Genomic DNA, 53780 nt, shown 5'->3' with positions numbered 1-53780 from the left:
CCCACCAGTGGTCGATCCCGAGATCGCGCTGGCGACGGAAGCGGTGCGGCCAGATGTCGACGCCCAGGATGCCGCCGACCGCCGCGGCGGGCCAGAAGTCCTGGCGAGCTTCCCGCCGCAGCCCTGCCTCGACCAGCGCGGGCCATTCCGGCTGGGCCAGATAGGCGGCCGCGCGAGTGCGGACCGAGAAGCGGCGCGCCGAGGTCCAGCCGCGATGCGCCCGCGCGGCCCAATCGGCCTCCTTGTCGGCCTCGAACGCCTGGATCGCGTGGACGGTCAGGAACGCGCGCAGGTTCTCGGCCGGACGCCGAGCCAGGTGCTCCAGATAGAGATCGACCGCTTCGCCGCCATCGGCGTAGTCGTCCATGTCTTCGGCTGGGCCGCCGGTGATCAGGGCGTCGATCAGCTCGCCGGCCGCGTCCAGGAGGGCATCGTCGATCGACGGCGCGCGCAAGGCTTCCAGCAGTCCGCCTTCGACCGCGCAGAAATAGGCGACCTCTTCGGCCATGATCGCGTTGCGATGACCCTCGCGCAGCAGCCAGCCGCGGATGTCCGCGTCCTGCGTTCCCGCAAGGCGCCGAACGGCCTGGATGCGGCCCCAGCCGTCGACGGACTGGGCCAGCGCCCAGATCGCCCGTTCGGGCTCCGGGGCCATGTGGGCCAGAGCCACGGCGCAGAAGAGCGTCAACTCCTCGTAGCGGCCCAGGTCCAGGAACAGCGTCACGTCGTCGGGCTCGGCCGAGCAGACGCCCAGCAGGCCGATGGCCAGCTTGACCGCCGCGAGATCCGGCGAGCCAACAGCGATGCGGCGCGCCACGGCGGCCACCTGTTTGGGATCCAGCCGCTGTTGCATGACCATGGGCAGGAAGCCGTCGATCACGCCCAGTACGTCGCTGGCCGCCAGTAGCTCGTGGAATCGCTGGAAGGCGGCCGCGTCCGGACGCCGGACCAGACGGCCCAGCGCCGCGAGCAGGCCGCGCGCGCTGGTCTGCTTGGGCGTGTCGTCGGGCGCGCCGAACAGCGCGTCGGTCAGGCCGGCGGCGAACCAGACCTGATCCGGATCACGCTGGGTTTCGGGGTAGAGTTCGAGCTCGTCGCCATCGACGCGATTGGCGACGGCGCGGGCGATGCGCTCGCGCAGGCTGACTGCATCGGCGGGCCAGGGCGAGGGGAGGTCCGCGATCAAGCGAGGCGCTCGAGGCGCAAGGAAGGTGCTGAACATTTTTGATACTCTTAGATTGTCCGCCGGACGCCCTTCGGCGCCCGGCGGTGTCTATCCCTTCACGCACACCACTTGGCGCAGGGTGTGCACGATGTCGACCAGGTCGGCCTGGGCGGCCATCACCGCGTCGATGTCCTTGTAGGCCATCGGCGTTTCGTCGATCACGTCGGCGTCCTTCCGACATTCGACGCCGGCGGTGGCCGCCACGTGGTCGGCGATGGTGAAGCGACGCTTGGCCTCGTTCCGGCTCATCGCCCGTCCGGCGCCGTGCGAGCACGTGCAGAACGAGTCCGGGTTGCCCCGGCCGCGCACGATGAACGACTTGGCGCCCATCGAGCCCGGGATGATGCCCAGCTCTCCGTCCTTGGCCGATACCGCGCCCTTGCGGGTCAGGTAGACGTCCTTGCCGAAGTGCTTTTCCCGCGACACGTAGTTGTGGTGGCAGTTCACCGCATGCTCGGTCACGGCCAGGTCCGGGAACGTCCGCTTCAGCACGCCCAGCACCTGGTCCATCATCACCTCACGGTTGGCCAGGGCGTACTTCTGCGCCCAGGCCACGGCCCGGACGTAGTCGTTGAAGCCGTCGCTGCCTTCGGCGAAGTAGGCCAGGTCCTCGTCCGGCAGGTTGATGAACCACCGGCGCATCTCGTGCTTGGCCCGTTCGATGAAGAACGTCCCGAACCGGTTGCCCACGCCCCGCGAACCCGAGTGCAGCATCACCCAGACATCACCCGCCTCGTCCAGGCACAGCTCCACGAAGTGGTTGCCGGTGCCCAGCGTGCCCAGGTGGCCATAGCCGCGCGGGTGGCCGGCCTTCGGGTTGCGGGCGACGATGTCGTCGTACCCGTCCTTCAGGCCCGCCCACTTTTCAGCGGCGATGGTCGGCGGCTCGACTTGCCAGGCGCCCTTGTCGTTGCGCCCGCCGTTGTCGGTCCGGCCGTGCGGCACGGCGGCTTCGATGTCCGAGCGGATGCCGAACAGGTTGTCGGGCAGGTGCTCGGCCCGGATCGAGGTGCGCACCGCCATCATGCCGCAGCCGATGTCGACGCCCACCGCCGCCGGGATGATCGCCTTGTAGGTCGGGATCACCGAGCCCACGGTCGCGCCCATCCCCCAGTGCACGTCCGGCATGACCGCCACGTGCTTGTGGATGAACGGCAGGCTGGCGACGTTGCGCAGCTGCTTGAGGGCGGAGTCCTCGATCGGAACCCCTTGTGTCCACGCCTTGATCGGCGCGCCGTCACTTTCGATATGCGTGAAGCCGCTCATGGGCTTCTCTCCTCTTGCTCCCCCTCCTGGCGTCGGGGCCGGCAAGTGTTTCCGCACAAACGAAAAACCCCTCCGGCTCACGGCCAGGAGGGGCTTTTTCGGACTTCCCGAGTTCAGTCGAACCCTAGACCGTGATCCCCTCCAACGCGCGCGTGTTCGCGTACTCGACCTGGCGGTCGAGCATGGTGAACAGTTGCGAATTGACTGGGGCTTTGTGCGCCACGGTTCTCATTCCTTACGGGAGGCGGCCGATTACAGCGTTACGCGATCGGTCGCCAGAGGGACTTTCAGGGGGCTGACGTGGAAGTTGAGGTGTGTGGCGGCGCGGGCACAGGTCGGGCGCCCGCCGCCTTCATCATCTTGCTGGTCTGATAGGACAGCGTGACGTGGTTCCATCCCCCAGCCCGGATCGCCTCGCGCACCCGTTCAACGCGGGCAGGTGGCGCACCTCGATCGGCGAAGAGGTCGATGGTCTGTTCGTCCTTGCCATGCCCCTTGGTTGCGCGATCCAGATCGGCGGGCAAGGCGGCGAGGCTTGTCGGCGCTCCATCCAACTCGAGGGCGCCGTTGGCCGCGATGTCCACGGTGTGGATGCCCTGGACGACCGTTCCAATCTCGCTAAGCGGTGCGGGGCGCGGGGTTCCGAAGTCGATGCTCAGATTGCCGGTGGCGGCCATCGCGAAGATGCCGAGACCGACGGCCGCGACGCCTCCCAGAAGGAAGATGACGCCGCGCTCCATCCTCAGCCCTTCCCGCGATCGCGCCCGAAGTTCGGCAGGGCGCTTTCCTGGCCCGCCGCCACGATCCCGCGCCGGATCGCCCGCGTGCGCGTGAAATGCGCGTGCAGGGTGTCGGCGTCGCCCCAGCGGATGGCGCGGCTCATGGCCTGCAGGTCCTCGGTGAAGCGGCCCAGCATCTCCAGCACCGCGTCCTTGTTGGCCACGAAGATGTCGCGCCACATGGTCGGGTCGCTGGCGGCGATGCGAGTGAAGTCGCGGAAGCCCGAGGCCGAGTACTTGATGACCTCGTTCTCGGTGACGTTCTCCAGGTCCGCCGCGCTGCCGACGATGGTGTAGGCGATCAGGTGGGGCAGGTGGCTGACGACGGCCAGGACGAGGTCGTGGTGCTTTTCCTCCATCAGCTCGACCTGGGCCCCGAACGAGCGCCAGAAGGCCGACAGCTTGGCGACGGCGGCGGCGTAGTGCTCGTCGTCGCTCTCGAAGGGCGTCAGGATCGTCCAACGGTTCTCGAACAACTCGGCGAAGCCGGAGTCAGGCCCCGACTGCTCGGTGCCCGCGATCGGGTGGCCGGGGATGGCGTAGATCTTCGACAGGTCCTGGGCGCGGAAGGCCTCGGCGACATTGGCCTTGGTCGAGCCGACGTCGGTCAGGGTCGCGCCGGGCTTCATCGCCGGGACGACCTGGGCCGCCAGTTCGGGGATCGACAGCACCGGCGTGGCGATCACGACGAGGTCGGCGTCCTTGACCGCCTGCGCGATGTCGCCGGTGACATGCTCGGCGATGCCCAGTTCGACGACGCGGGCGCGGTTGGCCTCGCTGGCGTCGACCACGGTGACCTCGCCGACGACGCCGTGCTCACGCGCCGCGCGGATCACCGAACCGCCGATCAGGCCGCAGCCGATGACGGTGAGCTTGGGGTAGAGGAGACCGGGAGTCGACATCTAGCGCCCCAGGAACTCGGAGAGCAGATCGACCACGGCCCGGTTCTGCTCTTCCAGGCCGATGGTCACGCGGATGGCGTCGGGCAGATTGTAGTTGGCCACGGCGCGGACCAGGTAACCCTTCGACGCCAGGAATTCCTCGGCCTCGCGGGCGGTCTTGCCGGGCGTCTGCGGGAAGGTGGCCAGCACGAAATTGGCCGCCGACGGCGTCACTTCCAGCCCCAAGCCGCCCAGTTGCTGGGCCAGCCACGGCCGCCACTGCTCGACCAGGGCCAGCGAGCGGGCCTGGAACTCGTCGTCGAACAGCGCCGCGACGGCGGCTTCCTGGCCAGGGATCGAGGTGTTGAACGGTGGGCGGATGCGCTCCAGCGGCTCGATGATGTGCTCGGGCGCGTAGCCCCAACCCACACGCAGGGCGGCTAGGCCGTGCAGCTTCGAGAAGGTCCGGGTGACGATCACGTTCTCGGCGGTGCGGGCCAGGTCCAGGCCGTCCTCGAAGCGCGGGTCGCTGCAGAATTCCGAATAGGCGCCGTCCAGCACCAGGATCACCGACGGCGGCAGGGCCGCGTGCAGGGCGCGGATCTCCTCGCCCGTCAGCCAGGTGCCGGTCGGGTTGGCGGGATTGGCGATGAAGACGAGGCGCGTGCGCTCATCGACGCATTTCACGGTCTCATCGATGTCGATGCGGTGGTTGATCTCCTTGGCCATGCGGACCTCGGCCTGGCAGGCGCGGGCCCCGATGGCGTAGGCGGCGAAGCCGTGCTCGCCCTGGACGATGTTGTCGCCGGGCTCGAGATAGACCTGGCACAGCAGGGCGAAGATCTCGTCGCTGCCGTCGCCGAAGGTCAGGCGCTCGGGCTCCAGCTTGAAGCGTTCGGCCACGGCGGCGCGCAGGATGTTGGCCTTGCCGTCCGGATAGATGTGCATCCGGTCCACGGCGTTGCGATAGGCCTCCTTGGCCTTGTCGCTGCTGCCCAGGATGTTCTCGTTGCTGGACAGCTTCACCGGATGGGCGATGCCTTCGACCTTCGACTTGCCGCCGACATAGGCGTGGATGTCCATGATCCCGGGCTTGGGAACGGGACGGGGCGCGGCGAAGCGATCGGTCATCGGAATACTCAGTCTAGAGACGGGGGTCTCTTACACGTCGAACTGTTCGGGCGCAGCCCCGATGACGCCCGTAAGTTGGCCCGGCGCGCGGGCCAGGCGCTCGTCATTGGCCTGGAAGAAGCCCGACAGCGAGAACAGCTTCAGGCCCCCGGCCTCGGCGACCTGTTCAGCGGCGACGCCGTCCAGGCTGAGGGCATCGACGATGGCGGCCGTGCTCTTGGCCGAGTCGGTGACCCAGAAGGTCTGGTCGTGACCGGTGGGCTCGACCTCGACCTCCGCCACGGCCAGGGCGGCTTGCGAGCCCCAGGTGGCGAGGCAGGGCAGGGCGGCGAACACCTTCAGCTTCGGCTCGGCCAGCAGACGGCCCCACCAGGGCGCCTCGGCGGCCAGCGGCAGGACGGCGACGCCCCATGGGGCGCGGGCGACGGCCAGGGCGTCCTGGGCGGTGGGGACGATCGACAGGCGTGGGGCGGTGCCGAAGCGCAGACGGGTCAGCTCGACCGTTCGAGCCGGCTCGCGGCCGCCGAACACGGCCAGCTGATAGGGGCCCTGGCGCGCCAAGTTGTCGGCCATGATCTCGCGCCAGATGCGGATGACCAGGGCGTTGGAGGCGCCGGTGCGCGGACTCTCCAGCAGCTTTCGGACGATCTGGGCTTCGCGGCCGGGACGCAGGCCAAAGCCGGTGTCGCCCGAAGCGCGCTTGGCGGCCGCGACGGCGCCGGCCAGGCCGGCGCGCTCGTCGAGCAGCTTCAGCAGTTCACCGTCGATGGCGTCCAGTCGCCATCGGACCTCTTCGAGAGACGGTGTGGCGTCCGTCGCGTCGCTGCCCATGTTCTTCCCCGAAATTGGAGGCCGGACCATAGTCTTTGCCGCCGAACACGCAATACCCGACCCCTTCGGGGAAGAAAATTGCGCGCTCGACGATCAGCGATCGGTCATCTTGGCTTGGCGCGTGGCAGTCGCCGAAACCGCTCACACTTTCGGCTGCCACGCTTAGTACACCTTCGGCGCGGGGCCGGTATCGATCACGCCGAGGTAGCTGCGGCCCTTGCGGAAATTCAGGTCGGCTTCGATCACCGGCTCCTGACCGGCGGCCTGCGCCATCGCGGACAAGGCCTGTTCCGGTGTCTTGATCGGCTTGCTCAGATCGGCCCGCTCCTTGATCGCCACGCTCAGCGCGCCCGTCACGGCGCCGTTGGCGTCGACGGACAACACGCCCGACTTGGCCTTGCCCTCGGCGTCGCCGGCCAGCAGTTGGCTCTGCTGCACGCTGATCTGGCCGCCGGCGGCGCTCCATTGCTTGACGGCGGCTTCCCAGTTGCGGCCGCGCAGCTGCGAGACGTGGGTCAGGCGCGTCTCCAGGATCATCGAGGCGGTCTTGTCCTGGGCGAGGCGGCCCAGCAGGCCCGTGAAGGCGGTCTTGGCGCCGTCGGCCTTGAAGAAGATCGCGCCCTGGTCTTCGGGACCCGAACGCGTGTGCAGCTGCATCTTGTCGGCCGAGATCAGCTGGAACGGCTTGGTGCCCGGGGCGGGGGTGAAGGTCAGCTTGGCGCCCTCGACCGAGACGCGCGGCGGATATTCGGCGACGTGCGAGATGCTGGCGCGCAGGGCCTGGCCGGTGATGGTGACGTCGCCGGCCTCGGGACGGGTCAGAACGACGCCCTCCGGCGCCACCAGCACCCAGTGGGTCAGGTCGTAAATCTCGGCCTCGCCCTTCAAGGTCGGGGCGCGGACCGCCCAGCCGGTCGGCTCGGACATGCGGGCGTTCGTCAGGTCGACGTTCATGCGGAACGGGAAGCCGTGGAACCTGCGGGCGCTCCACGACAGGTCATAGCCACGCGACTTCAGATCGGCCGACTGGGCGTCCATCCGCTGCTCGGCCTGACCGCGCAGCCAGAACCATCCGTAGCTCCAACCGCCCGCAATGACGGCGGCGAGGATGAAAGGCGTGAACAGACGACTGCGACGGGCTTTGCGGGACGGGGCGGCGTCGTTATGGGTCATGTATTGGGCGCGTCCAGTCGGGATCGGGAATGGGTTTGGCAGGCGACAGCGGAGATCGCTGGGTGTTCGGATACGGATCGCTCATGTGGCGGCCCGGGTTCCCGTTCATAGACCGAAGAACGGCCGTGCTCCACGGGCGGCGGCGGGCCTTCTGCATCTATTCCGTCCACCATCGCGGGACGTACGAGCGGCCGGGCCTGGTGCTGGGCCTGGCCCCCGGCGGTGCGGTGCGCGGCATGGCCTATCGCGTGGCGGCGGCCGAGTGGGAAGAGGTCTATGCCTATCTGCGCGAACGCGAGCAGCCGACCGAGACCTATTTCGAGACCCGGCGCGATGTGAAGATCGACGGGGGGGAGAAGACACCCGCCCTGGTCTTCCTGTCGGACATGAAGCACGCCCAGTGGGCCGGGGCCCTGACCCTGGAGCAGCAGGCGCAGCTGATCGCTGGCGCCAAGGGTCTGTCAGGCCGCAACATCGACTACCTCTCCGACCTCGTCCTGCACCTGCGCGAGGACGGCGTGCGGGACGTGGCGATGGAGAAGCTGCTCAAGATGGTCGAGGCGATCGAGCCGGTGCTCTAAATCTTGGACCGAAATCCTCGTCCTTCGACAAGCTCAGGATGAGGATTTCTACTGAACCGCCATCGACAATAGCCCTCATCCTGAGCCTGTCGAAGGACGAGGGCGACCGCGCGGCGGCTAGATCCCCGAATCCTCCAGCGCCTTGGTCGCGGTGTCGATCCGCGTCTGCAGCTCGCGCATGAACTCGCCGCGCTTCAGGCCGGCGGGGATGGGCTCAAGGTATTCGAACACGATCACACCCGGCTTGATCACGAAGCCCTTGTTCCAGTGGCTGCCGCAGTTCAGGGCCAGCGGCGTGACGGGCATGTTGAGTTCGCGATAGAGCGCGGCGATGCCGGGCTTGTACTCGCCGGGCTCACCGACCGCGCCGCGGGTGCCTTCCGGGAAGATCACGATCTGGCGCGTCTCCTTCATGCGCTCGACGGCGTCGCGGACCAGCTTCTTCAGCGCGGTCGAGTGGCCGCCGCGATCGACAACCAGCATGCCGGCCTTCAGACCGTGCCAGCCGAACAGCGGCACCATCAGCAGTTCCTTCTTCATCACGAAGCAGGCGTCGGGCAGCAGGGCGAACTGGCTGAAGACGTCGAACATCGACTGGTGCTTGGGCGCGACCAGGGCGTTGCCGGTCGGGCGCTGGCCACGCACCTCGACCTTGACGTCGGCCAGCCAGCGCAGGCCCCAGATCAGGCCCTTGGCCCAGGTCGTCAGCGACCAGGTGTTGACGCGGCGGGGCAGGGGATAGGTGGCGATCATCAGGACCGCCGTCCCGATCGACCACAGCCAGAAGAACAGCTGGAACAGGAACGAACGCAGATAGATCAAGACGCTTCCTTCGCCGCCGGGGCGGCCTTGTCTTTCGGGCCTAGCCCCAGAAACGCCTCACGGCCCAGGATCGCCAGGTACTTGCAGTATTCCACGATCATCCGCCGCGCGCTGATGCTGGTTCGCCACCAGCGATGGGCGTTGAGGTCGGTCTTGACCGGATAGGCGTAGAGCTCGACCTGCGGCATGGCCGCCCGCAACTCCAGCATCGAGCGCGGCATGTGATAGTCGGCCGTGACGACAATAAGGCTCTTATAGCCCTTGGACTTGGCCCACTCGGCCGTCTCGCGGGCGTTGCCGACGGTGTTGGCGGCGGCGAAGCCGAGGTCGACGCAGCAGTCGTAGATCGGCTTGACCGCCTTGGTGACGGTCTGGACGTCGGCGCGGGTGGCCTCGCGGTTGACGCCGGAGATCAGCAGGCGCTGGCCCTTGCCTTCTTCCAGGAGCTTGGTGGCCGCTTCCAGGCGCAGGGTCGAGGCGCCGGTCAGGGCCACGACGCCGTCGGCGACCGGCGGCTCCTTGGCGGGCGTCGACTGGTCCACCCGGCCGGTGAAGGCCAAGAGGCCCAGGCCCCAGATCATCATCGCGATCAGCAGCGCGGCTAAGGTCTTCACGGCATCTCCCCCACGATGCGCGACGCCGCCAGACGCGCCGACAGCCCGGCGATCAGGGCCGCGACCACCGGAGCGGGCAGGGCGGCGACCAGATCGATCCAGGCCAAGGGCAAGACCGGCGCAACCCCCGCGCCGCCGGCGAAATAGCGTGCAACGGCGCCGATGATGGCCGCGCCCGCTCCGCCCAGCAAGCCCGCCAGCGCGCCCATGGTCGCGAAGCGGTTCTGGAACAGGCTGGTGATGAAGCCCTGCTCGGCGCCGGAGAAGTGCAGCACCTCGATCACGTCGCGGCGGGCGGCGAGACCGGCCCGGGTGGCGAAGGCGATGACGGCGGCCGTGGCGGCGGCGATCAGAGCGAAGACGCCCAGGGCCGCCAGGCGCGCCAGGTCGGCGGCCCGTTCGATGTCGGCGATCCAGCGGCTGTGGTCGTCGACCGTGGCGTCGATGCCGGCCGCGCGCAGGGCCTTGTCCAGCACCTGGGCGGTCGGCGGCGCGTTGGGATCTAGATCCAGGGTCACCAGACGCGGGGTGGGCAGGTCGTCGACCAGGGCCTCCTTGCCGATCCATGGGGCCAGCAGGGCCTCGGCCTTCTCGCGCGGCAGGGCCTGGGCCTCGGCCACGCCCTTGACCCCGGCCAGGGTCTCGGCGGCGCGGGCGGCGGCGCTGTCGGGCGTCTCGTTGGCGCGGGCCCGGACCACCACGGTGGCCGAGTCGACCAGCTGGGCCGTCCAGCCGTGGGCGGCGCGGTTGGAGGCCAGCGCCGCGAAGGCGGTCAGGCAGGCCAGGAAGCACAGCACCGCGACCACGAACACCAGCGCCCCATCGCGGGCGTCGCGCGGCGGCAGCAGCGGGCCGGGCTTCCAGCGGGCGACCTGGAAGAACTCGCTCATGGGCGGCCTCCCACATCGACCAGGCGACCCTGTTCCAGATGCAGGGTCGGACGGGCGGCGCGAGCCACCAGGTCCTCGTCGTGGGTGGCGATCAGCACCGTGGTGCCCAGGCGGTTCAGCTCGACGAACAGCCGCAGCAGGCGCAGCGACATGGCCGGATCGACATTGCCCGTCGGCTCGTCGGCCAGCAGCACGTCAGGACGGTCGACGACGGCGCGGGCGATGGCCAGGCGCTGCTTCTCACCGCCCGACAGGGTGGCGGGCAGGGCATGCATGCGCTCGCCCAGGCCGACCCAGCTCAACAGCTCGGCGACATCCTCGCGATAGGTGGCCGGCTTGCGCTTGAGGATGCGCAGGGGCAGGGCGGCGTTATCGAACACCGACAGGTGCTCCAGCAGCCTGAATTCCTGGAACACCACCCCGATCCGGCGGCGCAGGAAGGGCAGGTCCGAGGTGTGGGTGAGGCTGACATCACGCCCGAAAAGCTCGACGCGACCCCGTGACGCACGGTGCGCCAGATAGATCAGCTTGAGCAGCGAGCTCTTGCCCGCGCCCGACGCCCCGGTCAGGAAGTGGAACGAGCCTGGGGCCAGGGAAAAGCTGATATCCCTTAGGGTTTCCGGCGCGCGGCCGTAACGCATCGACACGCCATCGAACCGGACCACCGGAAGGGCGTCATCGCCCTGTTCTGTGTCGATCCGCAAGGCGCGTCACTTGGGTTTCTGGACATCAGGGTTAAAATCAGCGACCCACTTTAGGTGTGTGGGGAGCGTTCGATTCGCGGCCATGATACTAACCTGTCCGGAGTGCGCCAGCCGCTATTTCGTCGACGACTCCAAGGTCGGCGCGGCGGGACGCGTCGTGCGTTGCGCCTCGTGCGGTCATCGCTGGAACGCGCGCAACCAAGCCCCCGACGACGAGCTCTTCGACGCGCCTGAAGCCCCGACCCTGGCCAGCCAGATCGAGAGCATCGAGCAGGTTCCCGAAACCGTGGGCGCCAGCGCCGACGCCGAGGAACCGCCGGTCAGCGCCTTGCCGGGCGAAGAGCTGCCCAAGGTCTTCCGCGCCCGCGCCGACGCCGAGCGTCGCCTGCGCGAAGCCACCGCCACCGGCGTCATCTGGGCCGGCATGGCCGCCGCCATGGCGGTGGTCGTGGTCGCCGCCCTGATCTTCCGCATCGACGTGGTCAAGATCCTGCCGGGTTCGGCCGGCGCCTATGCCGCCGTCGGCCTGCCGGTGAACACCATCGGCCTCGTCATCGACCGCGACAGCATCAAGGCCCAGCCGATCATGCTGGAGGGCCACGCGGCCGTGACCGTCACCGGCACGATCCGCAACATCACCGAACATGACGTGCTGGCCCCGCCGCTGCGGGTCGAACTGCTGAACAAGCAGGAGAAGCGCGTGGCCGGCCAGCTGGCCGCGGCCGCCGACGCCAAGATCCCGCCCGGCCAGGTGCGCCACTTCTCGATCACCTTCATGAACCCGCCGCGCACGGCCAAGGACCTGCAGATCGGTTTCGCCACCGAAGCCGGCGCCGCCAAGGCGGTGAAGGCTGCCTTGAAGACGCCCGAAGGCCACGGCGAAGAGGCGCAATTGGACCTGCGTGGCGCACAGGACGCCCCCGCCGAACACGAAGCGGCTGGACAGGAACCCCCGGCCCATGAGAGCGGGGAGGCAACGCCTCCTCCCGCAGACTCTCACGAACCCGAACATCATGAATGACACCAAGCAGCCCGAAGTCCTGATCTCGGAAGCCGAGATCGCCGAGCGGGTTCAGAAGCTGGCCGAGGCCATCGCGCCGCGTATCGACAACGACACCGTCGTGATCTGCCTTCTGACCGGCGGCCTCTGGTTCGCCGCCGACCTGACCCGCGCCCTCTACAAGGCCGGCCGCGACGTGCGGTTCGACGCCCTGTGGCTGGCTTCCTACCATGACGAGCGCAAGAGCACGGGCCGCTGCGAGGTCCGCGCGGACCTGCAACGTCCGCTGGTCGGCCGCCGCGCCCTGGTCGTCGACGACGTGTTCGACACCGGCCTGTCGCTGTCGGAAGCCGCCCGCCTGGTCAAGGACGCCGGCGCCAGCGAAGTGCTGACCGCCGTCTTCGCCCGCAAGCCCTGGCCCAAGGATCGCGGCATGGAGCCCGACTTCGTCGCCTGGGAAGCTCCCGCGCGCTACCTGGTCGGCTACGGCCTGGACGACGAAGGCAAGAGCCGCGGCCTGCCGTACATCGGCGCGCTGGACTAGACGACCTGATGATCGCCCCGGGACGGCGTCCCGGGCGCGACGCTTTTGAGCCCGGCGGCGATTTATCCCTGCCGGGCTTTGCGACGTGCTAATGTGACAACAAGGCGCTACGAAGCGCCATTGGCGGTCCGCCTATCGCGCGGAACAGCTCGCCAAAGTCCCCCGAATGATGGGGGCGATATACTTCCTTCGACACGCCCGCTGGCGCTCCAGCCCCATGACATCCTGACCGCGGTCTCACACGCCGGGCTTTTGCCTGCGCGATGACACGCGTCGGATGATCCGTCTGCAAAGGAAAGTCCGTTGTCCAAAGGCAATCGTGAGACCCGCAAGCCCAAGACCGCCAAGCCGAAGGTGATCGCCGCCGCCGCGCCGACCCTGCCGGCTGTGTTCGCTCGCAAGAAATAACCGGTCCGTCGGCGGCCCGGCGTCCTCGATCCAGGACGCGCCGTCACGATACCGCTCCACGCCGGCCAAGGCCGGTCCTTCCTCATCGCCATTCGACGAGGTCGCCGCCGCGAGGCGGCGGCTCGTCAGGAGTGCTCGCTTGATCGCCTATCTTCTTCTGGTCCATCGCTTTCCCCAGCAATTCAAGCGGCTCTTCCGGGCCATTCATGATCCGGCCAACCACTATGTCGTCCACGTCGACGCCAATGCGGGGCCGGCGCTGGAGGCCGAGATCCGGGACTTCCTGAAGTCCTATCCCAACGCCGCGATGCTGGAGAGCCGCAAGGCGCTGTGGGGCGGTTACAGCTTGGTCGACGCCGAGCTGCGGGGCATGGAAAAGCTACTGGAGATGAACGCCGACTGGGAGGTGTTCATCAACCTCAGCGGACAGGACTTCCCGCTGATGACCCAGAAGGGCGTCAAGGCCTTCCTGGCTGGCCATCGCGGTCAGGAGTTCATCAAGGTGCTGGACCAGGCGGTGGCGCGCCCCGACACCATGGACCGCGTGCGCAAATATGTGGTCGAGCTGGGCGGTCGCATCGTCAATACGCCCATGACCCGTCGCTTCCCGGCCGGCGCCACGCCCTATATCGGCAATCAGTGGATGATGGTCAGCCGGGCCTTCTGCGCGTTCGTCTGCCGCGATCCGGCGGCGGCGCGGTTCAAGGCCTTCTACCGCAACACCTTCATCGCCGATGAGGGCTTCTTCCAGACGGTGATGATGAACGGCGCGCCGCACGGCCCGATCGTCAGCGATGACAAGCGGATGATCGATTGGATCCCGGACGGCGACATCAAGCTGCGGCCGCGAACCTTCACGGCCGAAGACGCCGCCGCCCTGATCGCGAGCGGTGACCTGTTCGCGCGCAAGTTCGACGCCGAGGTCGATAGCAAGATCCTCGACATCCTCGAAGCGCATCTACTGGCGCAGGACGCGGCGAACGCCGACGATCCCGTGCTCGCCCAACCGCGCGAAGCGGCTCTGATCGTCGCCTAGACCCAGTCCGGGACGAGGTCCCGGGCCAGCATCTCGTCATAGGTCGGCCGCTTGCGGATCACCGCGTAGCGGTCGCCGTCGACCAGGACCTCGGGGACCAGCGGACGGGTGTTGTACTCGCTGGCCATGGCCGAGCCATAGGCGCCGGCCGACATGAAGGCCACCAGATCGCCGGCCGCGAACGGCGGCAGGGCGCGGTCGCGGGTGAAGGTGTCGCCGGTCTCGCAGACCGGACCGACGACGTCATAGACGGTTTCGCCCGAACGCTTGATCACCGGACGGATGTCGTGGAAGGCGTCGTACATGGCCGGGCGGACCAGGTCGTTCATGGCCGCGTCGATGACCAGGAACTTGCGGCCTTCCGGACGCTCGTGGATGTGCATCACTTCGCTGACCATCACGCCGGCATTGGCGGCGATGACCCGGCCCGGCTCGAAGGCCAGTTTGACCGGCAGGCCCTTGGTGACCTCGCCGACCATCGCGCCGAACGCGGTGGGCGAGGGCGGTTCGGGGTGGTTGAAGTACGGCACGCCCAGGCCGCCGCCCAGGTCCAGGCGTTCGACCGACAGGCCTTCGCCCAGCAGCTGCTCGACCAGGCCCCGCATCTTGGTGAAGGCCGCGCGCATGGGCGTCAGATCGGTGATCTGGCTGCCGATGTGGCAGGCCACGCCGACGGGCTCGAGATTGGCGTTGTTGCTGGCGTTGGCGTAGAGGCGCGCGGCCTCGGCGAACGAGACGCCGAACTTGTTCTCGGACTTGCCGGTGGCGATCTTGGCGTGGCCGCCGGCCGCGACGTCCGGATTGACCCGGAAGGCGACCTTGGCGCGGATGCCCAGCTCGCCGGCGACCTGAGCGATCAGGTTCAGCTCCGGCTCGGACTCGACATTGATCTCGGCGACGCCGGTCTTCAGCGCGAATTCGATCTCGCGGCGGGCCTTGCCGACGCCGGAGAAGACGATGCGCTCGCCGGGGATGCCGGCGGCCAGGGCGCGGCGGACCTCGCCTTCCGAGACCGTGTCGGCCCCGGCGCCCAGATCGCCCAGCACCTTCAGCACCGCGACATTGGAATTGGCCTTCACGGCGTAGGCGACCAGCGGGTCGACCACGCCGCCGGCGACCAGGGCGTCGCGGAACACGGTGAAGTGCCGCTCCAGCGTAGCGCGGCTGTAGACATAGACGGGCGTGCCGACCTCGGCCGCGATCTTGGCCAGGGGCACGCCTTCGCAGGCCAGGCCCTCGGGGCCGTATTCGAAGTGGTTCAACTTAGTCTCTTAGTTCGGGGTGGCGCCGGGGAAGCCCTTGGCGGACGGACCGCCGAACGGGTCCTTGGTGCCGGGCAGCGGGGCGGCGCGGATGGTGCGGTCGCTGGAGGCCGGGTCGCGGACTTCCTGGGCGCCGCCGGCGCGGGCCGGCTGATTGGCCTGGGCCGAGGCGGCGCGGCGTTCGGCTTCCCAGGCGGCCTTCTTGACCGGGTCCCACAGCGGCGCGGGACGGTCCAGCGTGCCTTGCTTGCCGCAGGCGGCGGCCGTCAGGGCCAGGGCGGTCAGAGCGAGCAGGGTGACGGAACGCGACTTCATGCGAGGACTTCCTTCCAACGCGCGATCTGGGCGCGGACCTGGGCGGGGGCGGTCCCACCGTAGCTCATGCGGCTGGCCGCCGAGGCGGCCGGAGTCAGAACGGCGTAGACGTCCTGGGTGATCCGGGCCTCGATCGCCTGGAACTGTTCCAAGGTAAGATCGGCCAGATCGACGCCAAGGCCTTCGGCCGTCTTTACGGCGGAGCCTGTCACGTGGTGGGCGTCGCGGAAAGGCATGTTCAGCGTCCGCACCAGCCAATCGGCCAGATCGGTGGCGGTCGAGAAGCCCGCGCCGGCCGCCTGGGCCATCTTGTCGGTGTTCGGGGTCAGGTCGGCGACCATGCCGGCCATGGCCAGCAGGCTGAGTTCGAGCGCGTCGAAGGCCTCGAAGGTCGGAACCTTGTCCTCCTGCATGTCCTTCGAATAGGCCAGCGGCAGGCCCTTCATCACGACGGTCAGGGTGGTCAGCGAACCGAGAATCCGGCCGACCTTGGCGCGGATCAGCTCGGCGGCGTCCGGGTTCTTCTTCTGCGGCATGATCGAGCTGCCGGTCGTGAAGGCGTCGGTCAGCTTGATGAAGCCGAACATCGGCGTCGTCCACAGCACGATCTCCTCGGCCAGGCGCGACAGGTGCGTGGCGGTGATCGAGGCGGCCGACAGGGCCTCCAGGGCGAAGTCGCGCGCCGAGACGCTATCCAGCGAATTGGCGGTCGGACGGTCGAAGCCCAGGGCCGCGGCCGTCTGGTGGCGGTCGATCGGGAAGGGCGAGCCGGCCAGGGCCGCCGCGCCCAGCGGGCACTCGTTCATGCGGGCGCGGGCGTCGCGGAAGCGGCTGGCGTCGCGGCCGAACATCTCGACATAGGCCATCAGGTGATGGCCGAAGGTCACCGGCTGGGCCGGCTGCAGGTGGGTGAAGCCCGGCATCAGGGCGTCGGCATAGGCTTCGGCTTGAGTGAGCAGGGCCTTCTGCAGGGCTTCCAACTGGGCGGCCGAGCGGTCGGCGGCGTCGCGGACCCACAGGCGGAAGTCGACGGCCACCTGGTCGTTGCGCGAGCGGGCGGTGTGCAGCCGGCCGGCGGTCGCGCCGATCAGCTCGCGCAACCGCGCCTCGATATTCATGTGGATGTCTTCGTATTCGTCGCGGAACGGGAAGGCCCCGGCCGTGATCTCGCCCTCGATGGCGTCGAGCCCTTTGAGGATTTCCTCACCGTCGGCGCTTGCAATCACACCTTGGCTGATCAACATCCGGGCGTGGGCGCGGGAGCCTGCCAGGTCCTGCGCCCAGAGGCGCTTGTCGAAGCCGATGGAGACGTTGATCGCCTGCATCAGTTCCGCCGGCTTGGCCGAGAACCGACCGCCCCACATGGCTTGACCCTGGCCCTTGTCGGCCTTGGGCGTATCGGAGGCGTTGTCGGTCATATGAGCGAAGTCCAATCGGAGGCGGCGGCCAAGAAGCGCAACCCTGTGAGGCTGGCGCTGGGCGGCGTCTTCCTCGTCGGCGTGGCGGCGGTTCTATACGTCATCGCCAGTGCTTCGTTCAAACCCTCAGGGCCCGCCGACCTCACAGAATTCAAGAAAGGGACGTTGGCGAAGCTGGATGTGCCATCCACGCCGCGCGCCGCGCCCGACACCGTCTTCACCAGCCTGGACGGAAAGCCGGCCACCCTGGCCGATTTCAAGGGCCGCGTGGTGGTCATGAACCTGTGGGCGACCTGGTGCGCGCCGTGCAAGGCCGAGATGCCGACCCTGGCCAAGCTGCAGGCCACCTACGCCACCCAGCCGGTGACCGTGCTGCCGATCTCGGTGGACCGCGACGGTGACCTGAACCTCGTCAACGAGGAGATGGCCGCCAACCCGCCACTGAAGACCTATCGCGACCCGTCCTACAAGATGTCGTTCTCGCTGGCGCCCAAGGCCGAGGGCTTCCCGACCACGGTGATCTATGACCGCCAGGGCCGCGAGCGCGCCCGCATGGCCGGTCCGGCCGACTGGTCCAGCGCCGAGGCCAAGGGCATCGTCGAGAAGCTGCTGGCCGAGAAGTGATCGACCCGGCGCTTCTCGAACCGCTGGCCGACGACGCCTGGCCGGCCCGCGAGCGGGCGCAGCTGGGCGGCTGGCGGCTGAACGCCTCGTCCGGTCGCTCGATGCGGATCAACGCCTGCTGGCCGCTGGCGGCGCCGGATCGCGAGGTCGAGGCGGCGCTGGACGCCACCGAGGCCTGGTTCGCCGAGCGGGGGCTGCCGCCGAGGTTCAAGCTGACCGATGGCTTGGTCGCGCCGGCGGATCTGCCTGAGCGTTTGGCCGCGCGCGGCTATTCCTCGCGCAAGGCGACCCTGGTGATGCTGGGCCCGACGGGCGGGGCGGGCGATCCCGCCATCCGCGTCTCAGAGGCGCCCGACGCTACCTTCGAGGCGGTGTTCACCGCCACGGCCGGCGACCCCGAGGATGGCCGCGAGCGCCTTGAGGCCCTGGGCCGCATCCCCGCGCCGGCCCGCTTCGCCCGGCTGGACATCGACGGCGCCCCGGCGGCGATCGGGGCCAGCGCCATCGGCGGCGGCTATGTGGGGATTTTCGGGATGCGCACTGTTCCGGATCATCGCCGGAAGGGCCTGGCCCGCCGGGTGCTGCGGGCGTTGCTCGCCGAGGCGAGGGGGCTGGGCGCCGAGCGCGCCTGGCTGCAGGTCGAGGCCGACAACGCCGGGGCTATCGCGCTCTACGCGGATGAGGGCTTCGAGCCGGGATATCGCTACAGCTACTGGGTTCGCTGAAAATCCAAACCCCCACAAATACAATCCACTAACTCTTGTCATCCCGGAAGCCTCGTAGAGGCTGTCCGGGACCCAGGGGCCGGCGCATAGCGGTTGCCCCTGGGTCCCGGCTCTCCGCTTCGCTGCGGCCGGGATGACAAGCGGTGGAGGAATGGTGTGCAGGCAGACTAGTTTACAAAACAAACTTGTTGATCCATGGTGCGGCCATCTTCAAGGGGAGGATCAACCTATGCACGCGCCTCTCAGCGCCGCCGAACGATCGACCGTGGCCCAGCTGGGCGGCCGCAACGCCCCGATCGGGGCCTTGCGCGCCTTCGTCACCCTGCTGGTGATCGCCCACCACACGGTGCTGGCCTACACGCCGCAGCCGCCGCCCGTGCAGGCGTTCGACGCCGCGCCGTACCTGTGGATGGCCTTCCCGATCCGAGATCCGCAGCAGTTCGCGCCGTTCGGGCTGCTGACCATGGTCAACGACCTCTTCTTCATGTCGCTGATGTTCTTCATCTCCGGCCTGTTCGTCGCCGATGGCTTGCGGGCCAAGGGCGACGGCGGGTTCCTGAGAGGGAGGGTCCTACGCCTGGGCGCCCCGTTCATCCTGGGCGTGGGACTGCTGGCGCCGCTGGGCTATTTTCCGGCGTGGCTACAGGCGGGCGGGGCAGGTTCGCTCCCGGCCTTCGTCGACGCCTGGACCCACCTGCCGTTCTGGCCCAGCGGCCCAGCCTGGTTCCTGTGGGTGCTGCTGGCGTTCGGCGCGCTCGTCACCGCCGCCCACGTCGTGTTCCCCGGCGTGCTCGAGGCGCTCGGCCGGCTGGCGAAGGGCGCGGAGGCCAAGCCGTTGCGGTTCTTCCTGGGCCTGACCGCGCTGAGCGCCATCGCCTACATCCCGATGAGCGCGACGTTCGGCTTCATGCACTGGACTCAAGTCGGGCCGTTCATGGTCCAGACCTCGCGGGTCCTGCACTACCTCGTCTACTTCCTGGCCGGCGTCGCCGTCGGCGCGGCGGGCGTGGGCTACGGCCTGACCGATCCGGAGGGTAAGTTGGCCAAGCGATGGTGGCTCTGGCAGGCCGCGCCCGTCCTGCCGATCGTGGGGGTCATCGCGGTCTTCGTCATGGCCATGTCGCCGCAGCATCCGCCCCGGCTGTTCCTGGATACGTTTGGCGGGGTGATGTTCGCCCTGGCCTGCGCGAGCCTGTCGTTCGCGGCTCTGGCGACCTTCCTGCGCTTCGTCCGCAAGACCGGTCCGCTCTCCAGCAGCCTGCAGGCCAACGCCTACGGCATGTACCTGACCCACTACGTCTTCACGTCGTGGCTGGCCTGGATGCTGCTGCCGCAAAGCTGGGGCGGCCTCGCCAAGGGCTGCGTGGTGTTCGGCGGGGCGGTGGTCCTCAGCTGGCTGACCACCATGGCCCTGCGCCGCATACCGCTGTTGGGGCGAATCCTGTGACCGTCCATGATGCAGCGCTGAAGGGGATCGGCATGTCCGAAGATCATCTCAAGACCGTCCAGGACGACCTGGCCTTCCTGCGCGGCCTGGCCGATGGCGCGGGCGAGCGCGGTGGGCTGGGCGTGCCGGGCGGGGCGCTCTACGGCTCGGCCGGCGTGCTCTACGGCCTCCAGACCCTGGTCTATTTCGCCCAGGAGCGGGGTCTGGTCAGCCTGGGCTTCACCGGCAACATGGTGCTGGCCTGGATCCCGACGGTGGTCTTCCTGATCCTGATGACCATCGTCATCGTCATCGATCGCAAGAACCCCCAGCGCGGCGTCACCAACCGCGCGGTCAACGCCGCCTTCTCGGCGGCCGGCGTGGCGAACCTGGCCTTGATCATCGTCTTCGCCGCGGCCGCCGCGCGTCACAAGGACTTCCACTACTGGCTGTTCCATCCGGCGGTGGTGTTCATCCTGCAAGGCGCGGTCTGGCAGGTGACCTTCGTGCTGCGCCGGCGGATGTGGACGCTGGCGGTGGCCCTGGGCTGGATCGTCTGCGGCGTGGCCATGGGCGTGCTGATCGAGCGCGCCGACCTCTACCTGCTGATCGCCAGCTTCGGCCTGTTCGCGTTCATGGCCGCGCCCGGCTTCTTCATGATGCGCCAGGCCCTGCGGCCGGCCGCCTGAGACGATCGTGGGTCCCAGGTTCGACATCAGCGGGCTGGACGACGTCATCCACGGCCGGGTGCGGCTGGGGATCGTCGCCTACCTGGCCAGCGCCGAGGTCGCTGACTTCACCGAGCTCAAGGACGTTCTGGAGGTCACCCAGGGCAACCTGTCGATCCACCTGCGCAAGCTGGAGGAGGCGGGGTATGTGGCGATCGACAAGAGCTTCGTGGGTCGGAAGCCGTTGACCCGTGTGCGTTTGACCGAGGCCGGACGGGCGGCGTTTTCGAGCTATCTGAAGGCCATGGGGCAGCTGGTCGAGCAGGCCGGGGGCGGGGGCTCCACCTAACCCCGTTTCCCCGGCGAAAGCCGGGGCCCAGATGGAAGAGCGCTGGGGTGGGTTCCAGGGGCTCCGCGTCCCTCCAATCAGCCCAAGCGCTATGGGATCTGGGTCCCGGCTTTCGCCGGGAAGACGGATTTAGGGGAGGCTCAGTTCTCTTCTGAGATCCGCAGCGCTCATCCCCGCCGCTCGTAGTTCTCGCAAGGTCTGGGCTTTGTCCCGCTTCGCATACCGCTTGCCGTCCGGACCGACCAGCAGACCATGATGCCGATAGGTCGGCGTCTGGTAGCCGAGCAGAGTCTGCAACAGGCGCTGGATATGAGCCGCTTCGAACAGGTCCACGCCCCGGATCACGTGGGTGACGCCCTGCAGCGCGTCGTCATGGACCACGGCCAAGTGGTAGGCGACGCCGACGTCCTTGCGGGCCAGGACGATGTCGCCGGCGGTCTCAGGACGGGCCTGGATGACGCCGGTTTCGCCGTCGGGACCCGCGCCTTGCTCGACAAAGGTCAGGTTCTCGAACCCGCCCAGCGCCTCCCGCGCCGCCACCAGCGACAGCCGCCAGGCGAAGGCCTCGCCGCGTTCGAGGCGTTCGGCCTCTTCATCGGCGAGGAGGGGCTCGCCGACATACGGAATCGCCGGCTCGTGCGGGGCGCGGCCGATGTCGATCTCCTTGCGGGTCTTGAAGCAGCGATAGACCAGGCCGCGCTGACGCAGGGTCTCGATGGCCGCGTGATAGCCGGCCAAGTGCTCGGACTGCCTGCGGACGGGCGTCTCCCAATCTAGCCCCAGCCAGGCTAGGTCCTCGAAGATCGCCGCGTCGTATTCGGGCCGGCAGCGGGTGGCGTCGATGTCCTCGATGCGCAGCAGGAAGCGGCCGCCGGCCGCACGGGCGGCCTGGAAGGCCGTCAGCGCGGAGAAGCCATGGCCGCGATGCAGATGGCCCGTCGGGGAGGGGGCGAACCGGGTGACGAAGCTCACGTGGGCCTCAGGCCGGATCGGAGAACTTCGCGAACATGCCCAGGTGCTCGAACACGGCGCGCAGGAAGGCCTCCTCGCCGCCCAGCTGCGCCTTCAGCGACGCGAACTGCTTGAAGCCGATCATCTCGGCCAGGCCATGGCCGGCGCACCAGGCGGCGATGGTCGCCAGCTCTAGGTCGATGTCGCTGACGTGGCCGCCGCCGTTCTCGTTGATGGTGTCGCGCACCTGACAGTAGGCGCCTTCTTCCTTCATCTTCTCGGGCAGGGCGTCCTTGTCGCGCGAGCGGTCGTACATCACGCGGTAGAGGGCCGGGTTGTCGCGGGCGAAGCAGACATAGGCCACGCCGATATTGGTCATCTTGGCGCGGACGTCCTGGGTGGAAGCGCGGGCCTTGGACAAGGCCTCATCCAGCTCGTGCCAGCCCTCGTGGGCGACGGCTTCCAGCAGCTCGGCTTTGTCCTTGAAGTGGTGATAGGGCGCGGCGGGGCTGACCCCGGCCTCGCGGGCCACGGCCCGCAGCGACAGGGCCGCCGGACCCTCGGTCTCGAGGATCTTGCGGGCGGCGTCGACCAGGGCGCGGCTCAGGTCGCCATGGTGATACGGGCGGGATTCGGCGGTCGCGGTGCTCATCGGATCGGACTGTAACAGCACCTTTCCAAATTTTCATCCAAACACTGTACAGATTATCTTGACGGCGTTCAGATTGGTGTTATCTAAGCATCGTTCAAATTGGTTCGGCGGAGACCCGGCCAAGGCCCATCGGGGGCCAGGACACGAAACTGGAGGGACTACCCATGCAACGCACTCTGAACGCCCTTGAAAACGCCTTCGACCGTATGGCCGCCGGCTATTTCCTCGTCATCGCCCTGGGCGTCGCCGCCGCTGTGGCTGGCGTCGTCATCTAAGCTTTGCTCGCGTACGGCGGGCCGGCCGCTCTGATCCCCCAGAGGTCGCCCGCCGCCGCGTTCGCCTGGCTTGAAGCTTTGCTTTTGCGGAGCTAACCAGATCAGGACGCGTTAGACCTTCGACGCCGTTTCATCCGTACGCGTCGCAGGCACTTCCCATGATCCGAGACTTCTTCCGATGAGCGTCGCCTTCACCAAGGAAGGCGACAGCGAGGCTTTCGCGGCTGATCTGCCCGACCGCCCGATCTCGACCCAACCCAATCTCGTCACGCCCGAAGGCCTGGCCCAGATCGAGGCCGAGCTGGCCGATGCGCGCGCCGCCTACAGCGCCGCCCAGGCCGGCGGCGGGGCCGCCGACGGCGACCGCACGGCCATGGCTCGCGCCACTCGCGACCTGCGCTACTGGTCGGCCCGCCGCGCCACCGCCCAGCTGATGGAGCGCGACCCCGGCAAGACCGCCGTGCAGTTCGGCGACCGCGTGACGTTCGAGCGCGAGGACGGCCGCGTGCAGACCTTCCGCATCGTCGGCGAGGACGAGGCCGACCCGACCAAGGGCTCGGTGTCCTATGTCGCCCCGATCGCCCGCGCCCTGCTGGGCAAGGTCGTCGGCGACGTCTCGCCCGCGCCGGGCGGCGAGGTCGAGATCACGTCCATCGGCTAGTTCAGCAAGTTCCGGATTGTCAGCGGCCGCGGGGCAGGGTCCCTTGCGGCCGATGTTCGTTCCGCCCACCGCCGACGCCCTCCTCGAAGCCCGCAAGGCTCTGGCCGCCGCCGATCCGGCCCTGGCGGCCATGGAGGCCCTGACCCCGCCGTTCGAGTGGCGGGTGAACACCGGCGGTTTCCCGGGCCTGCTGAAGATGGTCGTACAGCAGCAGGTCTCGCTGGCCTCGGCCGCCGCCATCTGGGCGCGGGTCGAGGCGGGCCTGCCCGAGATGACGCCCGAGCGGGTGATGGGGCATGAGCAGGACTATCTGCTGTCGCTGGGTCTCTCGCGGCCGAAGGCGCGCTACGCCCACGCCATCGCCCACGCCCACCTGACGGGCAGCTGCGACTTCGACGCCCTGCCGGGGATGTCCGATGAAGAGGCCATCGCCGCGCTCACGGCGATCACCGGCATCGGCCGCTGGACCGCCGAGGTCTATCTGATGTTCACGCAAGGAAGGCTCGACATGTTCCCCGGCGGCGATGTCGCCCTGCAGGAAGCCATGCGCTGGGCCGACCGCGCCGAAGTCCGCCCGAACGAGAAACAGGCCTATCAGCGTGCGGAGCTTTGGCGGCCGTATCGCGGTGTCGCCGCCCATCTGCTCTGGGCCTGCTACGGCGCCGTCAAACGCCGCGAGATCGCGCCTTTCTGAGCCCCGTCGGCGAGATGTCTTGGTTCTGTCGCTGACATGGCCCATCCTTTCCATGCGTTCGGGAATGAATGGCGATTCCCTGAATAGCGTAGGAAGGAGGCCCGTCTTCAGTCCTGTCGCGTACCCCATCAGCCGAGGTGCTGAACGTCTTTGCGTTCGCCTCGAAGGGAGGATCTGATGCAGGTCCTCACACGCCCGCCATCGGGCATGCCGGCTCTCGTGCTCAACGCCGATTTCAGGCCGCTCAGCTATTATCCGCTGTCCCTCTGGCCGTGGCAGGAGGTGATCAAGGCGGTGTTCCTGGATCGCGTCGACGTCGTGGCCAGCTACGACCAGGTCGTCCATTCGCCGTCGTTCGAGATGCGGCTGCCCAGCGTCGTGGCGCTGAAGCAGTACGTCCCTCAGGAGCGGCCGCCGGCCTTCACCCGTTTCAACCTGTTCCTGCGCGACAGCTTCAGCTGCCAGTATTGCGGTTCGCCGGAGGACCTGACGTTCGACCACGTGATCCCCCGCTCGCGCGGCGGCCGCACGACCTGGGAGAACATCGTCACCGCCTGCGCGCCCTGCAATCTCAGCAAGGGCGGTCGCACGCCGCGCGAAGCCGGCATGCAGCCCTTCCACAACGCCCGCCGCCCGTCGATGCACGAGTTGCAGGAGCGGGGACGCCGCTTCCCGCCGGGGAGGCTGCACGTCAGTTGGCTGGACTATCTGTACTGGGACATCGAGCTGGAGGCGTAGGCGCCGTCGGCTTCAGACAGCAAAACGGCCCGGGCTATTGCATGAGGGGATAGCTGTCCCGGGCCGTAGCTGTGGGCGGAAGGGGATAGACCGCCGAAGCTGAACCTTAAATGCGGAGCCGATGGTCAAGGTTCCAGGGCGGTCCAGGAAATATTTCACGGCTGACACAGGTTGTGTGGCGGGTCCCCGACCATGCAACCCGAACCTCGACCGGCGGGTTTTTATCTACGAGGCGAAAAGCCACGGGAGATCACGCCATGAGCCGACAAGCCAATACCGACAGCGATCAACGCCACTTCACGCACGGCACCGCCGCGTCCACGGCCGACCTGGCCTCCGAGGCCAAGGTCCGTCCGGAAGACCGGCACATCGACGCCCCGCACTCGCGGGAAGCCAAGCGTCCGCTGGCCGAGAACGAGAAGCACGACCAGCTGGCCGCCAAGGTCGAGAAGTCCGAGAGCCGTCAGGAGGCCCTGCTGGACGAGGGCCTGGAAGAAAGCTTCCCGGGCAGCGACCCGGTCAGCGTCAAGCGCATTACCTGACGGGCTAAACTACCGAGCGGGAAAACGCTTGGCGGCGCGTTCGGCGAAGCTGGACGCGCCGGCCGGGATCGCTCCCTCGGGCGCTGGCGCCGGCGCGGGACGACGGCGGCCACGACGGCGATCCATCCGCTTGATCTGAGCGAAGGTGAGATTGCCCTTCTCGCGGGCCATCTTGCGGACCGTCTCGATCATGCTGGCGCCGTAGATCGTCATGATGCCGGTCGCGTCGGCCACCCAGTCGGCGACGTTGCCGTCACGGCCGGCCATGAGCTGGGCCACTTCGATCGCCGCGCCCATCACCAGGGCCACGACCATCAGGTCGTTGCGGCGCATGCGCGGGAAGGCCAGGAACGACACCGCCAGCAGACCGCCGAACGCGATGGCGTGGGCTTCCTTGTCGGTCAGGCCGAAATTGCCTTCCGCGCCCTGGAACGGACCCAGGGTCAGCACCACCACGGCCAAGGATCCGGCGAACAGCGTGAAGCGCGCGGCGTTGACGAAGTGAACGGGCTTGAACATGGACGCGACCTCCAGAAGGACGCGCCGGTCCTAACAGCGAAGATCGCGCTATTCGGTGAACGGACAGGGTTAGCGAGACACTACTTCTTCTCGGCGTCCGCCTTCTTCTTGGCCTCGGCTTCGGCCTTGGCCGCGTCGTCCTGAATCTTCTTCCAGGCCAGGTAATCCTCCAGATAGGGCTGGCGGCGCAGGACCTTAGAGGCGGGGTCGACGATCACCGGGACGATGTCGCCCACGGCCACGCGGCCGGTCCCGTCGGCCATCGGCAGGGTAACCACCTTGCCGCCGACCTTGACCTCCACCGGCATCGGGAAGGGCTTGTCGCCCGGCGTCTTCCACTTCAGCACCAGGTCGCCGCCCTCGCGGGTTTCGAGCAGGTCGGGCTGCGCGGCCTCGTAGAGATAGACGTCGAAGAACCAGCCGTAGTCCTTGCCGGTCACCTGGTTGACGATCTTGATGAAGTCCTTGGTGCCCAGGTAGCGGGTCGTGAAGTTGCCGGGCCTCGGATCATCGCGGCCATAGACGGCGATACGGGTGATCCGGAAGAAGGCCTCGTCGCCGATCAGGGTCCGCAGCGTGTGCAGGACATTGGCGGCCTTGTAGTAGATGTCGTTCCCCGGCCCGCGGTCGGGATTGTACACCTCGTCCTCCACCAGCTGCTTGCCGGAGACGATCGGGAAGCGGTTCTTGCTGTCGATCCGCATCTGGTTCAGGCGCGCCATGTACTCCATGTCGCCGTGCAGCCACTGCGACATCAGCGGCTGCATGTAGGTGCCGTAGCCCTCGTGCAGCCACATGTCGTCGTTGTCGGCGTTGGTCAGCTGGTTGCCGAACCACTCGTGCGCGAACTCGTGCTGCAGCAGCCAGTCGAAGCCGTAGACCTCCTTCTTGTACTTGTTGCCGTAGGCGTTGATCGTCTGGTGCTCCATCCCGAGGTGCGGGGTCTCGACCACGCCCATCTTCTCGTCGCGGAAGGGGTAGGGGCCGATCATCTGCTCGTAGAAGTCCAGCATCGGCGCGAACTCGGCGAACAGGCCCTTGGCCTTGTCGGCGCTGCCCTTCAGGTACCAGAACGACATCGGGAAGCTGTCGCCGAAGCGGCTCTTGTACGGGGCGGTCAGCTCCTCGTAGGGGCCGACGTCCAGGGCGATGGCGTAGGTGTTGGGGTTCTTGGCCTGCCAGTTGTAGGTCCGCCAGCCGTCCTTCTCGGTCATGCCCTTGAAGACGCCGTTGGCCGGGGCGACCAGCGGGGCGGGGACGCTGACGTGCAGGTCCACCAGCTTGGGCTCGCCGGTCGGATAGTCGATGCAGGGCCAGAAGATGTCGCAGCCATCGCCTTGCACGGCGGTGGCGATCCAGGGCTCGCCGGTCGGGGCCTTGCTCCAGACGAAACCGCCGTCCCAGGGCGCGCGCTTGGCCTCCAGCGGCACGCCGTCATAGGCGACGACCACGGTCACGACCTTGCCCTTGGCGACCTTCCTGGGAAGGGCGATGGTCATCCGGCCTTCGGGATTGGTCCAGGTCGCGGCCTTGCCGTCGACCGTCAGCTTGCGGATCGTGAAGACGCGGTCGAAGTCCAGGACCAGCTTGGTGAGCGCGCTCCTGGCCGTGAAGGTCAGGGTCGCCTCGCCCTCGATGGCCTTCTTGTCGGGCAGGATCTTGAACTTCAGGTCGGCGTGGTCGAACGCCAGGGCCCGCTGCTCGGCGGGCATCGGGCCGCCGGTGCTCAGGGAGAGTTCGCTGGTCTTCAGGGGCTCGGCTGCGTGCGCGGTCGACAGGGCCAGGAACGACGCCGCGCAGGCGGCGAGGATGCGGAACGACAAGAGGGCGACTCCCCAACGCGAAAACTCGTTGAGGCATCGGTAGGCCCGCCCGAAAGCGGCGCCAAGGGCAGGGCCTAGATCTTCTCGCTGATCTTGATGGCGGCGCGGCAGCCGGCCTGGATCACGGCGGTCAGCAGCGGATAGGCGACGGCCTCGTGGGCGCCTTCCTCGACGGCGATGTCGCGGTGGCCCAGCTCGTCGTCGCGGAACTGGGTCAGTTCGGCGGCCAGGGCCGGGTCGCGGTCCTTCAGCTCCTCGATCTGGCCGGCATAGTGCTTCTCGATGACGTTTTCGACCGCCTCGGTGCAGGCGTGAGCGGCCTTGTCGCCCAGCAGGGCGGTGCCGGCCCCCAGGGCGAAGGCAGCGGCGCGCCAGACCGGCGACATCAGGGTCGGACGCACCTGGCGCTCTGCCAGCAGCTCGTTGAAGCGGGTCAGATGGACCTGTTCGTGGCCCTCCATCTCCTTCAACTGGTCGGCGATGCGCTCGCGGCCTGGCGCGGCGCGCATGACGGCCGCCTGACCGCGATAGATATGCACGGCCGCCAGTTCGCCGGCCTGGTCGACGCGCAGGATCTCGGCGAGGCGCGAGGCCAGGGCGCCTTGACCGGGGCGAGGCGGGACCGGCTTCGTCATCCTAGAGCGTCTCCGCCTTGCGCAGGCCCGCCAGCACCGACCAGACGGTCAGCTTCAGCGAGGCCACAGCGTTCCAGCCAGCCATCGACAGCCCCAGGAACACCCAGGCGGCCTTGTCGCACATCGGCGCCTTGATCTGGACCGTGCCGTTCAGCATGGCCGAGAGGTTGGTCGCGCTGGCGACGCCGCTGCCGGTGCAGGTGGTCGGACCCGGCCACCACTTCCACTCGACGCCGGCGTGGAACACGGCCAGGCCCGTCCCGTAGAGGAAGATCGCGCCCAGCAGCAGGTTCACCGGCTGGCGCAGGCGGGTCCATAGCGGCGTGCGCTGCAGGATCGCGCCGATCAGACCGACGGTCCCGGCCAGCCAGTAGACCTCGCGGGCCTTCAGGCAGAGGTGGCAGGGGGCGAGGTGGCCGAAGGTCTCGAACGAATGGGCGATGGCCAGCATCAGGGCGCTGGACAGCAGCGCCACCAGCGGCCATTCGCGGGTCACCAGATCGTAGACGACGCCTATGAAGGTCTTGGTCGGGGCAGGGGCCAGGGCAGTCGCCGGGCCGCGCACGGGCGTGGCCACGGGCGGCTCGCCACCGGCCGGAAGTTCAGTCTTCGAAACGTCTGTCGTCACGCGGCGCAAGCTCCAGCATGTCCGCCCCCACCGATGAAGTGGCTCGCGGCCAGGCCGATGACAAGGAGCGCGATCAAGATTCCGGCGAACAGCGCCAGGCGGCGCTCGACGATCGGCATCATGGCCGGGCCGAACTTCTTGACGATGAAGGCGACCAGGAAGAAGCGCGCGGCGCGGGTCACGGTCGAGGCGGCGATGAAGATCGGGAAGCTGAACGCGGCCAGGCCCGAGGCGATGGTCACCAGCTTGTAGGGGATCGGGGTCAGGCCCTTGGCCAGGATCACCCAGACGCCGTACTTGCCGTACCAGCACTGGAACTGCTCCAGCCCGCCCGAGTGGCCGGTGATGGACATCATCCAGAGGCCGAAATCGCGCAGGAAGTAGCCGATACACCAGCCGAGCGCCCCGCCCAGCACCGAGGCGAGCGTGCAGATCAGGGCGTAGCGCCAGGCCTTTTCCGGCTTGGCCAGCACCATCGGGGCCAGCATCACGTCCGGCGGGATCGGGAAGAACGAGCTCTCCGCGAACGAGACGGCGAACAGGCTTTTCGAAGCGTGTCGAGAAGCGGCCAGGCCCATGACCCAGTCGTAGAGGCGACGCAGCATGCGAACTCCGATGTCGTGACGCGGTCGGTCGTAAAGCGTGAGCGCGCAAAGTGTAAGGGGGTTTTGGCGCGAGCCATGGCCCTTAAGCGCAAAACGCCCCGATCCGGTCGGATCGAGGCGTTCTGTTCATGGGATATGCGGCGCGCGCGGCTTCCCGGCCCACGCGCGCCGCTCCATTCCCGGTCCTAGAACTTCAGCGCAAGGGAGACACTGTAGTTGCGGCCGGGCTGGCTGTAGCCGTCCTTGACGGTCGAGGTGTCGGCGAGGCCACGGGCGTCGCTCCACCACCAGTACTTCTCGTCGGTCAGGTTGAAGACGCCGGCGCGCACGGTCACCGCGTCGGTCACGGCGAACCAGGCGGTGGCGTCGGCGACGGTGAACGACGGCGGCAGGAAGCAGCCGCCGGTGCAGGTCACGCCCGCCTTGCTGGCCGCCTTGCGGTCCGAGTGGATGACGCTGAAATCGCCGCCGAACCGGCCCGCGGGGTCACGATAGGCGACGCCGCCCGTCAGCTTGACCGGGTCGATCGACACCAGCGGCGTGCGCACGCCGTTGGTCTTGGACGAGCCCTTGGCGTACGAGGCCGTGGCGCGGGCGCTGAAGCCGTTGCCGAAGTCGTACGAGGCCTTGGCCTCGGCGCCGCTGATCTTGGCGTCCGACAGGTTGATGTACTGGTAGACGGCCGGGGTGGCGGCGGTGAAGTTGCCGCTGACCTGCACCTGCTCGATGAAGTCGTCGTACTTGCCGGTGAAGCCGGTGACGGCCGCGCGGAAGCCGCCCTGATGGAAGCGGACGCCGCCCTCGATGGTCTTGCTGGTCTCGGGCTTCAGGTCGGGGTTGGAGATCGACTTGTAGTTCGAGATCAGGTTGGCGAAGCCGGTGTTGATCTGGATCGGGGCGGGGGCCTTGAAGCCGGCCGCGGCGTTGGCGAATACGGTGACGACGTCGCTGGCGTTCCACACCACGCCCAGCTTCGGCGAGATGTGCGAGTCGCTCTGGCCCGACGAGGCGGTGGTGAACAGCGGGTCGGCCTTCGGGTCCAGCTTGTAGTAGTCGAAGCGGACGGCCGGATAGATCGACACCGGACCGGCGGTGATCTCGTCCTGCACATAGAGGCCGGCCAGGGTGAAGTCCGTGGTCGGGAAGGCCTTGGCGGGGAAGGTCTCGCCGGCCGGCGGCACCGTGCCGTCACGCGTGCCCTGCTGGCGGGTGATCGAGGCGTCGCCGCCCCAGACGATCTCGTGCTTCAGGTTCCCTGCGTCGAAGACGCTATGCAACTCGACGCTGGCGCCCAGGACGCGGTTGTTGAACGTGGCGTCGCGGGTGCGGTCGACGGCGGTCGAGCGATCCTCGGCCGAGAACTGGCGGGTCGTGCTCTTCTGCCAGTAGACGGTCGAGCGGGCGGCGTTGATCAGACCTTCGCCGCCGTCGAAGCGATGGTCGGCGCTGACGCGGTTGCGCTTGACCTTGTCGAAGGCGGTCAGGCCGATGACGCTGGTCGAGGCCAGCGGCGGCTTGGCGATGGCCGACAGCACGGTCCAGTCGACGTCGCGGTCCAGGTGATCGACCGTCAGGCGGAAGCGGTTCTTGTCATTGGGGCTGTAGATCAGCTTGCCCAGGAACGCGTTGGACTGGTTGTCCTCGGGGTTGGCGGTGGTGCGGTCGGTATTGGCCGAGTCGTTCGTGCCGGCCGTCTTCTGGCCCTTGCCGTCGCGGCGGGTATAGGCGGCCAGGGCCTCCCAGCGGTCCGACTTGCCGGCCAGCAGCAGGCTCTCGGTCCAGCTCTCGTCGGCCGAGGCGTAGCCGACGCGGGCGCGGCCGGCGAAGGACTTGCCGTCCTTGACGATGTCCGACGGGTCCTTGGTGATGAAGCTGACCGAGCCGGCCAGGCCGTCGGCGCCGTACAGGGCCGAGGCGGGACCGCGCACGATCTCGACCGACTTCAGGATATCGAGGTCCACATAGTCGCCACGGCCGGTCGACTGGGCGCCGAACGCGAAGCCGTCCGGCACGCGCACGCCGTCGACGACGATCAGGACACGGTTGCCTTCCAGGCCGCGGATGTTGAAGCCGGCGTTGCCGTCACGGCCCGTCGAGGCGCCGGCGGCGGTGAAGCGGGCAGGGGCGCTGCGGACCGACACGCCCGGTTCGTCGCGGACCAGGTCCTTGATGTCCTTGACCAGGCCGTCCTCGATCTCGTCCGACGAGATGACCGTGACGGTGGCCGGGACCTTGGCGACCGACTTTTCCGAGCGGGTGGCGGTGACGGTGACCTTGTCGACTTCGACGGCGTCGGCAGCGGTGTCGGCCGCGTGCGCGGCGGTGACGAGCAGGGCGGTGGCGGAGGCGGCCGCGAAGGCGGCCAGCTTCAGGCGAGACATCGATATCCCCTCGATGGTGCGTTTGCGACTTAGTCGCATTTGATGGGTGGTGGCCTAAAGCCGGCGTCCCGACCGGTCAAGCTATTTGCAATTGATTCTTAGAACTAATCGCAATATCCCCGGTTTCGCCGCGACTGGAGCGGCGCCTGGGGTGTTTCCGATGATCCGTTCTCTCCGCGCAGGCCTGTTGGGCGGCGCGCTCCTGCTGGCCCTGGCTGCCCCGGCCGCCCAGGCCCACTCGCCCTATCTGCTGCCGACGGTGTTCGACGCCTCGGACCGCAAGATCGTCACCGTGCAAGGCGCCTTCACCGAGAGCTTCTTCACGCCCGAGGTGGTGATGAAGTCCGACGCCTATGCCGTGATCGGCCCCGATGGCGTCCGCATCCCGCTCACCCCGGTCTACACGCGCGAGCTGGCGCTGGTCGAAGCCGTCACCGAGAAGCCGGGCACCTATCGCATCACCACCGGCCTGCGCGGCGGCCGCACCGCCAAGGCCGCCCTGGTCAAGGGCGAGTGGCAGTTCTTCGAGGGCGACAAGGCTCCGGCCGACGCCATCGACATGCAGAGCCTGACCATGGCCGACGTCTATGTCACGCGCGGCGCGCCGAACGACGCGGCCCTGGCGCCGATCGGCAAGGGCCTGGAGTTCAAGGCCGTCACCCACCCCAGCAAGATCGTCACCGGCCAGGACGCGGTGTTCGAGGTGCTGTTCGACGGCAAGCCGCTGGCCAACCAGGCGATCGAGTTCGTCGCCGCCGAGGACCGCTACGCCGATAGCAAGCCCGCGCCCAAGACCGTCACCAGCGACGCCAAGGGGCGCTTTGCCGTGAAGCCCGACCACTCGGGTCTCTATCACGTCCAGACCCGCTATCGCGTCGCCCCGGCCGCCGCCGGCCAGCCGGGCCAGAGCTTCACCTACGCCCTGACCTTCGAATCCCTCCGCTAGGACATCCCATGAAGACCCGCATCATCCTCGCCGCCGCCATCGCCGCTTCGCTGGCCGCTGGCTCGGCTCATGCCGCCTCGCACGCCCGCGACACCTTCATCAAGGAGCAGGACCAGAACGGCGACGGCGTCGTCACCAAGGACGAGTTCGCCGCCACCCGCGCCCTGCAGTTCGCCGCAACCGACGCCGACAGGAACGGCTCGCTGTCGCGGTCCGAATATGTCGGCGAGTTCAAGGCGCGCCTGGAGAAGAAGCTCGCCGCCGACGACCGCACGCCCGAGAAGAAGGAAGAGGAACGCGAGCGCCAGATGCGCCAAGCCGACGTCCGCTTCGGCGTGCTCGACAGCGACAAGAGCGGCGCCATCACCCGCGCCGAGTTCGACTATTCGGGCTGGCGGATGTTCAACCACCACGACACCAACAACGACGGGACGGTCTCGGCCGCCGACCCGGTCAAGGAAGACCCGCAGGACTAAGCGGGAAGGGCGCTCCGCCGAGGAGCGCCCTTTTCCAGGTGAAGATCGCTAGGGCGCCGGTTTGGAGAGCGGCTTCACGACCACGTATCGGATCGAGACATTGGTTGCTTTCAGCACTTTCAGCCTGGCGCCGCGAAAGCCGATTTCGTCTCCATCGGCGAGATCGTAGCTCAGCTCCTGAGAAAAGGCTGGCCGCGCCATGTCGCGCATGAACTCACGATAGGAGAGGCTGACCGTGCCCTTCGAGACGCCACTGTACAGGAGCTGTATTTTGAAGCCGTCTGTTCCCAGGTCTTCGAGACCCTCGGCGCTTACGACGGCCCCCGGCGCCTCGGTGATCAGTTTCCTGCCAGCTGTCTGAAGATAGGCTCTAGGTGATCCGCCATCAGCCGGAATCAAAAGGCCCGCAAACTTGTATGGGTCCATGCTCATCAGGTTCTTCATCATCACCGGCGCCACGGATTGATAGAAGCGCCCGTTCGCATCGGTAGCGACGAGCGTGTAGACACCGGCAGGGAGCACGATCCTGGCCAGGGCGACCTTGCCCGAAGTGACGGGCTGCTCCAGGCGCACTGCGGCGGCTCGATAGACGCGCTCAAGTAACATGATCGGCTGACCGACCTCGGCCTCCATCTCCACGCCGGGCGCTGGCGAGCTACGTTCAACCAAGTCTTGCGCATTCGCGCGGACCGACATCGCCGCGCACAAGATCGCAGCACAAGCCCACAGTCGCATTTCCACTCCCACCCGCTTAGGCGCACGCTCTCACCGCGCGGCCGTCGATCCAAGATCTGGCAAGCGTTCTACACACTCAATGTACGCGCGTCGTCAGCGCGGCGACTCAATGTCTGGTCTCATCAGGCGAGTTAACGCCCACGACTTGGACTTTCGGCGTTTCATCGCTATCACCGCCGGCCAGAACACAGGGCCGCCGGCCCGGACGAAAGCCAGAGACCATGAGCGACACGCCTCCCGACCGCCTCTCCGTCAATCCCGACAGCCCGTACTACGACGCGGACCTGCTGGAGCGCGGCATCGGCATCCGCTTCAAGGGCGTCGAGAAGACCAACGTCGAAGAGTACTGCATCAGCGAGAAGTGGGTGCGGGTCGCAGCCGGCAAGACCGTGGACCGCAAGGGCAACGCCATGACCCTGAAGCTGCAGGGCGAGGTCGAGGCCTATTTCCGCGACACCGCCGAAGGCTGAGGCCTTTGAGCGATCCGATCGGCGATCCCGACCTGGAGGCCATGGCGCGCGACGAGCTTTCGCGCGCCGTGACCCTGCGCTGGCAGGAGCTGAAGGGAATCGTTCCGTGGGGCGACACCTTCGAGGGCATTTCGCCGGCCGGCCGCTATGTCGAGGTCGAGCGCAACTATCTTTGGGCCGCTGCCGAGGGCGGCGACATCCTCTGCGAGGTCACCGTCTATGGCGGCCCGTCGCGCTATGACGCCGGCGCCAAGGTCTCCAGCATCATTTCCGCCCCGACCTGAGCAGCTTCGCCGTGCATCTGTAACGCTGTTGCGTTAACCATATGGTGTTCGCAGAACGCCGTATGGCGGAGGGGGCCTGGTGTATCAGTCTGAATTTCCGGTCGAGCAGCCGGTGCCGGTCTTCGACCCGACCCTGGTGTTCCTGCTGATCCTGGCCGGCATCGCCATCGCGGCCCTGGCCTTCTTCGCCGGCCGCCTGACCGGGCGGGGCGACAAGGGCGAGAAGACCGACGGCGTTCCCAAGAAGATCCACGAGGCCATCAAGGCCAAGTGCGTGGCCGCCTCCAGCGCCCATTCCGGCGAGCTGGAGAAGAAGGCCCACGAGCTGCTGGACGAGGTCCGGCGCCTGGTCGGCCCGCTGCTGATGTTCGGTGGCCCCTGCGCCAAGGCCTTCAAGCACCTCTCCGACGCCATCGAGGGCAAGCCGCCCGAAGAGAAGCCGAAGGAAGCGCCCAAGGACGGCCACCACGGCGCGGCCCACGGCAAGGACGACAAGCACGGCAAGCCCGCCGAGGACAAGGTGTGCGCCGAGCATGGCCACGACAAGCACAAGTGCGACGACAAGTGCCGGGGCGGCGGGTTCGAGCTGCTGAGTCGCAATGTGACGATCGTCGGCTCCCAGACCGTGCTGCTGGCCACCCACAAGCCGGAGACCAAGCCCGAGCCGGAACATCACCACGAAGAGCCGAAGGGCCCGGACTCCAAGGAATTCAAGCAGCTGCTGCGCCTGGCCGTGGCCGAGTTCGCCGACTTCTGGAACCGTCCCAACTGCCTGCGCGAGCTGGAGGATTGCCAGAAGGCGCTGACGACCTTGCCGGCGATGCCCAAGGACAAGCCGCACGGCGCCGACCACCACTGAAACCCTGGAGGCATGAGAACGCCGTTCAGGAAGGCGAGACGGCTATTCTCTGCCCAAGCGGCGTGCGAATGTGATCCTTCGTTCGAGCGAACTCGCCCCGTCGTTGAGGCGCGGGCCGGGGTCCCTCACACCAAGAATAAGCGCGGTCGTCTGACCGATGCGGAATGGACTGGCGAAGGCTGCTCCTCCGAGGCGGCCACGCCCGGGAGGACGAAAGGAAGGGCATGACCGCGACGGTCTCCACGATCACGTCTGGCGCCACTGAAGCGCCCGAGCCCGGCGTCAGCCTGGTCGATTACGTTCCCTATCGCCTGGCCACGGCTTCGGCGGCCGTCAGCCGCCTGATCGCGCGAGCCTATGAAGACCGCTTCGGCCTGACCATCCCGCAGTGGCGGTTGATGTCGGTGCTGGCCGAGGGCTCGCTGACCCAGCACACGGCCGTCACCCGCACGGCCATGGACAAGGTCCGCGTCAGCCGCGCCGCCCAGGAACTGGTTGTCCGCCGCCTGGTAGCCCGCACCACGGTCCGCTCGGACCGCCGCTCGCATACCCTGGAACTGACCGCCGCCGGCCGTCGGCTGTTCGCCGAGATCGCGCCTCTGGCGCTGGCTTACGAGGCGACCCTGCTGGCCGGGCTGCAGCCCAGCGAGGTGGCGATGTTCAAGCGCCTGCTGGACCACCTGGAAACCGCCGCCGTCCAGCTGACCGGCGGCGAGACGGTCAGCCCGCCCTCCAGCGAGGTCTAGCTAGCGAGCTTTGGCTGCCTCGAACACCGCCCGGGCGATCGCGCGGGCCACGCAGTCGGCCGCCGCCGCGCCGATCCTCGCCCGCATCAGCCCGCGCATCGGATCGGGGCCCAGCGCCACAGCGCCCGAGGCCAGGGCGAAACAGACATCACCGTCGAACGGCGAGTGCGAGGGGCGGACCGCCCGCGCCATGCCGTCATGGGCCATCATCGCCATCCGCTGAGCCTCGGCGGCGCTGAGGTCGGCGGTGGTCGCCACCAGGGCCAGGGTGGTGTTGGCCCCGGCTTTCAGCCGCGCGGCCAGCTTCGAATCATCCGGGATCGGCTCGACGGAGGGCGGCATGTCCACGGCTGGCCGCCTGCCGCCGAACTCGCCGTCGATCTCGTAGGGCCAGGCCCAGAAGGTCTCGCCGTCGGGCATGTAGGGCGTGCCGACCGGATTGGCCGCCACCAGCGCCGCGACGATCACGCCATCGCCCAGGTCGATCGAAGCCGAGCCCAGCCCGCCCTTGCGGATCCCCGCCATCGCCCCGCGCCCGGCCCCGACCGAGCCCAGCGGGAAGTCCTCGCCCGCCGCCGCGACGGCCTTCATGCCCAGCTCGCGATAGGGCGGGGAAAGCCCCCAGGCCTTGTCGCCGCCATTGCCCAGGTCGTGCAGGCAGGCCGCCGGCACGATCGGGATGGCCGGCGTCCCCGGCGACAGCTTCAGGCCGTGCTCGCGCGCCGACAGCGCCACGGCCGCCCCGTCCGCCGCGCCCAAGCCGAACACCGAACCGCCCGAGAAGCAGATGGCGTGGGCCTTCGAGAAGCTGTTCTCCGGCCGCAGGGTGTCGGTCTCGCGCACCGCCGGCCCGCCGCCGCGCACGTCGACCGCCGCCGTCCAGGCCTCGGGGCACACGACCACCGTCACGCCGGTCCGCACGGCCTCATCCTCGACGCAGCCGACGCGGAGGCCAGGGACGTCGGTGATCAGGTTGCGCGGGCCAGGTTTCAGCATCGGGAATCTCCGTTCGGACGATGCTAGACCGCCCCGCCGACGCCTGATAGGAAGACCACCCTTCGCGGAGACGCGAAGCCTGCGGGCGTGGTGAAACTGGTAGACGCGCCGGACTCAAAATCCGGTTCCGAAAGGAGTGTCGGTTCGACCCCGACCGCCCGCACCAACTTCTTCTTTCGATAGATTCCAGGGCGTTTGCCCCGTGATGCGAGACGGCGCATCCGTCCGAGGCTAAGCTTCGGCATGGATTGGACTCAGCCCGTTCCCATCGATATCCCGCCGCAGAACGCGTCCCTGCAAAGGCGGGCGCTTTTGTTCTTCGGCCACTACGACTGCCGAGTCTATCTGACGCCGACCGCCTATATCGACGTCGGCGCGGGCTCGCTGAAGTGCGCTTTCAGCATCACCCAGCTGCAGGAAGGCTATGTCGGCAGTCTTGGCCGCATCGGCCGTTTCTGCGAGTTCGCCGCGTGCGAGATCCAGTCGGCCGGGGAGCATCACAACGCCTTGCCGGTGAACATCGGCATGTCGCAGTCGCCGCTGCTGGCCCAGGTGATGCAGCAGGCCGGGATCAAGGCGCTGACGGGGACGCAAGCGATCGACATCGGTTCTGGTGTCGTGCTCTCCGCCGGCGCGAAGGTGCTGGCCGGCGCCGCCATCGGCGATGGCGCGGTGGTCGGGGCCGGGGCGGTGGTCACGAAGTCGGTGGAGCCGTTCTCGATCGTCGGCGGCGTGCCGGCGCGGACGATCCGTACGCGCTTCGACGATGCCACGGGGCGGAAGGTCGCGCTCGGGCGGTGGTGGGACCGACCCGTCGCCGATCTGCTGGTCCAGGCCGCGCGTCTGCAGGACCTGGCGCTCGAACCCCTGGACGCGGTTCGCGCCGAACGACCCCGGTTCGTCTTCCATGCCGAGACGTCGGAGAGCTTCAAGTTTGTCGGCGTGGCGGACGGCGAGGAGATCAAGCGCATCGTGGTCGCGCCGCCCGCCGTCCAGCGCTATGTCGAGCAGGCCTATGGATCAGGGCCGTACTACTGGCTCGCCGACTGTTGGAGCTAGATGGACCGACCGTCGGCCCGCGCCCGCTGGATCAGGCCGCGCGGCTTCCGGAAGGCGTGTCGGTTCGACCCCGGGGGGGCGCCCGCACCAGCACTCTTTTTGAACTTGTGAAGTCCCAGACGGTGAAAACAGTCAGGGTCTTTCCGTCCGCACGACGTGTTCAAGGGCGCATGTTTGTCATGCGCCCTTGGGTCGGTGGGACAAACCGTGCGTCAACGGCGACCGGCGCGAGACCGCAGCGGTCGCCGTCCGCGCTAGATCCCCGAAGCGATGGCCGGCGATTTCTTGCGCGAGGATGATTGCTTTCCCAGCCACCGCGTCACCGGCTTCTCGAAGAACAGATAGGTGATGATGGCGGCGACCAGGGCGGCGGACAGGCTGCCGATCACCGAGAGAAGCGGGTTCGCCAGGTGCAGCTTGGCGAGCACGGCCGGCACCGCTGGCGCGACCAGCGGGTGCACCAGGTAGAGGGAGTAGGAGGCCGACCCGAGGAACATGGCCGCTTTCGGCCAGCGGCCGCGGAAATGGGCCTCTAGGGCCACGACGCCGAAGACGATCATCGTGGACGGAATGACGTTGGAGATGATGCGGCCCGTGCCTCGCCAGCCGTCATAGCCGACAGGAGCGAACAGGATCAGCCCGAAGCCGATGGCGACGGCCGCCGTGGCGATCGAGATGTGGAAGCGACGGTCCGCGGTGAAGCGCGCGATCAGCACGCCGGTCAGGAATTCAAGAACGCGGAAGTCGAGATAGACGGCGATGGCGGGCCAGCCGGGACCCTTGAACAGCGAGCCGATGGCGCAGGCCGCCATGACGACCGCGAGCGCGGGGAGGACGCGAACCCGAAGAAACAGGGCCGCCGCGAAGACGACGTAGAAGAACACTTCGAAGATGAGGGTCCAACCGACGCCCATCAACGGCTCGACGCGCCCATCGACGTTGAAGGCCGGAATGAAGAAGTAGGATGCGGCGATGTACGGCCAGTTGAGCGCCGAATGCAGGACGACGGCCGGAGCGGCCAGCAGAATGGCCAGTTTCACGGTCGTGACCAGCCAATAGAGCGGCACGATGCGAATCGCGCGGCGACGCAGGAATGTCACGCCACCGCCAACAACGCCCTGTAGATGAGCCGAAGCCATCCACATGACAAAGCCACTGATCACGAAGAAGATATCGACACCGAGAGCGCCGCGCTCCCAAATAGGCAGGTCAGGCGTGAGGCGTTCGTGCGCATAGAAGGTCGAGTGTGTAAGCACGACCATTAGAGCCGCTACGAAGCGCAGGCATTGAACTCCATCGAAAATTTTGTTGTCGCGTGCACTGCTACCAGTCTCGACCATAACGCCCCCCTAGATTTACAAGTTTGCTCTATCCCACAATCGGTCCGTGTGCCAAGCGGTCGATATGCCTCAAGGTGTCGAGCTGCTGCGAAGCACAATGATCAAGCACTTTAAGATGTCCGCTTCGCGTCAACCTGGCCTTGATCGGCGCCGATTGATCGTGAGCGCACTCGCTTTGGGCGCATCCGCGGATATGGCCGCGGGAAGCAGCCTCGCGGCGGATCGTGACCCCAGGGCCCTGGCCATGTCCGTCCTGGCTCGGGCGACGCGTCCGCTGTCGCCAATCGACCGGGTGATGGCGTCACCGCCGACCTACGCCGCCGGCGCGGGCGGAGCGGCCTCGACCGTCTATGCGGGCAAAAGCACGGCCTATAGCGGCGGCCAGTATCAGGCGGGAAACCGGTCGGTCATCGGCTGTGTCGGCCAGATCGTCCTGGATCCCTCGGCGCCGAGCCAGTTCAAGGGCCAGAACGTCATGGAGAGCACGCTGGCGCCAGCCGCTCGCCGGGGTGGGTACAGTCAGCGCCTGTATTTCTGCACCAACGCGCCGTCCTTCGATATCTGCATGTTCCGTGGCGCTGCGGCCCAACGGGTAAATCTCTATGTCACGGATCTGGCCACCGGCGTCCGGGCCAGGGCGCTGGCTTCCGATGCGACGCTGACCGAGGCGTCGCAGTTCGCCTACTACAGGTGGGACTTCGGCGCGCCGGCCGCGCGCATGATCGAGCTCGTGGCGGAGCCGGACATTCGCTTCCGCGGTCTCAATGTCGGAGCCGGATACACGATCTGGAAGCCGGAGTTCCCGGACTCCAGGATCTTCGCGATGTGGGACAGCTATGGCGGCGGAACCGGATCGACGGGCGCCGGTCGGGTGGGCCTCGGCAATGTCGACTACATCGGCGAGCAACTGGGCTCGAGGGCGGTGATTTCCAGCTATCGCGGCGGGACCGGCTTCGTCGCCTCCACCGGCTCAGACGGAACATTTGTTCAGCGGCTCCAGGCCGGCGACGCCGACAGGTCCAGGGTCGGACGGCAGGATGTCTGCTTCCTGATGGGATCGATCAACGACAACGCTTCCTGGACGGACGCCGTCGTGGCCGCCGCCGCCCAGAGGGCCTGGAGCCTTCTTGCGGCCGCGCAGCCGGACGCCCTGATCATCGGCGCGGGGCCGATGCGATGTGGCGTCTACAATGCGCCCCAGTCCCGGTATGACGCGCTCAAGACGGCCTTCAAGGCCGCGGCGGGCGCTCAAAAGCGCTTCGTCTGGATAGATAACAGCCCGGCCGGCGAGAATTGGTGGGCCGGCGCGGGGGGCGGCAACGCGGTCTCGCGTTATATGTACGTCGACAACGCCCACTACACCGATACCGGCAAGGCCTGGCTGGGTCGCCGGATCGGCATGAGCGCCAAGGCCGCGCTGAGAACGGTGGCGTCAGCCGGATAGCCTGCTGTCCCGACTACCAGCAGTACAGCTGGTAGTCCGTATCGTCGTCATCCTCGTCCTCGTCCTCGTTTCGCGGCGGCTTTTTCCCGAAGCGGGCGGTCCAGGCCGCGCGCAGGCGCTGGAAGAGGCCACGGCGCACGCGTGGCGCGGTCGGCGAACGCGCCGTCGTGATCTTGCCAGGTAACGAGTCGAATACCCCCGTATTCACGCGTTCCACCCCCCCAATTTTTATTTTGGGGGATCATTGTTCTGTAAAGCTTGTGTGACAATCAACCTTAGCTGGTGGCGCCCCGGAAATGGGGAGTGGGCGCCGCCGCAAGGACGTTTCGAAGGCTCAGGCGTCGCGTGACGCCGCGACCCGCTGGGTCAATCCCCTGAGCAGCGTCCGGCCCTTCACCCAGGCCCCATGCCCGCTGTCGACATTGATATGTCCCGCACGCCCGAGATCGACGAACTCCGAGCCCCAGCTCCGCGCGAACGCTTCGGCGCGGTCGATTTCGACATAGGGGTCGTCGCGGCTGGCCACGACCAGGCTGGGGAAAGGCAGGCGCTGGCGGGGGATGGGCGAGAAGCCGACCAGCAGGCGGCCGGCAGGGCCCTCGCGGTTGACGTCGGCGGGGGCGACCAGCATGGCGCCGCCGACGCCGCGTCCGCCGGTCACCTGGGCCAGGTGGCAGATCAGGGCGCAGCCCAGGCTGTGGGCGACCAGGATAGCGCCGGGGTTCTGGCGCACGGCCTCGGCCAGGCTGATGGTCCAGTCGCCCAGCAGCGGGTGCTCCCAGTCCTGCTGGTCGACGCGCTGGGCGTTCGGCAGTTCGCGCTCCCAATGGCTCTGCCAGTGGTCGGGACCGGAGTTGTAGAGGCCCGGCACGATCAGGATCGGCGGATCGTCACGATCGCGGCGGGGCGCTTCCAAGATGGTGGGTGTCGGGGTCATGAGTACAACTCTGGCTACCCGGCGGAGATGCCCCATTCCGCCGCTTTCGAACAATTCATATCAATTGGATAGGAATTGAGAAAAGCTGGGGCGAGACGATGGTTTCGCCCCAGCTCTCAGGCCTGTGATCAGGCCGCGATCTTGTCGCCGCGATGCAGCGGATCAGGCAGGGGATCGCCCGACTTCACGAACTGCAGCGACACCGAGTTGATGCAGTAGCGCAGGCGCGTCGGGGCCGGGCCGTCCGGGAAGACGTGGCCCTGGTGGCTGTCGCAGCGGGCGCAGCGGGTCTCGATGCGGACCATGCCGTACGAGTCGTCGCGGATGCCCAGCACGTGGTCCTCGGCGAACGGCGCGTAGAAGCTGGGCCAGCCGGTGCCGCTCTCGAACTTGGTCTCGTGCTTGAACAGCGGCAGGCCGCACAGGCGGCAGGCATAGACGCCGGGGCTCTTCTCGCCCAGCAGGCCGCCGCAGAACGGGGCCTCGGTGCCGTGATGCAGAAGGACTCGCGCCTCCTCGGCCGTCAGGTCGGCCTCCAGGCGTTCACGCTCGGCCTCGTTCGGCGGCGTCAGGTCGAATCCGGCGGTTGAAAGGGCGGCTGTGTCTGTCATGACAGCCAATGTAGGTGTTCGGGCGTTCGTCCGGTAGCACCCCCGTGAGGAGATCCGCATGACCGTCGCCGTCGCATTCCTGCAGCCGGGCTGGGCCGATTGGGAGGCCGGCAGCGTGCTGGCGCTGCTGCGCCGGGAGCTGAAGGTGCAGATCGAGATCGCCACGCCGGACGGCGAGCCGGAGACCTCGATCGGCGGCGTGCTGGCCGCGGCCGACTATCGCTTCGACGATCCGGTGCTGAACGACGCCGACCTCTTCATCCTGATCGGCAGCGACGCCTGGGCCGAGGGCGAGAACAAGGCGGTCAGCGGCCTGCTGCGCCAGGCCTTCGCCGACGGCAAGCCGGTGGCCGGCATCTGCGCCGGCACCACGGCCCTGGCCCACGCCGGCCTGTTCGAGGGGCGCAAGCACACCTCGAACGGCGCCGAATGGCTGGCCAAGACCGTCGAGGGCTATGCGGGCGCCGAGCACTATGTCGACACGCCCCGCGCGGTCAGCGACGGCAAGGTGGTCAGCGCTTCGGGCCTGGCGCCGGTGAGCTTCGCGGCGGCCGTGGCGCGGCTGGTGGCGCCAGAGGCCGAGGAGATGATCGTGGGGTATGAAGCGATGTTCGCGCGGGAGTTCTCGGAGGGCTGATCCCCAACTCCGTTCTTCCCGGCGAAAGCCGGGACCTAGATGGAAGAGCGCTGTGGCGGGTTCTATGAACGCCGCGCGCTTCCAATCAGCCCCACCGCTATGAGATCTGGGCCCCGGCTTTCGCCGGGGAGACGGAAGGTGGGGTAGGGCTATTTCAGAGCCGCCACCCCAACACGCGCGACCTGCCCATCCTGCACCGCCGTGCCGCCAGACACGCCCACCGCGCCGACGATCTTGCCGTCGACCAGCAGCAGCTCGCCGCCTTCCAGCGCCATGGCGCCGGTGAAGATCGAGTTCAGCGTGCCGGCCTTCACCGCGTCCTGGAAGTAGGACGAGGGTTTGCGGAAGTTGGCGGCGGTCTGGGCCTTCTTGAGCGCGACCTCGGTCGAGCCGTATTGCGTGCCGTCCATCTTCTCGCTGAGCACCGGCTGGCCGTTCGACTCCAGCACGGTGATGACCATGGTCCAGCTGTTCTTGCGGGCCTCGGCCTCGGCGGCGGCGACCACGGCCTTGGCCTCGGCCAGGGTGATGACGCGGCTGGAATAGGGCGGCGAGACAGGCACGGGCGGTTGCGCCGCCGGGGTTTGGGCCAGGGCGGAGCCGCCGACCAGGCAGAGGCCGGCGGCGATCAGGGCGATGGTCTTCGTCATGGCAGCACGACCTCGTCGTTCAGGGTGGTGTTCTGGGGTTGCGTGGCGACGATCCGGACGCGCAGGCCCTGGGCCTTCACGCCGGCCGGGATCTTCAGCTTGATCGAAGCGGTCTTGGGCAGCAGGTCCGTCGGGGCCTTCAGGGCCGGGGTCGGCGCGCTGGCCAGCACCTTGCCGGCCGCATCGACCAGTTCGAGCTTGGCCGGCGCGGCGTCCTGGGCGCCCAGGCTGTGAACCTTGGCGGTGATGGCCGAACCCTTCACCACCACGTCGTCACGACCGATGCCCAGGTCGGCGCGCTTGGCCGGATCGTCGCCGGCCGTGACCAGCTTCATGTCGATGACCGTGGTCTGGCGCGGCGCCAGCACGACCTTGGTCCCGAGGCTGCGCTCGAACGGCAGGGGGCGTGTCTCGGCCGAGCCGTCGATGGCGTCGTCACCGTTGGCGTCGAGGCCTTGCGACAGACTCCATTGGCCCGGCGCGACGTTCCAGCCGGTCATGGTCGCCGTCACCGGTTTGTCGGTGGTGTTGTAGGCGATGACCTTGAAGCCGGTCTTGGTGGCGTCCTTGACCAGCACCGCCACGTCCGTGCCGTCCACGCCGTCGAAGCGCCACGAGACGGTGTGGCCCGGGGTCATCTGGCTGCGCTTGTTGGCGATGCCGCCCATGCGCGTGCGTTGCAGGATGTCCGACGGCAGCTCCACACGGTCGGACCACCAGTGGCCCTCGGTGTGCATGTACATGTGCTGGTCGTTGAACTGGATCTCGTCGGCATAGAGGTCCTCGAGGAAGCTCTTGTCGCCGGTCAGGGTCCAGGCGCTGTAGCGCTCCAGCGCGCCGCCCTTCTTGGCGGCGGCCAGGATCTGGTCCTTGGCAGTGGCGGAGAGGCCCATCTCGGTCAGGGCGTTCTCGTTGATGCTGCCCAGCGACTTGATGCTGTTCTTGCCGATCCGCCACTTGATCGGCGTCAGGTACTTGGCGTCGCCGGTCAGGCGATAGGCCTGCCAGAACACCTGGAACGGACCGTCGGCGCCCGAGCCCTGCAGCACCGTGCCGCCGCGCTCGGCGTCGCTGCGCCAGTTGATCTCGTTGGGGTACGAGCCGTCCTTGGCGACGTGCGCCAGGTAGCCGTCGGCCAGGCCGATGACCAGGTCGCGGGCGGTCTTGTCGCCGTTGTAGTCGCTGGTCAGGATCGCCGGGTGGGTGACGCCGAACGAGTACGGCTTCTGCCACTCCCACGGGCCTTCGCGGTACGAGATCTTGCCGCTGTACCAGTTGGTGTTGAAGTGGACGTGGCCGGCCGGGTTCCTGTCGATCACCCGGGGCAGGGCCTTCACGGTGGCGAACATGCGCTCGACCGCCTTGGGCTCGCCATAGTGGATGTACATCGCCTCGGCGTCCGAGTTGATGCCTTCCTCGTAGGCGTGCAGCTCGTCGGTGACGATGGTCGACAGGCCGTCGGTGAACATGCCGTTCTTGTGGGCGGCGTCGGCCAGGCGGTCATGCGAGGTCGTCAGCTTGTCGGTCTGGACGCCCATCAAAACGAGGCCCGGCCACTGCTGCAGCAGATCGGTGTCGTCCGAGATGCCGCCGCCGAAGTCGCCGAAGTCCGACTGGCGCTCATCGACCCACCAGTTGACGAACTTGGAGACCAGCTTGAGGTCTTCCAGCTGGCGGAAGGCCCACAGCGGCGTCTTGTCGGTGGGCTTGGGCTGATCGAAGGCCGGCCAGCCCTGGCTGCCATAGGTGATGTCGCCCCAGTACTCGCGGCCGATCTGGTTGTCGGGATCGACCTTCAACAGGTCGGAGATATCGGCATAGAGGCGGCGATAGAGGCCCTGGCGCTTGGAGGTGGTGTGCTCCTCGACCAGGAAGGCCCAGTTGTCCTTCACCTGGTTCAGGCGGTCGGCGACGTGCTCGGCCTTGGCCTGGTCGCGGTCCTTGAGGACGAGGCGGATCTTGGCGCCGTCCAGGGCCTTGGGCCCGAAGTCGGCGCTGTCGGCGGCGATGGTCAGGTACAGGCTGTCGGGCGTCAGGATGCGGTCGCGCATGTCCAGCCAGACGGTGCGGGCCTCGCCGGCCTTCACCGAGACGCTGACGTCGATCATGTTGCGGCCCGGCCAGATCGGGTCCTTGACCTGGATGTTGAGCGGGATGGTCGTTCCCGCCGCGCCGGGCAGGGCGGGGATGTCGATGGCCACGCCGTCCAGGCCGTCGCGGGCGTTCTCCCAGCCATAGGCCCAGTTGCGGGCCAGGGCCTGCGCCGCCGGCGCGTCGCCGAAGCCCGACGGGATCAGCACGTGGACGATCGGCAGGCCCTTGGCGGTCAGGTCGCCGGCGGGGCGCTTGCGGCTCGGCGCGCCTTCGGGCAGGGCCACGACCGTGGCGCGCTCGCCGGCCGGGTGGCGGCCGGTGATGTAGGCGTTGAGCTGCGCCAGGTTCAGATAGTCCGGCGCCACGTCGGCGCGGACCACGTAGCTCATCTTGAACGCGTCCTTGGGCTCAGGCCCGGCGGTGACGTTATAGGCCCAGATCTCCTGGATCGGGGTCTCCTGGGCGACGTTGGTGAAGGTCAGGACGCCGCCGGTCAGCGGCTTGGCCAGGGTGCTGACCGTGCGCTCCTGGTCCTTGGGCCGCGTACCGACCGAAGCGCCCTTGTCGCCGGCCTTGGCGGCCCACGAGAGATCGCCATAGGCCGGGCCCTGGATCTCGATGCGGTTCACCGGCTCGTCGGGCAGGGTCAGGGTCAGGGCCTTGCCGCCGTCGACATAGACGTTCCAGTCCGGGAGCTGGAAGTAGTCGTTACGGCCGGGCAGGCGCGAGCGGTTGTAGACGCCGGGCCAGGTGGTCTCGGCGATGCCGTCCGTGCCCTTCCACATCCACTCCTTGATGTCCTTGGCGTCCTTGAATTCGACCTTGCGGATCGTGGTCTTGTCGTCGGTCAGGAGCGGGGGGAGGTCCTTGTTCCAGCCGTAGCGCTGCTTCCAGGCGGCGTGGATAGCCGGGTCGTCCAGGGTGGCGACCGGCGCGGCGGCGGCCGGCGCCTCGTTGCGGGAGAGGGCGGCGATGGCGTCGGCGGCCAGCGGGCGGTCGTAGACGCGCAGCTCGTCCAGGTCGCCGCCGCGGGTGAAGTTGTAGCGGCTCTGCACTTGGTGCGGGGCGACGACCCGGCCGGCGACGCCGAACTGGTCCAGACCCGCGTCATAGACCGCCTTGGTCTGCGTCTTGGCGGCCAGCTTGCCGTCGACGAACAGCTGCACGCCGGTCGTCTCGTCCCAGGTGAAGGCCAGGTGGGTCCAGGCATCGGCGGCCGGGTTCTTGTCGACCTTGAACGACACCCGCGTGCGGGCCAGGCCGTTGTCGGTGACGAAGGCGTCGAAGCCGTGGCCGTTCCAGTCGATGCGCAGGAACGCCATGTCCCAGCTGGAGTGGTCGGCATAGCCGACGCGGAAGATCACGAACGGCGCGACGCCAACCGGATAGCCCGAGCGCCAGAAGAAGGAGAGCGTGCCGCGCTGAGCCTGGATGTTGCCGGGCGCGTTCCACGAGACGACGCCGTCGTCCTCGGCGTGGAAGCCCTTGCCGGCCCTGCCGTCGGCGATCGATGTGACCTTGTCGGCGAAGTTGGGGATGGGGTCACCGGCGGCGACGTCGGCGACGAGGCCCTTGTCGCCCGAGACCTTGAACAGCAGGGCCGGCTCGGCGCTCTGGGCGGCCGCAGCGGCGTTGGCGAGGATCAGCGCGCAGGCCGAGCCCAGGAAAATCGCCTTCATAGATTGTCTCCTCCCGGTGGCGTTCCATCGCGGCTTCCGCACTAATGGAAACCGGTGTCATGCCTGAGCTCTGGTTTAGCGCCCTAAGGGCAAGCTTGCAAACCCGACGGGGACTGATAGGCCGTGCTGCAAAGCACAAAATCTTTGGGCGGAAGTTGCGATGTTTTCCAAGATTCTGATCGCCAACCGGGGTGAGATCGCGGTCCGCGTGATCAAGACGTGCCGTCGCCTGGGCATCAAGACCGTGGTCGTCTATTCCGACGCCGACGCTGGCAGCCTGGCCGTCGAGATGGCCGACGAGACCGTGCACATCGGCGCCTCGCCGGCCGCCCAGAGCTACCTCGTCGCCGACAAGATCATCGCCGCCTGCAAGGAGACGGGCGCGCAAGCGGTGCACCCAGGCTTCGGCTTCCTGTCGGAGAACGCCAGCTTCGCCCAGCGCTGCGCCGACGAGGGGATCGTCTTCATCGGCCCCAACCCCGGCGCCATCCAGGCCATGGGCGACAAGATCGAGAGCAAGAAGTTCGCCCAGGCCTCGGGCGTCTCCTGCGTGCCCGGCCACATCGGCGAGATCGCCGACACCGCCGAGGCCGTGACGATCTCCGAGCAGATCGGCTATCCGGTGATGATCAAGGCGTCGGCCGGCGGCGGCGGCAAGGGCATCCGCGTGGCCTGGAACCGCAAGGATGTCGAGGAGGGCTTCCCGGCCGTGCGCGCCGAGGCCAAGGCCAGCTTCGGCGACGACCGCATCTTCATCGAGAAGTTCATCGAGAGCCCGCGCCACATCGAGATCCAGGTGCTGGGCGACAAGCACGGCAACGTCGTCCACCTGTTCGAGCGCGAGTGCTCGATCCAGCGCCGGAACCAGAAGGTCATCGAGGAGGCCCCGTCGCCGCTGCTGGACGAGGCCACCCGCGCGGCCATGGGCGCCCAGGCCGTCGCCCTGGCCAAGGCGGTCAACTATGACAGCGCGGGCACGGTCGAGTTCGTCGCCGGCCAGGACAAGAGCTTCTTCTTCCTGGAGATGAACACCCGCCTGCAGGTCGAGCACCCGGTCACCGAACTGATCACGGGCCTTGATCTCGTCGAGCAGATGATCCGCTCGGCCTATGGGGAGAAGATGGCGTTCGGCCAATCGGACCTGAAGATCAACGGCTGGGCCATCGAGAGCCGCATCTACGCCGAGGACCCGTACCGCAAGTTCCTGCCCAGCATCGGCCGCCTGGTCCGCTATGACCCGCCGGCTGAGGGCGAGAAGGACGGCTACAAGGTCCGCAACGACGCCGGCGTCCGCGAGGGCGACGAGATCTCGATGTACTACGACCCGATGATCTCCAAGCTGTGCGCGTGGGCCCCGACCCGGATCGCGGCGATCGACGGCATGGGCCGGGCGCTGGAGGACTTCCACATCGAGGGCCTGGGCCAGAACATCCCGTTCCTGGCCGCGGTGATGGACCAGGAGCGCTTCCGGTCCGGCAAGATCTCGACCAACTACATCAAGGACGAGTTCCCCGAGGGCTTCCACGGGACCGAGCCGACGCCCGAGCAGCTCGACATCCTGACCGCCGTCGGCGCGGCCATGCAGCGCGTCTATGCCGCGCGGGCCCGCAACTACGATACGGGCCTGCTGGGCAAGCCGCGCGACACCTGGACGGTGGCGATCGGCGAGAGCCGCCGCCGCGTGAAGGTCAGCGGTCAGGACGACATCGCGATCGACCTGCTCGACGAAGGCCGCACCCTGGCCCTGACCGACATCGACTGGCGTCCGGGCAAGCCGGTGTTCAAGGGCCTGCTGGACGGCAAGGCCTTCACGGTCCAGGCCGCCCCGGCGGCCGAGGGCTTCACCGTCCGCCACCGCGCCGCCAAGGCCCGGGTGCTGGTCCTGACCCGCCGTTCAGCCGAGCTGCACGACAAGCTGCCCGAGAAGCAGGCCGCCGACACCTCCAAGCTGGTGCTGTCGCCGATGCCGGGCCTGGTCGTCTCGATGGACGTCACCGCCGGCCAGCAGGTCCGCGAGGGCGAGGTGGTCTGCGTGCTCGAGGCCATGAAGATGCAGAACATCATCCGCGCCGAGCGCGACGGGGTGGTGAAGGCCGTCAACGCCAAGGGCGGCGATCCGGTGGCGGCCGACGAGGTGCTGGTGGAGTTCGCGTAACAGCGTCTTGAAGAAGATCTGAGGTTGAGCCATCAAAGGGTATGGTCAAGCTCGCGCACAAAGAAGTCCTCGATACCTACCTCTCCTGGAAGGGGCGCATCGGGCGAGGTGAGTTCTGGGCGTTCGGCGTCGCCCTGACCATCGCCTGGTGGGTGGTGGTTCTGCTCGGCGGTCTGTTCGGCGCGGTTGGCGGCGGCATTGTCGCGCTCGTGGCCTGGCTGGCGATGACCGTGGGTTATGCCGGTCTGATGGTGAAGCGCGGGCACGATCGTGGCCGCCCGGCCGTCTGGTCGGTCATCGTCCATGCGATCCGGTCGGTGTTGCAACTGGTGAGCATGGCCACGAACAACGACGGCGGCGTCTTGATGCTGCAGGCCTTGGTGATCGTCTATGTCCTCATCGACTACGCCGTCCTGCCGGGCCAGCCGAAAGGCAACAAATACGGCTTCGCGCCAGGTTCCGGCTCCAGCAAGCCGCAGCTGAACCTGGGCGCCGAGGAGCCCGCCGAACCCACTCTTTCGAGCGAGACGCCGAAAGCCTAGATTGCCGGCTCGGCGCGGCCGCCGACTCGGAGTCAGGACCAGATGAGCGATCGTAGCGAATGGGCGGAGCTGTTCCTGTCGTCGAACGGCAGGCTGGCGCGGACGCCGTTCCTGATCGCCTGCGCCGTGATCCTGGGCGTGGCGGTGCTGTACGAGGCCATCGCCGGCTACACCCTGCACTGGCTGACCGGCTGGCTGGTCTATCCGGCCCTGCTGTTCTCGGGCGCCTGCGTGCTGTCCAAGCGCCTGCACGATCGCGGCCGGTCGGGCTGGTGGTCGCTGCTGGTGCTGGTGGCGGTGATCGCGGTGTGGCCGCAGCCCGAGCACTTCCTGGACTTCATGTTCTGCCTGGTGATCGTCTGGGCGGTGGTCGAACTGGGCGTCATGGGCGGCGAGCAGGGGGCCAATCGGTATGGGCCCAACCCGCTGAAGACGATCGCGATCTAAGGCCCCCACCTGAACCCCTCTCTCTTTGAGAGAGGGGATTGGGCGCGCTGCATCCTCGGCGTTCGCAAAATGGAACTTAGCGAAATCAATCCCTTGTCGATTTTACGCGCCCCTGAATGATCCGCGTTTAAAACCACCCCCATACTCTTCCTCACCTGACAGCGCGAAAGGGACGTCCGGCCGGCGATCGTGACGGCTGTCAGGGGTGGTCGAGCGGGAAGTGCTCGTCGGCGCGGGGGCGACTCCGCAACTGCATCCCTCTGGCGGCGGTCGGCCCTGGAACACAGAAACGACGTGGGATGTCGGGCCGACGACGCAGCAGGCAGGCGCTGAAATCGCGCCTGTGGTCCGGGACCGGGGTTCGTCGCCCTGGCCCGCCCGTCGGGGGCCGACTGTCGGAAGCGGGTTAATACCCCGCGCCCCGCTGGCTCATCGGATAACGGCTACGCGGAGCGCTCTGGCTTCGTCGAAACGGTAACACTCAAACCTATCTCCGGGCGTCGCCCGGGGCGCTCCGCTTCCCTTTCATCACCTTCAGCGGCAAACCGCGTGAGGCTGAGAACGCATGACCCTAGGCCGGCGCGCCTTTTCAAGCAGGAGGAGGGGCATCCTCGACCGGGCCGAAGATGTTCTGGAAGCTGGCCTTCAGGGCCGCGTCGGCCTCGTCCAGCGTGACGGGCAAACCGAGGTCCACCAGGCTGGTCACCCCATGCTCGACCTGGCCGCAGGGCACGATGCCGGAGAAGTGGTCCAGCTCCGGCTCCACGTTCAGGCTGATGCCGTGGAAGCTGACCCACTTGCGCAGCTTCACGCCGATGGCGGCGATCTTGTCCTCGCGGCTCCAGCCCGCGCCCTTGCGCTCGACCCAGACGCCGACCCGGCCGTCGCGCAGCTCGCCGGTGACGTTGAAGGCGGCCAGGGCGTCGATGATCCAGGCCTCCAGCGCCGCCACGAAGGCGCGCACGTCGCGGCCGCGCTTGGTCAGGTCCAGCATGACATAGGCCACCCGCTGGCCGGGGCCATGATAGGTGAACTGCCCGCCGCGCCCGCTCTCGAACACCGGGAAGCGGTCGGGCTGGATCAGGTCGCCCGGCTTGGCCGAGACGCCCGCCGTATAGAGCGGCGGATGCTCCAGCAGCCAGATCAGCTCGCCCGCCGTCCCGTCGGCGATGGCGGCCGCGCGCGCCTCCATGGCGGCAACGGCTGCCGGGTAGGGCACGTAGTCGGTCGAAACCGCCCAGCCAACTTGTGCCGCGTCATCGCGGCCCATGGTCGGAAGTCCTGTATTTTCAGCGCTTAACGGGAGAGCAAGCATGTGGCCCTAATCTTGCGATCGAGACGGTGGCGACCCGGTCGGTCGCGTGTGTCAGTTCAAGGGTCTTACTTCGTGAGCCAGGTCAACGCCGTCAATGTCGAGATCTCCGTTCTGCTGGGGCGCTCGATTCTACCCATGCAGCAGCTGCTGCGCATGGGCCGCGGCGCGGTGATCCCGCTGGACGCCAAGACCAATGACGAAGTGTGGATCCTGGCCAACAACCACCCGATCGCGCGCGGCGAGATCCAGATCAGCGACGACCGCATCGCCATCCAGGTGACCCGCGCGGCCGACGTCTACGACTACATGGCCGGCGGCGCCTAAGGCCTCGCTTGCGATTGCGCCCGAACGCATGAAAGACGTCTTCCGCGAAGAGCGGGAGACGTGATGCGACGGCAAGCGACGATCCTGGCCAGCTTGGTGGCCCTGTCCCTGACGGCCGGCGCCGCGCCGGCCAAGTCCCACTCGGGCATCTGGGACAATATCCGGTCCATCGAGGAAACCGGCGACATCGTCGGCGCCCGTGTCCAGGTATTCGACGGCCCCAAGCCCTACGTCCTGGCGCGGATCTGTGAAGGCGAGTGCCCCGTCGAGGCGCTTCGCTCGTCCGCCGTGATCAAGGGTGACACGATCACCTTCGACTACCGCATGGACAGCAATCCGCCCGAGACGCTGCACGTCGTCGGCCGTTTCACGCGCAAGGGCCTGATCCTCAGGACCTACCCGGAATCCGAGGAACAACTCTTGCGGCCGGGCAAGCCGTACGAGTGAGCGCGGCTTTAGCGCGCGATCCGCAACTCGGTTCTTGCCGAACCAGACTCAGTTTGCTACCAGCCGCCCCTCACCACGATGCGGTCGTGGCGGAATTGGTAGACGCGCAGCGTTGAGGTCGCTGTATCGCAAGATGTGGAAGTTCGAGTCTTCTCGACCGCACCAGTGTTGAACACAGAATAGAGCGCTCCTGGCGAAATCGGTTTCCGACTCGCTGGGGGCGCTCTAATCGTTTCAGGCCCTGATTTCGCCTCAGGGACGCTTCATCGGACCGCAGCCCACGAACCCACGCGCTCTTTGAGCTCAGGAGGCCCCCATGACCCGGGAAACCGCCGAACTGACCGATGACGTGTTGGACGACATCCCGCTGGCCAAGTCCGAGACCCCCGAGGAGCTGGAAGATCTCGCCCTAGGCGACGACTACGCCCTCAATCCCGAATATGTCGAGATGGTGATCGACGCGGTCGACAGCGGCGATCTCAAGCGTCTGCGCGAGCTGGTCACGGCGCTGGAGCCGGCCGACGTCGCCGACCTGATGGGCTTCCTCACCGCCGACTACCGCGAGGACGTGATCCCGCTGCTCGACCCGGAAGCCCTGGGCGAGATTCTGTCGGAGATGGACGAGAACCTGCGCGAGGAAGTCCTCGAAGCCACCCCGTCCGTGACCCTGGCCCGGGCGCTGGAGGAGCTGGACACCGACGACGCCGCCGACGTCATCGACGACCTGGACGACACCAAGCGCTTCCAGGTGCTGGCCGCCATGGGCGAGACCGATCGCGCCGCCATCGAGACGACCCTGTCGTACGAGGAC

Annotated in this window: 58 protein-coding genes, 2 tRNA genes and 3 pseudogenes (2 of these 63 cut by a window edge); 32 read left to right on the top strand and 31 right to left on the bottom strand. The window is 67.8% G+C overall.

Annotated features, from left to right (window positions below; all coding sequences use genetic code 11):
* From AC07YH_RS06495 to AC07YH_RS06465, 7 genes are all read right to left on the bottom strand, one after another.
* Nucleotides 1-1186: the 5' portion of a hypothetical protein gene (locus AC07YH_RS06495; RefSeq protein ID WP_494746182.1), read on the bottom strand. The gene continues 386 nt to the left of window position 1, outside the view; 1186 of the gene's 1572 nt are visible here — the first part of the coding sequence; it begins with the start codon at nt 1184-1186; the stop codon falls past the left edge of the window.
* 87 nt (nt 1187-1273) lie between these two features.
* Nucleotides 1274-2491, bottom strand: coding sequence for an RtcB family protein (locus AC07YH_RS06490; protein WP_494746181.1), 1218 nt, complete (start codon nt 2489-2491; stop codon nt 1274-1276).
* Between the two features lie 287 nt (nt 2492-2778).
* Nucleotides 2779-3231: an ExbD/TolR family protein gene (locus AC07YH_RS06485; protein ID WP_494746180.1), complete on the bottom strand. Its 453-nt coding sequence runs from the start codon at nt 3229-3231 to the stop codon at nt 2779-2781.
* 2 nt (nt 3232-3233) lie between these two features.
* On the bottom strand, nt 3234-4172 hold the full coding sequence (locus AC07YH_RS06480) for a prephenate/arogenate dehydrogenase family protein (protein ID WP_494746179.1): 939 nt from the start codon (nt 4170-4172) through the stop codon (nt 3234-3236).
* Complete coding sequence (gene hisC / locus AC07YH_RS06475; protein WP_494746178.1) at nt 4173-5282, bottom strand: histidinol-phosphate transaminase; 1110 nt, start codon at nt 5280-5282, stop codon at nt 4173-4175.
* Between the two features lie 30 nt (nt 5283-5312).
* Nucleotides 5313-6113, bottom strand: a complete 801-nt coding sequence (locus AC07YH_RS06470; RefSeq protein ID WP_494746177.1) for a chorismate mutase — start codon at nt 6111-6113, stop codon at nt 5313-5315.
* Nucleotides 6114-6275: 162 nt separating this feature from the next.
* The gene (locus AC07YH_RS06465) at nt 6276-7286 is read right to left on the bottom strand and encodes a DUF2125 domain-containing protein (RefSeq protein WP_494746176.1); all 1011 of its coding nucleotides are present in this window, start codon (nt 7284-7286) and stop codon (nt 6276-6278) included.
* Between the two features lie 29 nt (nt 7287-7315).
* Here AC07YH_RS06465 and AC07YH_RS06460 point away from each other — a divergent pair, with 29 nt between their 5' ends.
* Nucleotides 7316-7867, top strand: a complete 552-nt coding sequence (locus AC07YH_RS06460; RefSeq protein ID WP_494746175.1) for a gamma-glutamylcyclotransferase — start codon at nt 7316-7318, stop codon at nt 7865-7867.
* A gap of 13 nt (nt 7868-7880) precedes the next feature.
* Nucleotides 7881-7973: pseudogene (locus AC07YH_RS06455) on the top strand (hypothetical protein); the annotation flags it as partial.
* A gap of 11 nt (nt 7974-7984) precedes the next feature.
* Here AC07YH_RS06455 and AC07YH_RS06450 read toward each other — a convergent pair.
* Genes AC07YH_RS06450 through ftsE form a run of 4 tightly spaced genes read right to left on the bottom strand, consistent with a single transcriptional unit; the run spans nt 7985 to nt 10897 of the window.
* Nucleotides 7985-8689: a lysophospholipid acyltransferase family protein gene (locus tag AC07YH_RS06450; protein WP_494746174.1), complete on the bottom strand. Its 705-nt coding sequence runs from the start codon at nt 8687-8689 to the stop codon at nt 7985-7987.
* Nucleotides 8686-9303, bottom strand: a complete 618-nt coding sequence (locus tag AC07YH_RS06445) for a YdcF family protein (RefSeq protein WP_494746173.1) — start codon at nt 9301-9303, stop codon at nt 8686-8688. The genes AC07YH_RS06450 and AC07YH_RS06445 overlap by 4 nt, the downstream gene beginning before the upstream one ends.
* A complete protein-coding gene (locus AC07YH_RS06440) occupies nt 9300-10193 on the bottom strand; it encodes a cell division protein FtsX (protein WP_494746172.1) in 894 nt (297 codons plus the stop codon). The genes AC07YH_RS06445 and AC07YH_RS06440 overlap by 4 nt, the downstream gene beginning before the upstream one ends.
* Nucleotides 10190-10897, bottom strand: a complete 708-nt coding sequence (gene ftsE / locus AC07YH_RS06435) for a cell division ATP-binding protein FtsE (RefSeq protein ID WP_494746171.1) — start codon at nt 10895-10897, stop codon at nt 10190-10192. Before ftsE ends, AC07YH_RS06440 begins: the two co-directional genes overlap by 4 nt.
* Nucleotides 10898-10955: 58 nt before the next feature.
* Between ftsE and AC07YH_RS06430 the strand changes: the two genes are divergently transcribed.
* From AC07YH_RS06430 to AC07YH_RS06420, 3 genes are all read left to right on the top strand, one after another.
* Entirely contained in the window at nt 10956-11918 is a 963-nt protein-coding gene (locus AC07YH_RS06430; protein WP_494746170.1) for an MJ0042-type zinc finger domain-containing protein, read from the top strand.
* The gene (locus AC07YH_RS06425; protein WP_494746169.1) at nt 11857-12441 is read left to right on the top strand and encodes a phosphoribosyltransferase; all 585 of its coding nucleotides are present in this window, start codon (nt 11857-11859) and stop codon (nt 12439-12441) included. The genes AC07YH_RS06430 and AC07YH_RS06425 overlap by 62 nt, the downstream gene beginning before the upstream one ends.
* A 547-nt stretch (nt 12442-12988) precedes the next feature.
* Complete coding sequence (locus tag AC07YH_RS06420; RefSeq protein ID WP_494746168.1) at nt 12989-13885, top strand: beta-1,6-N-acetylglucosaminyltransferase; 897 nt, start codon at nt 12989-12991, stop codon at nt 13883-13885.
* Here the strand turns inward: AC07YH_RS06420 and lysA are convergent.
* From lysA to argH, 3 genes are read right to left on the bottom strand one after another with little or no spacing between them, the layout of a single operon-like run.
* A complete protein-coding gene (lysA, locus tag AC07YH_RS06415; RefSeq protein WP_494746167.1) occupies nt 13882-15147 on the bottom strand; it encodes a diaminopimelate decarboxylase in 1266 nt (421 codons plus the stop codon). The genes AC07YH_RS06420 and lysA overlap by 4 nt on opposite strands.
* A 9-nt stretch (nt 15148-15156) precedes the next feature.
* Nucleotides 15157-15462, bottom strand: coding sequence for a hypothetical protein (locus AC07YH_RS06410; RefSeq protein ID WP_494615589.1), 306 nt, complete (start codon nt 15460-15462; stop codon nt 15157-15159).
* Entirely contained in the window at nt 15459-16880 is a 1422-nt protein-coding gene (gene argH / locus AC07YH_RS06405; RefSeq protein ID WP_494746166.1) for an argininosuccinate lyase, read from the bottom strand. Before argH ends, AC07YH_RS06410 begins: the two co-directional genes overlap by 4 nt.
* Here argH and AC07YH_RS06400 point away from each other — a divergent pair, their 5' ends adjacent.
* From AC07YH_RS06400 to AC07YH_RS06380, 5 genes are all read left to right on the top strand, one after another.
* On the top strand, nt 16881-17504 hold the full coding sequence (locus AC07YH_RS06400) for a TlpA family protein disulfide reductase (RefSeq protein WP_494746165.1): 624 nt from the start codon (nt 16881-16883) through the stop codon (nt 17502-17504).
* Nucleotides 17501-18229 (top strand): GNAT family N-acetyltransferase, encoded by a 729-nt coding sequence (locus AC07YH_RS06395; RefSeq protein WP_494746164.1) that lies wholly within the window; start codon nt 17501-17503, stop codon nt 18227-18229. Before AC07YH_RS06400 ends, AC07YH_RS06395 begins: the two co-directional genes overlap by 4 nt.
* Nucleotides 18230-18458: 229 nt before the next feature.
* Nucleotides 18459-19676 carry an acyltransferase family protein gene (locus AC07YH_RS06390; protein ID WP_494746163.1) on the top strand — a complete coding sequence of 406 codons (1218 nt, stop codon included), beginning with the start codon at nt 18459-18461 and terminating at the stop codon, nt 19674-19676.
* A gap of 17 nt (nt 19677-19693) precedes the next feature.
* Entirely contained in the window at nt 19694-20344 is a 651-nt protein-coding gene (locus AC07YH_RS06385; RefSeq protein ID WP_494746327.1) for a hypothetical protein, read from the top strand.
* Nucleotides 20345-20351: 7 nt separating this feature from the next.
* Nucleotides 20352-20672 carry a winged helix-turn-helix domain-containing protein gene (locus tag AC07YH_RS06380; RefSeq protein ID WP_494746162.1) on the top strand — a complete coding sequence of 107 codons (321 nt, stop codon included), beginning with the start codon at nt 20352-20354 and terminating at the stop codon, nt 20670-20672.
* Nucleotides 20673-20801: 129 nt separating this feature from the next.
* On the opposite strand, the gene gluQRS is transcribed toward AC07YH_RS06380, so the two are convergent.
* Both gluQRS and AC07YH_RS06370 read right to left on the bottom strand, forming a co-directional pair.
* A complete protein-coding gene (gene gluQRS, locus AC07YH_RS06375) occupies nt 20802-21644 on the bottom strand; it encodes a tRNA glutamyl-Q(34) synthetase GluQRS (RefSeq protein ID WP_494746161.1) in 843 nt (280 codons plus the stop codon).
* A 7-nt stretch (nt 21645-21651) separates the two neighbouring features.
* Complete coding sequence (locus AC07YH_RS06370) at nt 21652-22275, bottom strand: TetR/AcrR family transcriptional regulator (RefSeq protein WP_494746160.1); 624 nt, start codon at nt 22273-22275, stop codon at nt 21652-21654.
* A 164-nt stretch (nt 22276-22439) separates the two neighbouring features.
* Between AC07YH_RS06370 and AC07YH_RS06365 the strand changes: the two genes are divergently transcribed.
* The 5 genes from AC07YH_RS06365 (at nt 22440) to AC07YH_RS06345 (ending at nt 25185) form a co-directional block, all read left to right on the top strand.
* Entirely contained in the window at nt 22440-22550 is a 111-nt protein-coding gene (locus AC07YH_RS06365; protein ID WP_494746159.1) for a hypothetical protein, read from the top strand.
* Between the two features lie 178 nt (nt 22551-22728).
* Nucleotides 22729-23211 (top strand): transcription elongation factor GreA, encoded by a 483-nt coding sequence (gene greA, locus AC07YH_RS06360; protein WP_494746158.1) that lies wholly within the window; start codon nt 22729-22731, stop codon nt 23209-23211.
* Nucleotides 23212-23263: 52 nt separating this feature from the next.
* Nucleotides 23264-23905, top strand: coding sequence for a DNA-3-methyladenine glycosylase family protein (locus AC07YH_RS06355; protein WP_494746157.1), 642 nt, complete (start codon nt 23264-23266; stop codon nt 23903-23905).
* Between the two features lie 174 nt (nt 23906-24079).
* Nucleotides 24080-24643, top strand: a complete 564-nt coding sequence (locus AC07YH_RS06350; RefSeq protein ID WP_099576605.1) for an HNH endonuclease — start codon at nt 24080-24082, stop codon at nt 24641-24643.
* Between the two features lie 257 nt (nt 24644-24900).
* Nucleotides 24901-25185, top strand: a complete 285-nt coding sequence (locus tag AC07YH_RS06345; RefSeq protein WP_494746156.1) for a hypothetical protein — start codon at nt 24901-24903, stop codon at nt 25183-25185.
* Between the two features lie 9 nt (nt 25186-25194).
* Here AC07YH_RS06345 and AC07YH_RS06340 read toward each other — a convergent pair whose 3' ends face one another.
* The 6 genes from AC07YH_RS06340 to AC07YH_RS06315 all read right to left on the bottom strand — a co-directional run bounded on the left by AC07YH_RS06340 (nt 25195) and on the right by AC07YH_RS06315 (nt 31776).
* Nucleotides 25195-25704 carry a VanZ family protein gene (locus tag AC07YH_RS06340; RefSeq protein ID WP_494746155.1) on the bottom strand — a complete coding sequence of 170 codons (510 nt, stop codon included), beginning with the start codon at nt 25702-25704 and terminating at the stop codon, nt 25195-25197.
* Nucleotides 25705-25784: 80 nt separating this feature from the next.
* The gene (locus AC07YH_RS06335) at nt 25785-27527 is read right to left on the bottom strand and encodes a M1 family metallopeptidase (protein WP_494746154.1); all 1743 of its coding nucleotides are present in this window, start codon (nt 27525-27527) and stop codon (nt 25785-25787) included.
* A gap of 74 nt (nt 27528-27601) precedes the next feature.
* The gene (locus AC07YH_RS06330) at nt 27602-28162 is read right to left on the bottom strand and encodes a demethoxyubiquinone hydroxylase family protein (protein ID WP_494746153.1); all 561 of its coding nucleotides are present in this window, start codon (nt 28160-28162) and stop codon (nt 27602-27604) included.
* Nucleotide 28163: 1 nt separating this feature from the next.
* The gene (locus AC07YH_RS06325; RefSeq protein WP_494746152.1) at nt 28164-28790 is read right to left on the bottom strand and encodes a disulfide bond formation protein B; all 627 of its coding nucleotides are present in this window, start codon (nt 28788-28790) and stop codon (nt 28164-28166) included.
* Nucleotides 28787-29395, bottom strand: coding sequence for a YqaA family protein (locus AC07YH_RS06320; protein ID WP_494746151.1), 609 nt, complete (start codon nt 29393-29395; stop codon nt 28787-28789). The genes AC07YH_RS06325 and AC07YH_RS06320 overlap by 4 nt, the downstream gene beginning before the upstream one ends.
* Before the next feature lie 185 nt (nt 29396-29580).
* Nucleotides 29581-31776 (bottom strand): TonB-dependent hemoglobin/transferrin/lactoferrin family receptor, encoded by a 2196-nt coding sequence (locus tag AC07YH_RS06315; protein ID WP_494746150.1) that lies wholly within the window; start codon nt 31774-31776, stop codon nt 29581-29583.
* Nucleotides 31777-31936: 160 nt separating this feature from the next.
* On the opposite strand from AC07YH_RS06315, the gene AC07YH_RS06310 reads away from it, so the two are divergent.
* Both AC07YH_RS06310 and AC07YH_RS06305 read left to right on the top strand, forming a co-directional pair.
* On the top strand, nt 31937-32722 hold the full coding sequence (locus AC07YH_RS06310; RefSeq protein WP_494746149.1) for a DUF4198 domain-containing protein: 786 nt from the start codon (nt 31937-31939) through the stop codon (nt 32720-32722).
* 8 nt (nt 32723-32730) lie between these two features.
* A complete protein-coding gene (locus tag AC07YH_RS06305; RefSeq protein WP_494746148.1) occupies nt 32731-33198 on the top strand; it encodes an EF-hand domain-containing protein in 468 nt (155 codons plus the stop codon).
* Nucleotides 33199-33246: 48 nt separating this feature from the next.
* On the opposite strand, the gene AC07YH_RS06300 is transcribed toward AC07YH_RS06305, so the two are convergent.
* Entirely contained in the window at nt 33247-33933 is a 687-nt protein-coding gene (locus AC07YH_RS06300) for a hypothetical protein (RefSeq protein ID WP_494746147.1), read from the bottom strand.
* 221 nt (nt 33934-34154) lie between these two features.
* Between AC07YH_RS06300 and AC07YH_RS06295 the strand changes: the two genes are divergently transcribed.
* The 4 genes from AC07YH_RS06295 (at nt 34155) to AC07YH_RS06280 (ending at nt 36292) form a co-directional block, all read left to right on the top strand.
* Entirely contained in the window at nt 34155-34403 is a 249-nt protein-coding gene (locus AC07YH_RS06295; protein ID WP_492812284.1) for a DUF3297 family protein, read from the top strand.
* Between the two features lie 41 nt (nt 34404-34444).
* Entirely contained in the window at nt 34445-34687 is a 243-nt protein-coding gene (locus AC07YH_RS06290) for a hypothetical protein (protein WP_494746326.1), read from the top strand.
* A 79-nt stretch (nt 34688-34766) separates the two neighbouring features.
* Entirely contained in the window at nt 34767-35546 is a 780-nt protein-coding gene (locus AC07YH_RS06285) for a hypothetical protein (protein ID WP_494746146.1), read from the top strand.
* Between the two features lie 224 nt (nt 35547-35770).
* Nucleotides 35771-36292 (top strand): MarR family winged helix-turn-helix transcriptional regulator, encoded by a 522-nt coding sequence (locus tag AC07YH_RS06280; protein WP_494746145.1) that lies wholly within the window; start codon nt 35771-35773, stop codon nt 36290-36292.
* On the opposite strand, the gene AC07YH_RS06275 is transcribed toward AC07YH_RS06280, so the two are convergent.
* Nucleotides 36293-37288 (bottom strand): P1 family peptidase, encoded by a 996-nt coding sequence (locus AC07YH_RS06275; RefSeq protein WP_494746144.1) that lies wholly within the window; start codon nt 37286-37288, stop codon nt 36293-36295.
* Between the two features lie 81 nt (nt 37289-37369).
* On the opposite strand from AC07YH_RS06275, the gene AC07YH_RS06270 reads away from it, so the two are divergent.
* Both AC07YH_RS06270 and AC07YH_RS06265 read left to right on the top strand, forming a co-directional pair.
* Nucleotides 37370-37454 (top strand) — tRNA-Leu (locus tag AC07YH_RS06270).
* 473 nt (nt 37455-37927) lie between these two features.
* Nucleotides 37928-38030, top strand: a pseudogene (locus AC07YH_RS06265) (type B chloramphenicol O-acetyltransferase); the annotation flags it as partial.
* 571 nt (nt 38031-38601) lie between these two features.
* On the opposite strand, the gene AC07YH_RS06260 reads toward AC07YH_RS06265, so the two are convergent.
* Nucleotides 38602-39687, bottom strand: a complete 1086-nt coding sequence (locus AC07YH_RS06260) for an acyltransferase family protein (RefSeq protein WP_494746143.1) — start codon at nt 39685-39687, stop codon at nt 38602-38604.
* 97 nt (nt 39688-39784) lie between these two features.
* Here AC07YH_RS06260 and AC07YH_RS06255 point away from each other — a divergent pair, with 97 nt between their 5' ends.
* Nucleotides 39785-41131, top strand: coding sequence for a hypothetical protein (locus tag AC07YH_RS06255; protein WP_494746142.1), 1347 nt, complete (start codon nt 39785-39787; stop codon nt 41129-41131).
* 13 nt (nt 41132-41144) lie between these two features.
* Here AC07YH_RS06255 and AC07YH_RS06250 read toward each other — a convergent pair whose 3' ends face one another.
* The 3 genes from AC07YH_RS06250 to msrB all read right to left on the bottom strand — a co-directional run bounded on the left by AC07YH_RS06250 (nt 41145) and on the right by msrB (nt 42679).
* Nucleotides 41145-41270 (bottom strand): hypothetical protein, encoded by a 126-nt coding sequence (locus AC07YH_RS06250; protein WP_494746141.1) that lies wholly within the window; start codon nt 41268-41270, stop codon nt 41145-41147.
* Between the two features lie 195 nt (nt 41271-41465).
* Complete coding sequence (locus AC07YH_RS06245; RefSeq protein ID WP_494746325.1) at nt 41466-42047, bottom strand: alpha/beta hydrolase; 582 nt, start codon at nt 42045-42047, stop codon at nt 41466-41468.
* Between the two features lie 149 nt (nt 42048-42196).
* Nucleotides 42197-42679: a peptide-methionine (R)-S-oxide reductase MsrB gene (gene msrB, locus AC07YH_RS06240; protein ID WP_494615666.1), complete on the bottom strand. Its 483-nt coding sequence runs from the start codon at nt 42677-42679 to the stop codon at nt 42197-42199.
* A 58-nt stretch (nt 42680-42737) separates the two neighbouring features.
* Between msrB and AC07YH_RS06235 the strand changes: the two genes are divergently transcribed.
* Complete coding sequence (locus AC07YH_RS06235; RefSeq protein ID WP_494746140.1) at nt 42738-43316, top strand: type 1 glutamine amidotransferase family protein; 579 nt, start codon at nt 42738-42740, stop codon at nt 43314-43316.
* Between the two features lie 149 nt (nt 43317-43465).
* Here the strand turns inward: AC07YH_RS06235 and AC07YH_RS06230 are convergent, their stop codons facing one another.
* Together AC07YH_RS06230 and AC07YH_RS06225 are read right to left on the bottom strand one after the other, a co-directional pair.
* Nucleotides 43466-43966: a GlcG/HbpS family heme-binding protein gene (locus AC07YH_RS06230; RefSeq protein ID WP_494746139.1), complete on the bottom strand. Its 501-nt coding sequence runs from the start codon at nt 43964-43966 to the stop codon at nt 43466-43468.
* A pseudogene (locus tag AC07YH_RS06225) lies at nt 43963-47878 on the bottom strand (LamG-like jellyroll fold domain-containing protein). The gene AC07YH_RS06230 and the pseudogene AC07YH_RS06225 overlap by 4 nt, the downstream one beginning before the upstream one ends.
* Nucleotides 47879-47899: 21 nt before the next feature.
* Between AC07YH_RS06225 and AC07YH_RS06220 the strand changes: the two are divergent.
* The 3 genes from AC07YH_RS06220 to AC07YH_RS06210 are packed head-to-tail and all read left to right on the top strand — an operon-like array spanning nt 47900 to nt 50883.
* Nucleotides 47900-49894: an acetyl-CoA carboxylase biotin carboxylase subunit gene (locus AC07YH_RS06220; protein WP_494746138.1), complete on the top strand. Its 1995-nt coding sequence runs from the start codon at nt 47900-47902 to the stop codon at nt 49892-49894.
* A 41-nt stretch (nt 49895-49935) separates the two neighbouring features.
* Entirely contained in the window at nt 49936-50436 is a 501-nt protein-coding gene (locus AC07YH_RS06215) for a DUF805 domain-containing protein (RefSeq protein ID WP_494746137.1), read from the top strand.
* A gap of 42 nt (nt 50437-50478) precedes the next feature.
* Complete coding sequence (locus tag AC07YH_RS06210; protein WP_494746136.1) at nt 50479-50883, top strand: DUF805 domain-containing protein; 405 nt, start codon at nt 50479-50481, stop codon at nt 50881-50883.
* A 589-nt stretch (nt 50884-51472) separates the two neighbouring features.
* Here AC07YH_RS06210 and lipB read toward each other — a convergent pair.
* Entirely contained in the window at nt 51473-52198 is a 726-nt protein-coding gene (gene lipB / locus AC07YH_RS06205) for a lipoyl(octanoyl) transferase LipB (RefSeq protein ID WP_494746135.1), read from the bottom strand.
* 12 nt (nt 52199-52210) lie between these two features.
* Here lipB and AC07YH_RS06200 point away from each other — a divergent pair, with 12 nt between their 5' ends.
* From AC07YH_RS06200 to mgtE, 4 genes are all read left to right on the top strand, one after another.
* Entirely contained in the window at nt 52211-52522 is a 312-nt protein-coding gene (locus AC07YH_RS06200) for a FliM/FliN family flagellar motor switch protein (protein WP_492919988.1), read from the top strand.
* 63 nt (nt 52523-52585) lie between these two features.
* Nucleotides 52586-52969, top strand: a complete 384-nt coding sequence (locus AC07YH_RS06195) for a DUF2147 domain-containing protein (RefSeq protein ID WP_494746134.1) — start codon at nt 52586-52588, stop codon at nt 52967-52969.
* An 80-nt stretch (nt 52970-53049) separates the two neighbouring features.
* Nucleotides 53050-53134, top strand: a tRNA-Leu gene (locus tag AC07YH_RS06190).
* Between the two features lie 151 nt (nt 53135-53285).
* A protein-coding gene (mgtE, locus tag AC07YH_RS06185; protein ID WP_494746133.1) for a magnesium transporter crosses the window boundary here: on the top strand, nt 53286-53780 show its start. Its footprint extends 960 nt past the window's final position; the window shows 495 of its 1455 coding nt (coding positions 1-495); it begins with the start codon at nt 53286-53288; its stop codon lies beyond the right edge, outside the window.

This window comes from Caulobacter sp. GW456-12-1-14-TSB4 (assembly GCF_059424195.1).
The sequence above is the reverse complement of the archived record's forward strand: the minus strand, read 5'-3'. Positions and strand labels throughout refer to the sequence as shown.

Excerpts from the sequence above, each read along its gene's own strand:
- AC07YH_RS06480 (WP_494746179.1), bottom strand. The coding sequence starts at position 4,172 with ATGTCGACTCCCGGTCTCCTCTACCCCAAGCTCACCGTCATCGGCTGC.
- AC07YH_RS06300 (WP_494746147.1), bottom strand. The coding sequence starts at position 33,933 with ATGCGACTGTGGGCTTGTGCTGCGATCTTGTGCGCGGCGATGTCGGTC.
- AC07YH_RS06290 (WP_494746326.1), top strand. The coding sequence starts at position 34,445 with ATGGCGCGCGACGAGCTTTCGCGCGCCGTGACCCTGCGCTGGCAGGAG.
- AC07YH_RS06195 (WP_494746134.1), top strand. The coding sequence starts at position 52,586 with ATGCGACGGCAAGCGACGATCCTGGCCAGCTTGGTGGCCCTGTCCCTG.
- AC07YH_RS06320 (WP_494746151.1), bottom strand. The coding sequence starts at position 29,395 with ATGCTGCGTCGCCTCTACGACTGGGTCATGGGCCTGGCCGCTTCTCGA.
- AC07YH_RS06280 (WP_494746145.1), top strand. The coding sequence starts at position 35,771 with ATGACCGCGACGGTCTCCACGATCACGTCTGGCGCCACTGAAGCGCCC.
- AC07YH_RS06425 (WP_494746169.1), top strand. The coding sequence starts at position 11,857 with ATGAGAGCGGGGAGGCAACGCCTCCTCCCGCAGACTCTCACGAACCCG.
- AC07YH_RS06410 (WP_494615589.1), bottom strand. The coding sequence starts at position 15,462 with ATGAAGTCGCGTTCCGTCACCCTGCTCGCTCTGACCGCCCTGGCCCTG.
- AC07YH_RS06260 (WP_494746143.1), bottom strand. The coding sequence starts at position 39,687 with ATGGTCGAGACTGGTAGCAGTGCACGCGACAACAAAATTTTCGATGGA.
- AC07YH_RS06230 (WP_494746139.1), bottom strand. The coding sequence starts at position 43,966 with ATGACGAAGACCATCGCCCTGATCGCCGCCGGCCTCTGCCTGGTCGGC.
- AC07YH_RS06470 (WP_494746177.1), bottom strand. The coding sequence starts at position 6,113 with ATGGGCAGCGACGCGACGGACGCCACACCGTCTCTCGAAGAGGTCCGA.
- AC07YH_RS06275 (WP_494746144.1), bottom strand. The coding sequence starts at position 37,288 with ATGCTGAAACCTGGCCCGCGCAACCTGATCACCGACGTCCCTGGCCTC.
- AC07YH_RS06355 (WP_494746157.1), top strand. The coding sequence starts at position 23,264 with ATGTTCGTTCCGCCCACCGCCGACGCCCTCCTCGAAGCCCGCAAGGCT.
- AC07YH_RS06465 (WP_494746176.1), bottom strand. The coding sequence starts at position 7,286 with ATGACCCATAACGACGCCGCCCCGTCCCGCAAAGCCCGTCGCAGTCGT.
- AC07YH_RS06365 (WP_494746159.1), top strand. The coding sequence starts at position 22,440 with ATGCAACGCACTCTGAACGCCCTTGAAAACGCCTTCGACCGTATGGCC.
- AC07YH_RS06370 (WP_494746160.1), bottom strand. The coding sequence starts at position 22,275 with ATGAGCACCGCGACCGCCGAATCCCGCCCGTATCACCATGGCGACCTG.
- msrB (WP_494615666.1), bottom strand. The coding sequence starts at position 42,679 with ATGACAGACACAGCCGCCCTTTCAACCGCCGGATTCGACCTGACGCCG.
- AC07YH_RS06460 (WP_494746175.1), top strand. The coding sequence starts at position 7,316 with ATGGGTTTGGCAGGCGACAGCGGAGATCGCTGGGTGTTCGGATACGGA.
- greA (WP_494746158.1), top strand. The coding sequence starts at position 22,729 with ATGAGCGTCGCCTTCACCAAGGAAGGCGACAGCGAGGCTTTCGCGGCT.
- AC07YH_RS06340 (WP_494746155.1), bottom strand. The coding sequence starts at position 25,704 with ATGTTCAAGCCCGTTCACTTCGTCAACGCCGCGCGCTTCACGCTGTTC.
- argH (WP_494746166.1), bottom strand. The coding sequence starts at position 16,880 with ATGACCGACAACGCCTCCGATACGCCCAAGGCCGACAAGGGCCAGGGT.
- AC07YH_RS06440 (WP_494746172.1), bottom strand. The coding sequence starts at position 10,193 with ATGAGCGAGTTCTTCCAGGTCGCCCGCTGGAAGCCCGGCCCGCTGCTG.
- AC07YH_RS06315 (WP_494746150.1), bottom strand. The coding sequence starts at position 31,776 with ATGTCTCGCCTGAAGCTGGCCGCCTTCGCGGCCGCCTCCGCCACCGCC.
- AC07YH_RS06345 (WP_494746156.1), top strand. The coding sequence starts at position 24,901 with ATGAGCCGACAAGCCAATACCGACAGCGATCAACGCCACTTCACGCAC.
- AC07YH_RS06235 (WP_494746140.1), top strand. The coding sequence starts at position 42,738 with ATGACCGTCGCCGTCGCATTCCTGCAGCCGGGCTGGGCCGATTGGGAG.
- AC07YH_RS06390 (WP_494746163.1), top strand. The coding sequence starts at position 18,459 with ATGCACGCGCCTCTCAGCGCCGCCGAACGATCGACCGTGGCCCAGCTG.
- AC07YH_RS06305 (WP_494746148.1), top strand. The coding sequence starts at position 32,731 with ATGAAGACCCGCATCATCCTCGCCGCCGCCATCGCCGCTTCGCTGGCC.
- AC07YH_RS06295 (WP_492812284.1), top strand. The coding sequence starts at position 34,155 with ATGAGCGACACGCCTCCCGACCGCCTCTCCGTCAATCCCGACAGCCCG.
- lipB (WP_494746135.1), bottom strand. The coding sequence starts at position 52,198 with ATGCTTGCTCTCCCGTTAAGCGCTGAAAATACAGGACTTCCGACCATG.
- AC07YH_RS06310 (WP_494746149.1), top strand. The coding sequence starts at position 31,937 with ATGATCCGTTCTCTCCGCGCAGGCCTGTTGGGCGGCGCGCTCCTGCTG.
- AC07YH_RS06490 (WP_494746181.1), bottom strand. The coding sequence starts at position 2,491 with ATGAGCGGCTTCACGCATATCGAAAGTGACGGCGCGCCGATCAAGGCG.
- AC07YH_RS06220 (WP_494746138.1), top strand. The coding sequence starts at position 47,900 with ATGTTTTCCAAGATTCTGATCGCCAACCGGGGTGAGATCGCGGTCCGC.
- AC07YH_RS06255 (WP_494746142.1), top strand. The coding sequence starts at position 39,785 with ATGATCAAGCACTTTAAGATGTCCGCTTCGCGTCAACCTGGCCTTGAT.
- hisC (WP_494746178.1), bottom strand. The coding sequence starts at position 5,282 with ATGACCGATCGCTTCGCCGCGCCCCGTCCCGTTCCCAAGCCCGGGATC.
- AC07YH_RS06400 (WP_494746165.1), top strand. The coding sequence starts at position 16,881 with ATGAGCGAAGTCCAATCGGAGGCGGCGGCCAAGAAGCGCAACCCTGTG.
- AC07YH_RS06485 (WP_494746180.1), bottom strand. The coding sequence starts at position 3,231 with ATGGAGCGCGGCGTCATCTTCCTTCTGGGAGGCGTCGCGGCCGTCGGT.
- AC07YH_RS06215 (WP_494746137.1), top strand. The coding sequence starts at position 49,936 with ATGGTCAAGCTCGCGCACAAAGAAGTCCTCGATACCTACCTCTCCTGG.
- AC07YH_RS06210 (WP_494746136.1), top strand. The coding sequence starts at position 50,479 with ATGAGCGATCGTAGCGAATGGGCGGAGCTGTTCCTGTCGTCGAACGGC.
- AC07YH_RS06330 (WP_494746153.1), bottom strand. The coding sequence starts at position 28,162 with ATGACGAAGCCGGTCCCGCCTCGCCCCGGTCAAGGCGCCCTGGCCTCG.